Source organism: Sphingopyxis granuli, assembly GCF_001559015.1.
GTDB lineage: Bacteria > Pseudomonadota > Alphaproteobacteria > Sphingomonadales > Sphingomonadaceae > Sphingopyxis > Sphingopyxis granuli.
Map to the genome: position 1 here is coordinate 1,811,457 of NZ_CP012199.1, position 55,113 is coordinate 1,866,569.

Annotated in this window: 56 protein-coding genes (1 of these 56 cut by a window edge); 35 read left to right on the top strand and 21 right to left on the bottom strand. The window is 67.4% G+C overall.

Annotated features, from left to right (window positions below; translation table 11 throughout):
* From SGRAN_RS08285 to SGRAN_RS08315, 7 genes are all read left to right on the top strand, one after another.
* A protein-coding gene (locus SGRAN_RS08285; RefSeq protein ID WP_067182489.1) for a serine hydrolase domain-containing protein crosses the window boundary here: on the top strand, positions 1 to 854 show its 3' end. It extends 1,123 nt beyond the left edge of the window; only the last 854 of its 1,977 coding nucleotides appear in the window; its start codon lies off the left edge, out of view; it ends in the stop codon at positions 852 to 854.
* A complete protein-coding gene (locus SGRAN_RS08290) occupies positions 854 to 1,861 on the top strand; it encodes a dipeptide epimerase (RefSeq protein ID WP_067182497.1) in 1,008 nt (335 codons plus the stop codon). The genes SGRAN_RS08285 and SGRAN_RS08290 overlap by 1 nt, the downstream gene beginning before the upstream one ends.
* An 82-nt stretch (positions 1,862 to 1,943) precedes the next feature.
* A complete protein-coding gene (locus tag SGRAN_RS08295) occupies positions 1,944 to 5,276 on the top strand; it encodes a TonB-dependent receptor domain-containing protein (RefSeq protein WP_067182498.1) in 3,333 nt (1,110 codons plus the stop codon).
* A 19-nt stretch (positions 5,277 to 5,295) separates the two neighbouring features.
* The gene (locus SGRAN_RS08300) at positions 5,296 to 6,336 is read left to right on the top strand and encodes a DUF1611 domain-containing protein (RefSeq protein WP_067182501.1); all 1,041 of its coding nucleotides are present in this window, start codon (positions 5,296 to 5,298) and stop codon (positions 6,334 to 6,336) included.
* Positions 6,333 to 7,466 carry a YkvI family membrane protein gene (locus SGRAN_RS08305; RefSeq protein ID WP_067182505.1) on the top strand — a complete coding sequence of 378 codons (1,134 nt, stop codon included), beginning with the start codon at positions 6,333 to 6,335 and terminating at the stop codon, positions 7,464 to 7,466. Before SGRAN_RS08300 ends, SGRAN_RS08305 begins: the two co-directional genes overlap by 4 nt.
* Complete coding sequence (locus tag SGRAN_RS08310; RefSeq protein ID WP_067182506.1) at positions 7,463 to 9,040, top strand: serine hydrolase; 1,578 nt, start codon at positions 7,463 to 7,465, stop codon at positions 9,038 to 9,040. The genes SGRAN_RS08305 and SGRAN_RS08310 overlap by 4 nt, the downstream gene beginning before the upstream one ends.
* On the top strand, positions 9,037 to 10,215 hold the full coding sequence (locus SGRAN_RS08315; protein ID WP_067182509.1) for a dipeptidase: 1,179 nt from the start codon (positions 9,037 to 9,039) through the stop codon (positions 10,213 to 10,215). Before SGRAN_RS08310 ends, SGRAN_RS08315 begins: the two co-directional genes overlap by 4 nt.
* A 10-nt stretch (positions 10,216 to 10,225) precedes the next feature.
* Here SGRAN_RS08315 and SGRAN_RS08320 read toward each other — a convergent pair whose 3' ends face one another.
* The gene (locus SGRAN_RS08320) at positions 10,226 to 10,624 is read right to left on the bottom strand and encodes a hypothetical protein (protein WP_210434216.1); all 399 of its coding nucleotides are present in this window, start codon (positions 10,622 to 10,624) and stop codon (positions 10,226 to 10,228) included.
* Here SGRAN_RS08320 and SGRAN_RS08325 point away from each other — a divergent pair.
* Positions 10,613 to 10,963, top strand: coding sequence for a DUF2200 domain-containing protein (locus tag SGRAN_RS08325; RefSeq protein WP_067182517.1), 351 nt, complete (start codon positions 10,613 to 10,615; stop codon positions 10,961 to 10,963). The genes SGRAN_RS08320 and SGRAN_RS08325 overlap by 12 nt on opposite strands.
* 131 nt (positions 10,964 to 11,094) lie before the next feature.
* On the opposite strand, the gene SGRAN_RS08330 is transcribed toward SGRAN_RS08325, so the two are convergent.
* Complete coding sequence (locus tag SGRAN_RS08330) at positions 11,095 to 12,693, bottom strand: ISL3 family transposase (protein ID WP_082737439.1); 1,599 nt, start codon at positions 12,691 to 12,693, stop codon at positions 11,095 to 11,097.
* A 187-nt stretch (positions 12,694 to 12,880) separates the two neighbouring features.
* Here SGRAN_RS08330 and SGRAN_RS08335 point away from each other — a divergent pair, with 187 nt between their 5' ends.
* The 5 genes from SGRAN_RS08335 (at position 12,881) to SGRAN_RS08355 (ending at position 17,695) form a co-directional block, all read left to right on the top strand.
* Complete coding sequence (locus tag SGRAN_RS08335) at positions 12,881 to 14,431, top strand: catalase (RefSeq protein ID WP_067182521.1); 1,551 nt, start codon at positions 12,881 to 12,883, stop codon at positions 14,429 to 14,431.
* 263 nt (positions 14,432 to 14,694) lie between these two features.
* Positions 14,695 to 15,348 carry a PepSY-associated TM helix domain-containing protein gene (locus tag SGRAN_RS08340; RefSeq protein WP_067182523.1) on the top strand — a complete coding sequence of 218 codons (654 nt, stop codon included), beginning with the start codon at positions 14,695 to 14,697 and terminating at the stop codon, positions 15,346 to 15,348.
* Between the two features lie 13 nt (positions 15,349 to 15,361).
* Positions 15,362 to 15,886 carry a DUF2271 domain-containing protein gene (locus SGRAN_RS08345; RefSeq protein WP_067182525.1) on the top strand — a complete coding sequence of 175 codons (525 nt, stop codon included), beginning with the start codon at positions 15,362 to 15,364 and terminating at the stop codon, positions 15,884 to 15,886.
* Positions 15,887 to 15,902: 16 nt separating this feature from the next.
* Positions 15,903 to 16,736 (top strand): DUF4198 domain-containing protein, encoded by an 834-nt coding sequence (locus SGRAN_RS08350; RefSeq protein WP_067106260.1) that lies wholly within the window; start codon positions 15,903 to 15,905, stop codon positions 16,734 to 16,736.
* A 92-nt stretch (positions 16,737 to 16,828) separates the two neighbouring features.
* Positions 16,829 to 17,695 carry an FAD:protein FMN transferase gene (locus SGRAN_RS08355; protein WP_082737160.1) on the top strand — a complete coding sequence of 289 codons (867 nt, stop codon included), beginning with the start codon at positions 16,829 to 16,831 and terminating at the stop codon, positions 17,693 to 17,695.
* 9 nt (positions 17,696 to 17,704) lie between these two features.
* On the opposite strand, the gene SGRAN_RS08360 is transcribed toward SGRAN_RS08355, so the two are convergent.
* The 7 genes from SGRAN_RS08360 to serS all read right to left on the bottom strand — a co-directional run bounded on the left by SGRAN_RS08360 (position 17,705) and on the right by serS (position 26,557).
* The gene (locus SGRAN_RS08360; protein ID WP_237233943.1) at positions 17,705 to 18,403 is read right to left on the bottom strand and encodes an energy transducer TonB; all 699 of its coding nucleotides are present in this window, start codon (positions 18,401 to 18,403) and stop codon (positions 17,705 to 17,707) included.
* A 28-nt stretch (positions 18,404 to 18,431) separates the two neighbouring features.
* On the bottom strand, positions 18,432 to 19,109 hold the full coding sequence (locus tag SGRAN_RS08365) for a Fe2+-dependent dioxygenase (RefSeq protein ID WP_067182528.1): 678 nt from the start codon (positions 19,107 to 19,109) through the stop codon (positions 18,432 to 18,434).
* 74 nt (positions 19,110 to 19,183) lie between these two features.
* Positions 19,184 to 21,490 carry a catecholate siderophore receptor Fiu gene (locus SGRAN_RS08370; RefSeq protein ID WP_067182530.1) on the bottom strand — a complete coding sequence of 769 codons (2,307 nt, stop codon included), beginning with the start codon at positions 21,488 to 21,490 and terminating at the stop codon, positions 19,184 to 19,186.
* 199 nt (positions 21,491 to 21,689) lie between these two features.
* On the bottom strand, positions 21,690 to 22,742 hold the full coding sequence (locus SGRAN_RS08375) for a potassium channel family protein (RefSeq protein ID WP_067106266.1): 1,053 nt from the start codon (positions 22,740 to 22,742) through the stop codon (positions 21,690 to 21,692).
* A gap of 6 nt (positions 22,743 to 22,748) precedes the next feature.
* Positions 22,749 to 23,762, bottom strand: a complete 1,014-nt coding sequence (locus SGRAN_RS08380) for a peptidoglycan DD-metalloendopeptidase family protein (protein ID WP_067182533.1) — start codon at positions 23,760 to 23,762, stop codon at positions 22,749 to 22,751.
* A gap of 695 nt (positions 23,763 to 24,457) precedes the next feature.
* Complete coding sequence (surE, locus tag SGRAN_RS08385; RefSeq protein WP_067182536.1) at positions 24,458 to 25,222, bottom strand: 5'/3'-nucleotidase SurE; 765 nt, start codon at positions 25,220 to 25,222, stop codon at positions 24,458 to 24,460.
* A 54-nt stretch (positions 25,223 to 25,276) separates the two neighbouring features.
* Positions 25,277 to 26,557 (bottom strand): serine--tRNA ligase, encoded by a 1,281-nt coding sequence (gene serS, locus SGRAN_RS08390; RefSeq protein WP_067182539.1) that lies wholly within the window; start codon positions 26,555 to 26,557, stop codon positions 25,277 to 25,279.
* A 172-nt stretch (positions 26,558 to 26,729) separates the two neighbouring features.
* Here serS and SGRAN_RS21630 point away from each other — a divergent pair, with 172 nt between their 5' ends.
* The 3 genes from SGRAN_RS21630 to SGRAN_RS08405 all read left to right on the top strand — a co-directional run bounded on the left by SGRAN_RS21630 (position 26,730) and on the right by SGRAN_RS08405 (position 29,471).
* Positions 26,730 to 27,842: a hypothetical protein gene (locus SGRAN_RS21630; RefSeq protein ID WP_210434217.1), complete on the top strand. Its 1,113-nt coding sequence runs from the start codon at positions 26,730 to 26,732 to the stop codon at positions 27,840 to 27,842.
* Between the two features lie 681 nt (positions 27,843 to 28,523).
* Complete coding sequence (gene dksA, locus SGRAN_RS08400) at positions 28,524 to 28,985, top strand: RNA polymerase-binding protein DksA (protein WP_067106274.1); 462 nt, start codon at positions 28,524 to 28,526, stop codon at positions 28,983 to 28,985.
* A 93-nt stretch (positions 28,986 to 29,078) separates the two neighbouring features.
* A complete protein-coding gene (locus SGRAN_RS08405; RefSeq protein WP_067106277.1) occupies positions 29,079 to 29,471 on the top strand; it encodes a PilZ domain-containing protein in 393 nt (130 codons plus the stop codon).
* 50 nt (positions 29,472 to 29,521) lie between these two features.
* On the opposite strand, the gene SGRAN_RS21635 is transcribed toward SGRAN_RS08405, so the two are convergent.
* The gene (locus SGRAN_RS21635; RefSeq protein ID WP_076074740.1) at positions 29,522 to 29,680 is read right to left on the bottom strand and encodes a YdcH family protein; all 159 of its coding nucleotides are present in this window, start codon (positions 29,678 to 29,680) and stop codon (positions 29,522 to 29,524) included.
* A gap of 126 nt (positions 29,681 to 29,806) precedes the next feature.
* Here SGRAN_RS21635 and SGRAN_RS08410 point away from each other — a divergent pair, with 126 nt between their 5' ends.
* The 3 genes from SGRAN_RS08410 (at position 29,807) to SGRAN_RS08420 (ending at position 31,085) form a co-directional block, all read left to right on the top strand.
* Entirely contained in the window at positions 29,807 to 30,004 is a 198-nt protein-coding gene (locus SGRAN_RS08410; RefSeq protein WP_067106279.1) for a YdcH family protein, read from the top strand.
* 73 nt (positions 30,005 to 30,077) lie between these two features.
* Positions 30,078 to 30,539, top strand: a complete 462-nt coding sequence (locus SGRAN_RS08415) for a DUF1465 family protein (protein WP_237233945.1) — start codon at positions 30,078 to 30,080, stop codon at positions 30,537 to 30,539.
* An 84-nt stretch (positions 30,540 to 30,623) separates the two neighbouring features.
* A complete protein-coding gene (locus SGRAN_RS08420; RefSeq protein ID WP_067182542.1) occupies positions 30,624 to 31,085 on the top strand; it encodes a hypothetical protein in 462 nt (153 codons plus the stop codon).
* Positions 31,086 to 31,106: 21 nt separating this feature from the next.
* Here the strand turns inward: SGRAN_RS08420 and SGRAN_RS08425 are convergent, their stop codons facing one another.
* A complete protein-coding gene (locus tag SGRAN_RS08425; RefSeq protein ID WP_067182545.1) occupies positions 31,107 to 32,186 on the bottom strand; it encodes a DUF2332 domain-containing protein in 1,080 nt (359 codons plus the stop codon).
* 38 nt (positions 32,187 to 32,224) lie between these two features.
* Between SGRAN_RS08425 and hisG the strand changes: the two genes are divergently transcribed.
* The 5 genes from hisG (at position 32,225) to SGRAN_RS08450 (ending at position 37,979) form a co-directional block, all read left to right on the top strand.
* Positions 32,225 to 32,899 (top strand): ATP phosphoribosyltransferase, encoded by a 675-nt coding sequence (gene hisG / locus SGRAN_RS08430; protein WP_067186983.1) that lies wholly within the window; start codon positions 32,225 to 32,227, stop codon positions 32,897 to 32,899.
* On the top strand, positions 32,900 to 34,204 hold the full coding sequence (gene hisD / locus SGRAN_RS08435) for a histidinol dehydrogenase (RefSeq protein ID WP_067182546.1): 1,305 nt from the start codon (positions 32,900 to 32,902) through the stop codon (positions 34,202 to 34,204). It begins immediately after the preceding gene.
* On the top strand, positions 34,201 to 34,653 hold the full coding sequence (gene nusB / locus SGRAN_RS08440) for a transcription antitermination factor NusB (RefSeq protein ID WP_067106287.1): 453 nt from the start codon (positions 34,201 to 34,203) through the stop codon (positions 34,651 to 34,653). Before hisD ends, nusB begins: the two co-directional genes overlap by 4 nt.
* Before the next feature lie 111 nt (positions 34,654 to 34,764).
* Positions 34,765 to 35,697: a thiamine-phosphate kinase gene (gene thiL, locus SGRAN_RS08445; protein WP_067182548.1), complete on the top strand. Its 933-nt coding sequence runs from the start codon at positions 34,765 to 34,767 to the stop codon at positions 35,695 to 35,697.
* A gap of 179 nt (positions 35,698 to 35,876) precedes the next feature.
* Positions 35,877 to 37,979 carry a sodium-translocating pyrophosphatase gene (locus SGRAN_RS08450; protein ID WP_067182549.1) on the top strand — a complete coding sequence of 701 codons (2,103 nt, stop codon included), beginning with the start codon at positions 35,877 to 35,879 and terminating at the stop codon, positions 37,977 to 37,979.
* A gap of 161 nt (positions 37,980 to 38,140) precedes the next feature.
* Here SGRAN_RS08450 and SGRAN_RS08455 read toward each other — a convergent pair whose 3' ends face one another.
* Positions 38,141 to 38,953: an SDR family NAD(P)-dependent oxidoreductase gene (locus tag SGRAN_RS08455; RefSeq protein ID WP_067182551.1), complete on the bottom strand. Its 813-nt coding sequence runs from the start codon at positions 38,951 to 38,953 to the stop codon at positions 38,141 to 38,143.
* Positions 38,954 to 39,269: 316 nt separating this feature from the next.
* On the opposite strand from SGRAN_RS08455, the gene SGRAN_RS08460 reads away from it, so the two are divergent.
* Positions 39,270 to 39,800, top strand: a complete 531-nt coding sequence (locus tag SGRAN_RS08460) for a CarD family transcriptional regulator (protein WP_067106297.1) — start codon at positions 39,270 to 39,272, stop codon at positions 39,798 to 39,800.
* A gap of 84 nt (positions 39,801 to 39,884) precedes the next feature.
* Here SGRAN_RS08460 and truA read toward each other — a convergent pair whose 3' ends face one another.
* Positions 39,885 to 40,625, bottom strand: a complete 741-nt coding sequence (gene truA / locus SGRAN_RS08465; protein ID WP_067182552.1) for a tRNA pseudouridine(38-40) synthase TruA — start codon at positions 40,623 to 40,625, stop codon at positions 39,885 to 39,887.
* 256 nt (positions 40,626 to 40,881) lie between these two features.
* The gene (gene fmt / locus SGRAN_RS08470) at positions 40,882 to 41,802 is read right to left on the bottom strand and encodes a methionyl-tRNA formyltransferase (protein ID WP_067108408.1); all 921 of its coding nucleotides are present in this window, start codon (positions 41,800 to 41,802) and stop codon (positions 40,882 to 40,884) included.
* Between the two features lie 198 nt (positions 41,803 to 42,000).
* Between fmt and recR the strand changes: the two genes are divergently transcribed.
* Positions 42,001 to 42,597, top strand: a complete 597-nt coding sequence (recR, locus tag SGRAN_RS08475) for a recombination mediator RecR (protein WP_067108324.1) — start codon at positions 42,001 to 42,003, stop codon at positions 42,595 to 42,597.
* Between the two features lie 31 nt (positions 42,598 to 42,628).
* Complete coding sequence (gene def, locus SGRAN_RS08480) at positions 42,629 to 43,162, top strand: peptide deformylase (RefSeq protein WP_067182555.1); 534 nt, start codon at positions 42,629 to 42,631, stop codon at positions 43,160 to 43,162.
* Between the two features lie 164 nt (positions 43,163 to 43,326).
* Here the strand turns inward: def and grpE are convergent, their stop codons facing one another.
* Both grpE and hrcA read right to left on the bottom strand, forming a co-directional pair.
* Positions 43,327 to 43,878, bottom strand: a complete 552-nt coding sequence (gene grpE / locus SGRAN_RS08485; protein WP_067108330.1) for a nucleotide exchange factor GrpE — start codon at positions 43,876 to 43,878, stop codon at positions 43,327 to 43,329.
* A gap of 4 nt (positions 43,879 to 43,882) precedes the next feature.
* Complete coding sequence (gene hrcA, locus SGRAN_RS08490; RefSeq protein WP_067108332.1) at positions 43,883 to 44,926, bottom strand: heat-inducible transcriptional repressor HrcA; 1,044 nt, start codon at positions 44,924 to 44,926, stop codon at positions 43,883 to 43,885.
* 107 nt (positions 44,927 to 45,033) lie between these two features.
* On the opposite strand from hrcA, the gene rph reads away from it, so the two are divergent.
* Genes rph through SGRAN_RS08515 form a run of 5 tightly spaced genes read left to right on the top strand, consistent with a single transcriptional unit; the run spans position 45,034 to position 49,080 of the window.
* On the top strand, positions 45,034 to 45,750 hold the full coding sequence (gene rph / locus SGRAN_RS08495; protein ID WP_067108335.1) for a ribonuclease PH: 717 nt from the start codon (positions 45,034 to 45,036) through the stop codon (positions 45,748 to 45,750).
* A 1-nt stretch (position 45,751) separates the two neighbouring features.
* Positions 45,752 to 46,393 (top strand): RdgB/HAM1 family non-canonical purine NTP pyrophosphatase, encoded by a 642-nt coding sequence (rdgB, locus tag SGRAN_RS08500; RefSeq protein ID WP_067182558.1) that lies wholly within the window; start codon positions 45,752 to 45,754, stop codon positions 46,391 to 46,393.
* Positions 46,394 to 46,451: 58 nt separating this feature from the next.
* On the top strand, positions 46,452 to 46,967 hold the full coding sequence (locus tag SGRAN_RS08505; protein WP_067182561.1) for a DUF2239 family protein: 516 nt from the start codon (positions 46,452 to 46,454) through the stop codon (positions 46,965 to 46,967).
* A gap of 31 nt (positions 46,968 to 46,998) precedes the next feature.
* A complete protein-coding gene (gene hemW / locus SGRAN_RS08510) occupies positions 46,999 to 48,144 on the top strand; it encodes a radical SAM family heme chaperone HemW (protein ID WP_067182565.1) in 1,146 nt (381 codons plus the stop codon).
* Positions 48,145 to 48,189: 45 nt separating this feature from the next.
* Positions 48,190 to 49,080, top strand: coding sequence for a tyrosine recombinase XerC (locus SGRAN_RS08515; RefSeq protein ID WP_067182567.1), 891 nt, complete (start codon positions 48,190 to 48,192; stop codon positions 49,078 to 49,080).
* Positions 49,081 to 49,087: 7 nt separating this feature from the next.
* Here the strand turns inward: SGRAN_RS08515 and SGRAN_RS08520 are convergent, their stop codons facing one another.
* Genes SGRAN_RS08520 through rsmI form a run of 4 tightly spaced genes read right to left on the bottom strand, consistent with a single transcriptional unit; the run spans position 49,088 to position 51,952 of the window.
* Positions 49,088 to 49,696 carry a DedA family protein gene (locus tag SGRAN_RS08520; RefSeq protein WP_067182568.1) on the bottom strand — a complete coding sequence of 203 codons (609 nt, stop codon included), beginning with the start codon at positions 49,694 to 49,696 and terminating at the stop codon, positions 49,088 to 49,090.
* A 54-nt stretch (positions 49,697 to 49,750) separates the two neighbouring features.
* Positions 49,751 to 50,701, bottom strand: coding sequence for a glutathione synthase (gshB, locus tag SGRAN_RS08525; RefSeq protein WP_067182570.1), 951 nt, complete (start codon positions 50,699 to 50,701; stop codon positions 49,751 to 49,753).
* Positions 50,702 to 50,744: 43 nt separating this feature from the next.
* Positions 50,745 to 51,095, bottom strand: a complete 351-nt coding sequence (locus SGRAN_RS08530; RefSeq protein WP_067182572.1) for a YraN family protein — start codon at positions 51,093 to 51,095, stop codon at positions 50,745 to 50,747.
* Positions 51,092 to 51,952: a 16S rRNA (cytidine(1402)-2'-O)-methyltransferase gene (gene rsmI, locus SGRAN_RS08535; protein WP_067182573.1), complete on the bottom strand. Its 861-nt coding sequence runs from the start codon at positions 51,950 to 51,952 to the stop codon at positions 51,092 to 51,094. The genes SGRAN_RS08530 and rsmI overlap by 4 nt, the downstream gene beginning before the upstream one ends.
* A 73-nt stretch (positions 51,953 to 52,025) precedes the next feature.
* On the opposite strand from rsmI, the gene SGRAN_RS08540 reads away from it, so the two are divergent.
* Positions 52,026 to 53,150, top strand: coding sequence for a penicillin-binding protein activator (locus tag SGRAN_RS08540; RefSeq protein ID WP_237234013.1), 1,125 nt, complete (start codon positions 52,026 to 52,028; stop codon positions 53,148 to 53,150).
* Positions 53,151 to 53,330: 180 nt separating this feature from the next.
* Complete coding sequence (gene infC / locus SGRAN_RS08545; protein WP_067182575.1) at positions 53,331 to 53,867, top strand: translation initiation factor IF-3; 537 nt, start codon at positions 53,331 to 53,333, stop codon at positions 53,865 to 53,867.
* A 15-nt stretch (positions 53,868 to 53,882) separates the two neighbouring features.
* Here infC and SGRAN_RS08550 read toward each other — a convergent pair whose 3' ends face one another.
* Positions 53,883 to 54,584: an NRDE family protein gene (locus SGRAN_RS08550; protein ID WP_067186984.1), complete on the bottom strand. Its 702-nt coding sequence runs from the start codon at positions 54,582 to 54,584 to the stop codon at positions 53,883 to 53,885.
* Between the two features lie 85 nt (positions 54,585 to 54,669).
* Here SGRAN_RS08550 and SGRAN_RS08555 point away from each other — a divergent pair, with 85 nt between their 5' ends.
* Positions 54,670 to 55,107 (top strand): hypothetical protein, encoded by a 438-nt coding sequence (locus SGRAN_RS08555; protein ID WP_067182576.1) that lies wholly within the window; start codon positions 54,670 to 54,672, stop codon positions 55,105 to 55,107.
* The last annotated feature ends 6 nt before the right edge of the window (positions 55,108 to 55,113 follow it).

Below are 55,113 nucleotides of genomic sequence, written 5' to 3' on the forward strand. Positions count from 1 at the left end.
CGGGCGCGATCCGCAGCGCGCTGTTCCATAAATTCGCCGATCGCTATCTGCCGGGCGCGGAGAAGCCGGGGCAGGTCGATGAGAAGACCGCGCGGCAGCATGCGAAGATGATGGTCGGCCATTATGTCAGCAGCCGCGGTTCCTTCACCAATTTTATGAGCCTGTTCGGCCTGCTCGGCCAGCCCGCCGTGTCGCTGACCGAAGACGGCAAGATCACGGTGCCGGGGCTCGAAGGCCTGAGCGCCGGGGCGCGCGACTGGGTCGAGGTTGAGCCTTTCGTGTGGCGCGACACGAACACGGGCGAACGCCTCGCCGCAGAGGTGAAGGACGGCCGCGTCGTGCGCTGGAGCCTTGATGCCGGATCGCCCTTCATGGTGTTCGAGCCCGCACCCGCCGGCGTCAACGCGGCATGGCTCAACCCGGCGCTCATCTTCGCGCTCGGCATCACGCTGCTTGCGGCGCTCGCCTGGCCGGTGCGCGCGTTGGTCCGGCGCAGCTTCGCTGCGAATTTCGTGCTCGAAGGCAAAGCGCTGCGCGCCTATCGCCTGTCGCGCGTCTTCGCGTGGCTGGTGCTGGCCGCGGTCATCGGCTGGGCGGGGCTCGTTGCCGTCTTCTCGGCCGATATCGGCAGCATCGGCGGCCCGCTCGACTGGCTGATCCACCTGCTGCGCATCCTGACGCCGGTCGCCGCCCTCGGCTTGCTGGCGGCGGCGGTGTGGCACTTTTGGCTCAGCATCCAGGGCAAGCGCCGCTGGACGATGAAGCTCGGCGCGATGCTGCTGGTCCTCGCGGCGCTGATCCTCGCCTGGGTGACGCTCGCCTTCCATCTCTATGGCTTCGGGATGGTCTATTGATGGCGACGCAGCCTGCACCCACCCTGGCGCTCGACCTGCGGGTCGAGCGCTTTCCCTATCACCAGCCGTTCCGCATTTCGGGCCATGTCTTCACAGAGACCGCGCTGCTCGTTGCCGAACTGTCGGATGGGACGCATGTCGGGCGCGGCGAGGGTGCCGGCGTCTATTATCTGGGCGACGACATCGATCATATGCTTGGCGAGGCGATGCGCGCGCGCGAGGCGATCGAGGGTGGCGCGACGCGCGGCGACCTGCAACATCTCCTGCCGCCGGGCGGCGCACGCAACGCGCTCGACTGCGCCTTCTGGGACCTGGAGGCGAAGCAGCAGGGCCGGCCGGTCTGGGACCTCGCCGGTCTCGACCCGCCGAAGGCGCTGCGCTCGACCCTGACGCTCGGCGCCGATGATCCGGAGGTCATGGCAAAGGCGGCGCTGGCGATCGACCCGCAAGCGCCGGTGAAGGTCAAGCTGACCGGCGATCTGGCCGACGATATCGCACGGGTCTCCGCGATCCGCGCCGCGCGTCCCGACGCCTGGATCGGTGTCGATGCGAACCAGGGCTATGACATCCGGACGCTCGCCGACCTGTTGCCGGTGCTTGTCGAGATGCGCGTCGCGCAACTCGAACAGCCGGCGCCGCGCGGACGCGAGGCCGATCTCGACGGTGTCAAGCGGCCGCTCCCCTTCGTCGCCGACGAAAGCGCGCTGTCGCTCGCCGACACCGCGTCGCTCGTCGGGCGTTTCGACGTCGTGAACATCAAGCTCGACAAGTGCGGCGGGCTGACCGAAGGGCTTGCGATCGCGCGGCAGGCGCGGACGCTCGGCCTCGACGTGATGGTCGGCAACATGATGGGCACCAGCCTGTCGATGGCGCCCGCCTACCTCGTCGGGCAGCTTTGCGACATCGTCGACCTCGACGGGCCGACCTTCCTCGCGCGCGACCGCGATCCCGGCGTCGAATATCGCGGCGGCATGATCCATTGTCCCGCCGGCATTTGGGGTGGCTGACAAATTTATGTCCTAAACGGGTTGACAATTTTCTGATTAGGACAATAGTCTAGAAATCGAAATTTCCTGGGTGGAGGATGGAATGACGCGATCATTCCGGGTAACGCGCCGCGCGGCCATCGCGGGCGCGGTCGGTGCCGCTTTGTCCGCGCCGATGATCAACAGGGGCATCTATGCCTTCGCGGCCGATCCGGCGCGCGCCTATTCGCGCCGTGCGGTCGACCTCGTCGCTTCGTCGCTGGTCATCGACATGCTGGCACCGCTCAAGATCACGACGTCGCCCGCCTATGTCGCGCATCGCCTGACCGATGCCGAAGCCGCTGAATTCCGCGCCAGCGGCATCACCGGCTTTCACAACGCCTATGGCCTTGGCGGCCCCGGCGCGAAGGCGCAGGCGCTCGAATATATGGCCGGCTGGCAGGGGTTCGTCGGGCGCAACAGTCACGTCTTCACGCTCGTCGACACCGCCGACGATCTCGACCGGGCGAAGAGGGACGGCAAATGCGCCGTCATCATGGGCATCCAGAACGCCGACCAGTTCGAGGCGGTCGAGGATGTCGCGACCTTCCGCCGCCTCGGCCTGCGCTGCGCGCAGCTCACCTACAACAGCCAGAACATGATCGGGTCGGGCAGCACCGATCGCGTCGATGGCGGTGTCAGCGACTATGGCGCGGCGATCATCGCGGCGATGGAGACGGAGCGCATGCTCGTCGACGTGTCGCATTGCGGCGACCGGACGACCCTCGACGCGATTGCGATCGCGCGTGGGCCGATCGCGATCACCCACAGCAATGCCCGCGCGATCGCCAGCCATCCGCGCGCCAAGGCTGACGAGGCGATCCGCGCGCTCGCGGCGAAGGGCGGGGTGATGGGGATCACCGGCGTGCGGATGTTCGTGCGCGCGACCGACCCGACCGACGTCGGGCATATGGCGGACCATGTCGACCATGTCGCGAAGCTGGTCGGGGTCGAGCATGTCGGCATCGGCTCGGACGCCGACCTCAACGGCTATGACGACATGAAGCCCGACGAATATGCGCTGCTGAAGGCGGGCTACAAGGGCAGCTACGCCTTTCGCGACAAGATCGACATCGACGGATTCGACCATCCGCGCAAGGTCTTCGACCTTACCGAGGAACTGATCCGCCGGGGCTATCCAACGACAATATCGGGGCCGTGCTCGGGGGCAACTTCCGCCGCCTGCTCGCCCAAGTCTGGGGGTAAGACGATGAAAAAGAGGTGTTTTGTTGCGGCCAGCCTGATCGCTCTGACGACCGCGGTCCCCGCGCACGCGCAGGAGGCAGCGGCGACCGGAAGCAGCGGCGAGATCGTCGTCACCGCACAGAAGCGCGTGCAGAACGTGCAGGACGTGCCGATCGCGATCAGCGTCGTCGCGGGCGAGGAACTGCAGGAGCAGGGCTCGGCCTCGCTCGTCGACTATGCGGGCTATGTTCCCGGGATGAACGTCAGCAACAGCGGCACGCCCGGCCAGACGACGATCACCCTGCGCGGCGTCGCGCCGCTCAACTCGGGCCAGACCGTCGGCATCTATCTCGACGACGCGCCGGTCGGATCGAGCGCGCTCTACAACCGCGCCGGGCAGTTCACGATCGACCTGATGCCCTATGACCTCGAACGCATCGAGGTGCTCAAGGGGCCGCAGGGGACGCTCTACGGCGCGAGCTCGATCGGCGGGCTCGTCAAATATGTCACCGTCCAGCCGGACACGCGGGCGTTCCGCGTGCGCGCCGGGATCGAAGACTTTGGCATCAAGGGCGGCGACGGTCTCGGCTGGGGCGGGCAGGCGTTCGTCAACATCCCGGTCGTCGAGGACCAGCTGGCGGTCACCGGCAGCTTCGCCTGGCGCAGCACCCCGGGATGGGTCGGCAGCGTCAACAATGCCGCGCTGAAGGATCAGAATGATTATGAGCAGCGCGGCGGCCGCGTCGCGCTGTTGTGGCAGCCGGCGGCCGAACTCAGCGTGAAGCTGGCGGGCATCTGGCAATCGCTCGATTCCGACGGCAACGGGATTTATGCCGCCGACCTCACCGGCGTGCGGCTCGGCGACGGGCGCTCGTACAACAATTACGTCCCCGAATCCTACGACATCGACCTCGATTATTATTCGGCGACGATCGACTATGATTTCGGCGCCGCGACGCTGACCTCGGCGACGACCTACAGCAAGACGCAGAGCCGCCAGCTTCAGGACGCGAGCTATGCCTTCGGCGTGCTCTTCCCGTTCATCACCGATCCGCCGATCGACGCCGGCATCACGCCTTTCTATCTCGACCTCGGGCTCCGCAAATGGACCCAGGAACTGCGGCTCGCCTCGCCGAGCGGCGGCCGCTTCGAATGGATGATCGGCGGCTTCTACACCGACGAGAAAACCAGCAATGCGCAGCTCGTGCATTCCTATGACATGGACGGCAATCTCATCGCTTCGCTCGATCCGCTCGCGACCGTGGGCCTGCCCGCGACCTACAAGGAATATGCGGTCTTCGGGAACGGCACCTTCAAGTTCAGCGACCGGTTCGAAATCACCGCCGGGTTGCGCTGGGCGCGCAACGAGCAGACCTTCCGCCAGATCAGTTCGGGCGCGATCGTCCCGTCCGCCGACGATCCGGGCACCTCGGCCGAGAGCGTGTGGACCTTCTCGGTCAGCCCGCAGTTCCACATCACCCCGGATGCGATGCTCTATGCGCGCGTCGCGACCGGCTATCGTCCCGGCGGCCCGAACGTCATCGTCCCCAACGTCCCGCCGAGCGTCGATGCCGACCGCATGACGAATTACGAGGTCGGGCTGAAGGCCGACCTAGCCGACCGGGCGGTGACGATCGACGTCGCGGGGTTCTGGATGGACTGGACCGACATCCAGGTCACGCGCGCCTTCGGCGGCGTGTCGGGCGGCGCGAACGGCGGCAAGGCGACCAGCAAGGGTTTCGAAGGCAATATCGCGTTCCGTCCCGTGCCGGGGCTGACGATCACCGCGACGGGCAGCTACACGGACGCCGGGCTCAGCGAGGATGTGCCCGAGATCAGCGGCGTCGATGGCGACCGCCTGCCCGCGGTGCCCAGGTTCAGCGGCGCGCTGCGCGCCGACTATGAATTCGGGCTCGGCGGCGGCACGCGGGGCAGCTTCGGCGCGGGCATCCGCCATGCGAGCAGCCGACTCTCGCTGGTCGAGAGCGACCCGCTCGTCGCGCGCGCCAGACCCTATACGTCGGTCGATCTCAACGCGTCGCTGGTGTTCGACGACCACTGGACGCTGCGGGCCTATGCGCGCAATCTGCTCGACAACAAGGGCGAGATGGCGCGCACGACGATGGCCGACGGACTCAACCGGCCGAGTTTCCTCGCCATCTCGCCGTTGCAGCCCCGGACGATCGGCGTCGCGCTCGACATGGCCTTTTGACGCGAACGGAGTGAAAAAGATGAATGCCCCCCTCGGCAGGCTGGCCGACAGCCTGACACTGCCGCAACCCTATCTCCTGTTCCTCGGCGATACGACCGAGGCGGGCTACGCCAAGACCGCCTTCGGCCTCGCCGACTGGGCCGCGGACCGCTGCGTCGGCGAATGGTCGGCGCCCGGCTGCACGGTCAGCACCGGCCTGCCGCGCCTGTCGCCCGCCGATGCCCGCGCGGCCGGGGCCCGGTCGCTGGTGATCGGCGTTGCGAACCAGGGGGGCGTCATCGGCGATACGTGGGTGGCGGTGCTGGTCGACGCGATGGAGGCCGGGCTCGACATCGTCAGCGGCCTGCACACCAGGCTGACGAGCGTTCCCGCGCTCGTCGAGGCCGCCCGGCGGACCGGGCGGCGGCTGATCGACGTCCGCACCCCGCCGCCGACGATCCCCATCGGCAACGGGCGCAAGCGCAGCGGCAAGCGGCTGCTCACCGTCGGCACCGATTGCGCGCTCGGCAAGAAATATACCGCGCTGGCGCTGCATCGGGCGTTTCGCGAACGCGGCATCGACGCCGACTTTCGCGCCACCGGCCAGACGGGGATCATGATCGCGGGCGGCGGCGTGCCGATGGACGCGGTGGTTTCGGATTTCGAGGCCGGGGCGGCGGAAATGCTCAGCCCCGACGCGCCCGACGACCATTGGGACCTGATCGAGGGGCAGGGATCGATCTTCAACCCTGCCTATGCCGCGGTGTCGCTCGGCCTGTTGCACGGCAGCCAGCCCGACGTGTTCGTCGTCTGCCACGACCCGACCCGCAAGGTGATCCTGGGAATGGAGAATTTCGCCCTGCCGAGCATCGAGGAGGTGATCGACCTGACAGTCCGGCTCGGCAGCCGCACCAATCCCGCGATCCGCTGCGGCGGCGTCAGCCTCAACACCTCGAGCTTCGACGCCGACGGTGCCGAAGCGCTGATGGCGGCCGAGCGCGACCGGCTCGGGTTGCCGGTCGCCGATCCGATCCGCGGCGGTCCGGGCTTCGCCGCGCTCGTGGACGCCATTCTCGCATGACGGCGGGCGCGGCGAACCCTAACTGGTTCCAGCGCTTCCTGCTTCCCGGCTTCGCGCTGAAAGCCGTCATCATCGGCGGCGGCTATGCGACGGGGCGCGAGCTTGCCGAATATTTCGTGCCCTCGGGGCCGTGGGGCGGGCTCGCCGCGATGCTGCTCGCGACCGGCATCTGGAGCGTCGTCGCCGCGCTGACCTTCGCGCTCGCGCGCCAACTCGGCGCATATGATTATCGCGCCTTCTTCAAGGGGCTTCTCGGCCCCGCCTGGGTCGCGTTCGAGGCGGCCTATATCGTCTTCGTCATCCTGATCCTCGCAGTGTTCGGCGCGGCGGCGGCGGCGATCGGCGCCGCCACCTTCGGCTGGCCCGAATGGGCGGGATCGGCGCTGCTGGCGGTGGCGATCGTCGCGGTCACCGCCTGGGGGACGGGCGCCGTCGAGCAGATGTTCAAATATGTCTCGATCCTTCTCTATACCGTCTACGGCCTGTTCCTGATCCTTGCGCTCGCCAGCTTCGGCGGGCTGATCGGGCAGGGGTTCGCCGCCGCGCCGCCGCCATCGGCAGGCTGGATGGCGGGGGGCATCACCTATGCGAGCTACAATATCGTCGGCGCGGTGGTTATCCTGCCGGTGCTGCGACATCTGACCAGCCAGCGCGACGCGGTCGTCGCGGGGCTGATCGCGGGGCCGCTGTCGATGCTGCCGGCGATCCTCTTCTTCGTCGCGATGATCGCCTTCTATCCCGCGATCGGGGCAGAGACGCTGCCGTCCGATTTCCTGCTGCGCCAGATGAAGGTGCCGGGCTTCCACATCCTGTTCCAGCTGATGATCCTCGCGGCGCTGCTCGAAAGCGGCGCGGGCGCGGTGCACGCGATCAACGAGCGCATCTCGGGCGCGGTCGAGAGCCGGGGGCGGCCTGCGCTCGGCGCCGGCGCGCGGGCGCTGATCGGCGCGGTGATCCTGACCGGCTGCATGTTCGTCGCGGGCGAGATCGGCCTCGTCGAGCTCATCGCCAGCGGATACCGCTTCCTTGCCTGGCTGTTCCTCGCCGTCTTTGTCGTGCCGCTCATCACTCTCGGCACCTGGCGCCTGCTGCGTCCGTCGTCTGCTCCTCGAAGGGAGGTCTTGCCATGAAACCCGTTCGCCTGCTTGTCCTGTCGCTGCTGCTGTCGGCGGCCGCGCCCGTCTGGGCCGACCCGCCCGCCGACATCGGCGAAAGCGTCGAGGCGCTGCGGCAGAAGGTCGGCGCGCCCGGCGTCTCGATCGCGATCGTCGAGGACGGCAGGACCACGCTCGCGCGCGGCTGGGGCGTCCGCAAGCTCGGCGAGAGTGCGCCCATCGACGGTCAGACGATCTTCCAGACCGGATCGACCGGCAAGGCGATGACCGCCGCGGCGCTCGCGGTGCTCGTCGACGAAGGTCGGATCGGGTGGGACGACCCGGTGATCGAGCATATGCCGTGGTTCCGCATGTACGACCCGTGGGTAACGCGCGAGATCACGGTCCGCGACCTGCTCGTCCACCGCAGCGGACTGGGACTGGGGCAGGGCGACCTGATGTTCGTGCCGCGCACCAACCTGACCCGCAGGCAGACCGCCGAACGCATCGCTTTCCTCAAGCCCCGGACGAGCTTCCGTTCGGCCTATGCCTATGACAATATCCTCTATGCGGTCGCGGGGCAGTTGATCGAGGAGGTCACTGGTCAGACCTGGGAGGATTTCATCCGCGAGCGCGTGCTGCGCGCGGGCGGCATGAAGAATGCCACGAGCGACAGCGAAGACCGCTTCCGCGTCGCGAACCGGTCATGGCCGCACGCGCGCCTGTCGGGCGTGCTGCGCGGGATCGGGCGGCAGCAGGCGCTCGACGAGCGCGACGAGCTCGGCCGCAACGGCGCGCCCGCGGGCGGGCTCGCGCTCAGCGCCGAGGATATGGCGGCGTGGCTCAAGATTCAGCTCGCGCACGGCGCGCTTCCCGACGGCAGGCGATTGTTCAGCGAGAAGCAGGCGGCCGAGATGTGGGCGCCGGTGACACCGATGCCGATCACCCCGCTGCCCGATACGCTGAAACCCGCGCAGCCGACGCAACAGGCCTATGCGCTCGGCTGGCAGGTGCAGGACTATCGCGGCCACCGCATCATCCAGCACGGCGGCGGCGTCTTCGGATCGATCACCCGCGTCGTGATGATTCCCGACAGGAATGTCGGCTTCGCGATCATGATGAACAGCGAGGACAGCGGTATGCTGCTCGGCCTGACCTATGAACTGCTCGATCATTATCTGGACCAGCCCGACTATGGCTGGACCACCAAGTGGGAGGATTGGTATCAGGCGCGGCTTGCGGGCGGCGTCGAGTTCCTCAAGCAGGCGAAGGCGTCACCCGCCAAATCGGGCCCGTCGCTGCCGCTCGCGGGCTATGCGGGGCGCTATCGCGATCCCTGGTATGGCGACGTCGTGATCGGGGCGGGTGCGAAGGGGCTGACCGTCGACTTCACCTCGACGCCGCGGATGGCGGGGCGCCTCAAGCATTGGCAGTACGACAGCTTCGTCACCGATTTCGACGATCCGGCGATAGAGCCCGCCTATGTCACCTTCGCGCTCGATGCCGGGGGCAAGGTGACCGGGGTGACGATGAAAGCGGTCAGCCAGATCGCCGATTTCAGTTGGGACTATCACGACCTCGACCTGAAGCCTGTGGAGGACAAGGAGTGAAACGCATCGCCATTCTGCTCGGCGCGACCGCGCTCGCCGCATGCTCGACCGGCGGCGACAAGCCGAAAGCGCCCGAAGCGCCGCTGCACGGCCGGATGCTCGTGCTCGACACCCATCTTGACACCCCGCTCCATTTCGATCGGCAGGGATGGAATTTCGCCGACCGCCACACCCTCGCGACCGACCTGTCGCAACTCGACATCCCGCGGATGAAGGACGGCAATCTCGATGGCGGCTTCTTCGCCATCTACACCGATCAGGGACCGCTGACCGCGGCGGGCTATGCCGCCGCGCTCGCGCACGCGCGCAAGCGTTCGGACAGCATCGACCGGATGATCGCCGCCAACAACGGCGCCATCGGCGCGGCGCGCATCGCCGACGATGCGCGGCGGCTCGACAGGGAAGGCAAGCTGATCGCCTTCAAGTCGATCGAGAACAGCTATCCGCTGGGCGAGGACCTGTCGCTGCTCAGCGAGTTCTACGACAAGGGCGTGCGCCTCGCGGGGCCGGTGCACGGGCTCAACAACCAGTTCGCCGACAGCGCGACCGACAAGCCGCGCTGGAACGGCCTCAGCCCTCTCGGCGAAAAGTGGCTGGCCGAGATGAACCGGCTCGGTATCGTCATCGACGCGAGCCATTCGTCCGATGCAACCTTCGATCAACTGCTCGCGCTGTCGAAATATCCGATCCTGCTTTCGCATTCGAGCCTGCGTTCGGCGCATAATCACCCGCGCAACCTCGACGAGGGGCGGCTGAAGGCGCTTGCGGCGAAGGGCGGCGCGATGTGCATCTCCACCATCTACATGTCGGAGATGAAGATGTCGCCGGCGCGCGCGAAGCTGTTCGCCGACTATGAGCGGATCGGCGAACTGGCCCCCGAAGCGCAGGCCGAACTGACGCGCCAGTGGCGCGAACTCGACAAGACCGAAACGATGTGGGCGGCGGACTTCGAGGATTATATGAAGATGGTGCTGCGCGCGATCGAGGTCGGCGGCGTCGATCATGTCTGCTTCGGCGCTGACTGGGACGGCGGCGGCGGGCTGAAGGGGATCGAGGATATTTCGGCGCTGCCGAAGGTCACCGAACGGCTGAAGCAGGCGGGCTATTCGGACGCCGATATCGAGAAGATGTGGAGCGGCAACATCCTGCGCGTCCTGGCCGCACAGGGGAAGTAGCCGCCGGCGGCTATTTTTCGGGCCGTGGTCGCGGTTGCTTGAACAGCGCCGACGCCAGCGCGATCTTGCCCGTCCAGGTCTTGCCATAAGTCGGCGGGCGCGGCGCGGAGATGCGGTGATCCGGTTTGCCGGCATGCCCGTGACCTATGGCGTCAACATGAGTTTCAAGTTCCGATAGGCGCCCGCATTTGGCGCGGCGGCAGCCGTGCGCCATTCCCGCTTCGTGGCCGGACGCGGACGAAGCCCGCTTCCGGCCATTCGACCGTTCTCCGTCCGGTAAGGCGATGTTGAGATCGACATAGAGCAGGCCGAGTTCACCATAGCGGTCAAACCTCCCTCTCATGCTATGATCGGTCGGCGCAGCCGGCGCGCGGTTCATGGCGACGGAGGAGGACGCATGGCGAAGCATCGCATCTATTCGGTCAGCGTCGCGAGCGTTTATCCCCACTATATCGCCAAGGCGGAGAAAAAGGGGCGCACCAGGGCCGAGGTGGACGAGATCATCCGTTGGCTGACGGGATACAGCCAGAAGGCGCTGGACGATCGACTGGCGAAGCAGACGAGCTTCGAGGATTTCTTCGCCCAGGCGCCTCGAATGAATCCCTTGCGATCGCTGGTTACGGGCGTGATTTGCGGCGTTCGTGTCGAAGAGATTCAGGAGTCGACGATGCGGGAGATCCGTTATCTCGACAAGCTCGTCGACGAACTGGCCCGCGGGAAGGCCATGGCGAAAATCCTGCGCGGATAGTTCGAAGGAGCGGCCCGGGTTCATCAGCCTTACCTTGCGTTGCGATCAATCTTGATCGACTTTTTCGGGCTCATCCGCAAATTTGGTGCAGGCTGGCCGACGAGGCTTTTGGAAGCCTGATCGATGATCAGTCAGGCGGCGAGCAGAACCCGCTGCCGGAGGAGCTGGTAGTCAGCGCGTCCGTACATCTGTCGCTTTATGGCTTTGACCCGGTTGATCTGACCTTCGACCGGGCTCGTTGTCCAGCGGGTCGTAATCGCGCCCTTCACGGCATCGATGTCGCGCGCGATGCCGGCCGCAAAGCTGGCGACTTCACTGTCTGCAGCCTGTTCGAGCCATCTATCGAGCCTGGTCACGTCGTTGCCATCGAGGAGCGCGATGAACTCTGCGGCGAGCCCGGCCACCGTGCAAAGTTCCGGTGCCCGCGCATAGAGATGATGGAGGAAAGCCCTGGCATCCGCATCGATCTGACCGGGATCCTGGCTCAGATACCAGGCACAGCGTCGGCGTGACGGGGCTTTCCAGCCGGTCCGCGTCTGCTGCTCCGGCTCCGCTGTTGTCTGTAGATTGTCGCGGGCCCGCCGTCGGGCGGCCCATCGGGCAATGCTATTCCGGCTCCCCCTGTAGCCATGTTCCTTCAGATCCCGCCAGAGCTGCTGCCCGACCTGACATCCCGCCTGCCATCGGCTCTCGAGCCAGTCTTCATAAGGTGCGAGCAGATGCGAGGATGAAGAAGGACGGATATGTTCGGGTTCACCGCCCGCGGCCAGCCACCGCTGAACCGTGCGCTGGCTGATGCCGGTCAGACCGGCGATGTGCGATACGGGATGGCCTTGCGCGCGAAGGCGGCAGATTTCTTCCCATCGCGCGCGACGCGCTGATTTTCGACCGGTTCGCAATCTGGCGAGACCGGGAGCGGCCGGTGGAAGGCGAGCCTGCGTCCCTGTCATGCATTTCACCGCCGCCGACACGGCGCCACGATGGCGGCCCACAGCCTCGCGCAGTGCGTCCCCCAGTCCGCGGAGCAGATGCCAGCGATCAGCCACCTGCACAGCGTCTGGCGCCCCGCGCCTTGCTCCATCGGCATAAAGGCCGGCGCGATCGCGTGCGACGACCTGTATCCCCGGATAGCGCCGGAGCCAGCCGGCCACGCTGTCCGCGTTGCGATCGGGAAGCAGATCCAGAACGCGATTGCGCTCCAGATCGCAGATGATCGTTCCATAGCGCTGGCCGCGGCGCCATGCCCAATCATCGATGCCGACAATGGTCGGGGCGATAAAATCCGGCACAGGCGCCGACCGGATCATCCGCAGCAAGCTATCGCCGCTCACCGGCATCGCCAGCCGGTGCGCAAGACGGGACCCCGGCTCGCCGCCGGCGGCAAGGCCGATCGCCCGCTGGCTGTCGGCGAGCCTGACGGAGCGCTGTGCTCTAGAAGCAACCACCCCGGGCAGCCGCTCCGCGAATATCCGTACCTTGCAGGCGGGCGTCCCGCAGCGAAAGCGCCGCACCCTGAGCGTCATCCGCACAATCCGTCCATGCCAGGGCAGGTCGCGCGGCCGGCGCTCGTAATGGCTGTGAATGCGGTCGGACCGCCGTGCGCAGCCGGGACAGGCTGACGAACGCTGAACCGGCTTCACCGTCAGATGAAGCTCGCCCTGCGCTGTGTCGCTGCGACGGACAATCGTTAAACCTTCAGGAACGGGAGAACCGGCAGATGTCTGGAACACGCGCAAATACCATCGCTGACCGTAATCCCCACTCTATGCACGCTCCCGATTCGCGCGTGAATCCCCCAACTTGCACCATATTTGCGGATGAGCCCTTTTTCGATGAGAATGACGATTTTTATGAAGCTGATGAATTGAGCTTGCCGGTCTAACAGGGGGTATCGCCATTTCGAGAGGAGGAACTGCCATGACCAAGACGCATCCCGACGCCGGCCAGTGTCCGGTTTCCCATCTGACGACGGCATTCGGCGCGCCCGTGTCCGACAATCAGGACAGCCTGACCGCCGGCCCGCGCGGCCCGTTGCTCGCCCAGGACGTGTGGCTCAACGAGAAGCTCGCCAATTTCGTGCGTGAGGTGATCCCGGAGCGGCGCATGCACGCCAAGGGTTCGGGCGCCTTCGGCACCTTCACCGTGACTCACGACATCAGCCGCTACACCCGCGCGAAAATCTTCAGCGAAGTGGGCAAGAAGACCGAGATGTTCGCGCGCTTCACCACCGTCGCGGGCGAGCGCGGCGCGGCCGACGCCGAGCGCGACATCCGCGGCTTCGCGCTGAAATTCTATACCGAGGAAGGCAATTGGGACATGGTGGGGAACAATACCCCGGTCTTCTTCCTGCGCGACCCGCGCAAATTCCCCGACCTCAACAAGGCGGTGAAGCGCGACCCGCGCACCAACATGCGCAGCGCCACCAACAACTGGGATTTCTGGACGCTGCTGCCCGAGGCGTTCCACCAGGTGACCGTCGTGATGTCCGACCGCGGCATCCCGAAAAGCTATCGCCACATGCACGGTTTCGGCAGCCACACCTACAGCTTCTGGAACGAGGCGGGCGAGCGCTTCTGGGTCAAGTTCCATTTCAGGACCCAGCAGGGCATTGCGAACCTGACCGATGCGGAGGCGGCGGCGCTGGTCGGTGGCGACCGCGAATCGCACCAGCGCGACCTGTACGAGGCGATCGAGCGCGGCGATTTCCCGAAATGGACGATGTATGTCCAGATCATGCCGGAGGCCGATGCCGAGACCTATCGCTTCCACCCCTTCGACCTGACCAAGGTGTGGTACAAGGCGGACTATCCGCTGATCGAGGTCGGCGAGTTCGAACTCAACCGCAATCCGGACAATTTCTTCGCCGATGTCGAACAGAGCGCTTTCGCGCCGTCAAACCTGGTGCCGGGAATCGGCGTGTCGCCCGACCGGATGCTGCAGGCGCGCCTGTTCAACTATGCCGATGCCCAGCGTTACCGGCTCGGCGTCAACTATCACCAGATTCCGGTCAACGCCGCGCGCTGCCCGGTGATGAGCAACCAGCGCGACGGCGCAGGACGGGTCGACGGCAATTACGGCAGCCGCCCGCATTACGAGCCGAACAGCTTCGGCCAGTGGCAGCAGCAGCCCGACTATGGCGAACCGCCGCTGCGCATCAGCGGCGACGCGGCGCACTGGAATTTCCGCGACGACGACGATGATTATTTCACCCAGCCGCGCAAGCTGTTCCAGCAGATGCGCCCGGAGCAACAGCAGGTGCTGTTCGACAATACGGCGCGGGCGATGGGCGATGCGCCGGCCTTCATCAAGCAGCGGCACATCGACAATTGCACCCGCTGCGACCCCGCCTATGGGGCTGGCGTCGCCGCGGCGCTGGGGATGACCGTCCGGCCCGCGACCGAATTGCCGGCCGAACCCGAAACGCCGCCGCAGAATTCGCGGCGTCTGGCTGCAACGATCGGGGGCTGACCGAAGCCGTCCTCCGGCGTTGGCCGGGGAAGCGATCTCCAGCCATCGGCAAGGCAAGCCGAAGGCTGGAGGTCGCTCCGACGCCTGCGGCCCTTCACAAAGACGGTGATCCTTCCGGCCGCCAGCAGCGGACAGCTATCGAAGTTGACCGGCCTCATTTCGCGGAATTTGAGAGGTTTTGCGACAATCTCTCTGTTGCTATTGAGAATCGTTCTGGATAGGGCGACTGCCATCGCGCTGTGCAACGGAACCTTTCGCCTATCATGTCCCGATCATCGTCACGTCAAGCCGGTCCGAAGCGCGGGCGCAAGGCTTTTTGGTTGAAACAGCTTCACACGTGGCACTGGATGAGCTCGGCGATCTGCCTGATCGGGCTGCTGCTGTTCGCGATCACCGGCTTCACGCTGAACCATGCCGCCGATATCGAGGCGGCGCCGCAGGTGTCGGCGCGGACGGCGCAATTGCCCCCCGCGCTGCTCGATCAGCTCGCCGGGGCGGCCCCCGCCGGCGAGGCGGATGAAAAGGCGCCGCTGCCCCCGTCCGTCGCCGCGTGGGTCGAGGCGCATTTCCCCGTCAAGGTGTCGGCCGATGCCGAATGGTCGGACGGCGAAGTCTATCTGCCCGCGCCGCGTCCTGGCGGCGACGCCTGGGTCGCGATCGACCGCGCCACCGGTGCTGCCAGCGCGGAGATCACCGACCGCGGCTGGATCTCCTACCTCAACGACCTGCACAAGGGGCGCAATTCGGGCGGCGCGTGGAGCCTGTTCATCGACATCTTCGCCTTCGCCTGCCTGGTCTTCGCGATCACCGGGCTGTTCCTGCTTCAGCTTCACGCGGCCAAGCGCAGATCGACCTGGCCGATCGTCGCGGCCGGGCTTGCGATCCCCGCCGCAATCGCCATCGTCTCTATTCACTAGGAGGGCAACAGTCATGACTTCACCCATGCGGACGATCCTGATCGGCGGAACGCTGTCTGCCGCGCTCGCGGCCCCGGCGCTGGCCGCCGCGCCGGGCACGATGGACGTGACCGTCACCATCCCGCGGCTCAAGGTCGCCGAATATCATCGGCCCTATGTCGCCATCTGGGTGGAGAAGGAGGGGGCCCCGGCCAAGACGGTCGCGGTCTGGTACGACTACGACATGAAGAATGGCGAGGGCACGAAATGGCTCCGCGACGTTCGCCAGTGGTGGCGCGTGTCGGGCCGCTCGATGACCTTTCCCGCGAACGGCGTCACCGGCGCGACGCGCGCGCCCGGGACGCACAAGGTCAGCTTTTCGCGCGCGCAGCTCGGCGCGACGGCGCCGGGGCAATATACGCTGGTCATAGAGGCGGCGCGCGAGGTCGGGGGGCGCGAGCTGCTGCGCATCCCCTTCACCTGGCCGGCGAAGGCGGGTGCGGGCGGCCGCGCCGCGGGCACCAGCGAGCTGGGCGCCGTCTCCATCTCATTCCGTTGATACGAAAGGGCGAACGATGAAAAAGCGAATCCTGGGACTGGCGGCGACGATCGCCTTGTCGGCGCTGGCCGTGACGCCGGCAAGCGCGCATCGGCAGTGGATGATGCCGTCGGCGACCGTGCTGTCGGGCGATGACGTCTGGGTCACGGTCGATGCGGCGGTGTCGAACGACCTCTTCTATTTCGAGCACCAGCCGCTGCGGCTCGACGGGATCAAGGCCTGGGCGCCCGACGGCAGCGAGGCGCAGATCGAGCATGGTTCGACCGGCCGCTATCGCAGCACGTTCGACGTCCATCTGACGCAGAAGGGGACGTGGAAGATCGGAACCGCGTCGGACGCGCTGATGGGCAGCTATGACCTGAACGGCAAGACGGAGCGCCTGCCGCGCGGCACCACCACCGCCAACCTTGCCGAGCGGCTGCCTGCCGGCGCGACCAATGTGCGGACGGCGGAATCGAACAACCGCAACGAGATTTTCGTCACCGTCGGCGAACCGACGACGACGGTGTTCCAGACGACCGGCAAGGGGATCGAACTGGTCCCGGTGACGCATCCGAACGACCTTTATGCGGGCGAGGCGGCGACCTTCCAGTTCCTGCTCGACGGCAAGCCCGCGGCGGGCCTGACGGTGACCGTGATCCCCGGCGGCATCCGCTATCGCGACCAGCTCGGCCAGATCGACCTGACGACCGGTGCCGACGGCCGCGTCACGGTGACGTGGCCCGAGGCGGGCCTCTATTGGGTCAACGTCACCACGCCGCGCGCCGAGCAGGGCGAAGAGGGCGCGGCGCCGGCCCAGCCGCAGCGCCGGGCGAGCTATGTCACGACGCTCGAGGTGATGGCACCCTGAACGACCGCGTCCTCATCCCGCGGGCGCTGACCCCCGCCGCCTTTGCGAAGCGCGATGCGCCGGCGGGGATCGAGCGCTTTTCGGGAACCAGCATGGGGACCGACTGGAGCCTGCAGGCCGTCGCGCCGCCGCGCGATGCGGCGGCCGTCGTCCAGCGCGCGCTCGACCTCGTCGTCGCGCAGATGAGCCAGTGGGAGCCGCACTCCGACCTGTCGCGCTTCAACCGCGCCCCGGCCGGGGCGTGGCAGGCGGTCCCTTCCGAACTGCTACAGGTCGTCGAGGCGGCGCTCGCCATCGCCGACGCCAGCGGCGGCGCTTTCGATCCGGGACTGGGGCGCCTGACCGAGGCGTGGGGTTTCGGCAGCGCGGGGCCGGTGGCGGCGCGCCCGGACCCCTCGATCGCCGCGCCGCGCGGCGGCATCGCCTTCGACCGGCAGGCCGGGAAGCTGCGCCGCGAGGAGGGCGCATCGCTCGATTTGTCAGGCATCGCCAAGGGCTATGGCGTCGACCTCGCGGCCGAGCGGCTGCGCGACGCCGGCGTACGCCATTTCCTGATCGAGGTGGGGGGCGAACTGCGGGGCGAGGGGATCAGGCCCGACGGCCATCCATGGTGGGTCGATGTCGAGCCGCCGCCCGGTTGGAACGGGCTGCCCTGGCGCATCGCGCTGCACGACCTGTCGGTGGCGACGTCGGGCGATTATCGGCGTGGTCTGGAGATAGAGGGCCGCCGCTACTCGCACAGCTTCGATCCGCGCACCGGTCTGCCGATCCGCAACGGCATGACGTCGGCGACGGTGATCCATCGCAGTTGCATGATGGCCGACGGCTGGGCGACCGCGCTGACCGTCGCCGGGCCGGCGGCGGCGCTCGACATGGCCGACGCCCACGGGCTCGCTGCCTGCCTGATCGCGGACGAGCGCGAATATGTGTCGCGCGCGTGGCGCGCGATGCTCGATTGAGCGGCTTCGCTATCCGCGCAGGACAAAGGGGATTTCGACGACGCCCCTGACGCGCACGGCTTCGCCGTTGCGGATCGTCGGCGCCCAGCGCCATTTCCGCACCGCGCGCAGCGCGGCTTCGTCCAGGCGCTGAAAGCCGCTGGTTCGCGCGACGCTGATCGCCGCGACGGATCCGTCGACGCCCAGCGTCACCGACAGAAGCACCGTTCCCCGCTCGCGGTGGCGGCGACTTTCGGTCGGATAGCGCGGCGGAGGCCCCGACAGCATGCGCGTCGCAAGGTCGTCGGCCTGGATCGTCGACGGCGGTGCCGGCGGAGCGGGCGGCGCCGGGGGAGCGGCCGGAACGGAAACCGCGATCGGCGCGGCCGGTTCGGGGTCGGGAACCGCAATCTGCACCGGCCGGGGATTGGGCAGCACGACCAGCGGCTGCGGCATGGTGGCGCGCGGCTGTGGCGGCGGCGGCGTCTCGGCGGGTGCGGGCGGGGGCGGTGGCGGCGCCATCGACAGGTTGACCACCGCCAGCCTGGTCGCCTTCGTGTGCGCGTGGCGAATCCCGCTGTGGACGAGCGCGGCGATCAGCACCGCGGTCAGCAACAGCGCCAGTCCGGCGGCGATCGGGTTGGGGCGCGATGCCTCGCCATAGCGATGCACGGCGCCGCCGCCTCCGGCCGCCGCCTCGACCGGGCGGGCGGAACGGGGCGGGGGCACGGCGGCGAAGCGCTCTCGGGCCTCGCGTTCAGGTTTCCGACCAGCGTCGCAGCAGGTTGTGGTAGACGCAGGTGAGTTGAAGGACAGCATCATTATCGGCCCCATCGAGGGTGAGTTTCTGGATCGCCGTATCCAGTTCGAGAAGCATCCGCCGCAAGCTTTCGTCCCGCACCAGGCTTTGAATCCAGAAAAAGGATGCGATGCGCGCGCCGCGTGTCACCGGTTCGACGCGGTGAAGGCTGCTCGAAGGATAGAGGATGGCGTCCCCCGCTGGCAGCGCGACGCGATGCTCGCCATACGTATCGCTGATGACCAGCGCGCCGCCCTCATAGTCGGTCGGATCGTTGAGAAAGAGGGTGCAGGACAGGTCCGACCGCAGATGTTCGCCCTCTCCCAGACGCATCACCGCACCGTCGACGTGGAAACCATATTCGCCGCCGCCCGCATAGCGGTTGAAGCGCGGCGGCAGGATCTTGCGCGGCAGCGCGGAGGCGAAGAACAGCGGCGATCGCTGCAGCGCGGCGAGCACCGTGGCTCCCAGTTCGGCCTTCAGCGGCAGGTTATCGGGCAGTTGCTCGTTGCGCTTGACGCGGGCACCCTGCGCTCCGACCGTCTCGCGCCCGTCGGTCCACTCGGCGCCGTCGAGCCGGGCGCGGACCGCCGCTACCTCCTCGGCCGACAGGATGTTCGGAATATGCAGCAACATGCCGATCCAGATCCTTTCAAACGGCGAAGGCGGGGGCGCGCCACGTCCCCCGCCCAGGCCCGTTCCGCGCCGACCTAGAAACGGAAGTCGGCGCTGAACAGGAAGGTTTGCGGCTGCCCCGGCGTGTAGCGATAGCCGCTCTTGTTGATCGCCGCGACATAATGTTTGTCGAACAGGTTATAGGCATTCACCCGCAGCGTGACATTGTCGTTGACCGCATAGCCCAGCAGCGCGTCGACGACCGTGTAGCCCTGGGTGCGGGGCGGCGTGCCGGCCGCGCCGTCGGTCCCGCGCCGCATTCCGCTGGTGTAGCGGACGCCGCCGGCAATCTCGAGCCCGAAGGGCGCGCGATAGCTGGTCCATGACGAGAAGCTGTCGTCGGGGGCGTAGGTCAGGCCGGTGCTGCCGTCGACGGCGACCGCGCCGCCGTTCGTGACCTTGGTCTTCTGATGCCCGTATCCGGCGGAGATCGACCAGTCGTCGGTGATGTTGCCCACGACCGACAGTTCGAAGCCCCGCACGCGCTTCGATCCGCTCTGGATGTCGGACGGGTCGGCGGCGTTGACCTCGTTCAGCACCTTGGTCTGGAACACCGCCGCGTTGAAGGCGAGTGCGCCGTCCAGTGCGTCCAGCTTGACGCCGGCCTCGATCGTCTTGGCCTTTTGGGGAGCGAAGTCCGGGTTGTTGGCGCTGTTGCCAGTGGCCAGGGTGAAGTTGTCGCCGCCCGGGGGCTGCTGCGACAGCGCATAGTTCACGTAGAGGCTGACCGGCTCGCTGGGCTTCAGCACCGCTCCCAGCTTCCAGTTGAACAGCGTGTCCTTGGCCGTCAGGTCGGCGGTGGTCACGATCGAGCCTACGGGCGCGGTACCGCAGGGCACGGCACCGCGGCCGGTTCCGTTGTTGCAGACGGCCGTGCTGACATAGGTCGTCTTGTAATGATCGAGGCGAATGCCGCCGGTCACCAGCAAGAGCCCGTCAAAGAATTTCGCGGTGTCGAAGGCATAGAAGGCCAGCGTATTCGTCTTGCCCCGCGAAGCGGTGCCGTTGCGCGAATGGGTGTAGTTGCTCGTGTCGTTCCAGTCGGGATCGTAGAGATTGGCGACCGGCAGGGTGCCCGAGGAACTGTGGCCGTAGGTGATCTGCTTTTCGCTGGTGATCTCGGCACCGAGGCTCAGATTATGCTCGATCGCACCGGTCGCGAAATCGGCCCGCAGGTTGAGCTGGTCGGTCAGGATGCGGTTTCGCGCGTCGCGGATCGTGGGGTTGCCGCGCGTCATCGTATAGGCGGACAGGTCGTTGGGATTCGCAGGATCGCCGACGATGTTGGCGTTCGTCGACATGAATGCGGTCAGCAGATAGTCCTGCCTGGTCTCGCCCCAGCGCGCGACGTTGGACAGCCGCACATTATCGGAGAAATCATGTTCGACGATGAATGTCGCCATCTGCGCCCGGACGTCGTCATGATCCTTGCGCGTGCCGTAGAAATTCCTTGAATCGACGGGATGGCCGGCCAGCGCTTCCTGTCCGGCCTGGGGTTGCCATCCGGGCAGGGCGATCGTCGGGACATAGCCGTCGGGAATATTGTCCTGATCGACATAGAGCAGATTGAGATAAGCGCGGGTCGCGGTTTCGAGGCCGAAGCCGAGCGAGGCGGCGAGACCGAGCCGCTGGTTCTCGACATGATCGCGGCCGGGAACATCGCTGTCCTGCCACAGGACATTCAGCCGCAACGCGCTGTTGCTCAGGTCGCCCAGCGTCTGGTTGACATCAGCCGTCACGCGCTTCTGCCCGTCGACGCCGACCGAAAGCGTGCCCGACAGCGCGCTTTCGAGCGACGCCCGCTTCGACACCATGTTGATCGCGCCCGTCGGTGCGGTGCGGCCATTGTCGGTGCCTGCCGGTCCTTTCTGAACCTCGACCGCTTCGGTGTTGAAGATGTCGCGCGAGATCGAGCCCAGATCGCGGATGCCGTCGACGAAGATGCTGTTCGACGTGTCGAAGCCGCGCATGCGGATCGCGTCGCCGCTCGTCGTATTGCCGTTCTCGCCGGCATAGAAGGTGCCGACGCCGGGGCTGTTGCGCAGCACCTCGGTCAGCGTCGTCGCCCCTTGTTCGTTGAACAGCTGCTTGTCGATCACCTGGATCGTCTGGGGCGTGTCGCGCAGCGGCTGCGTGAATTTCGGCGAGGACGGACGGTCGACCTTATAGCCTTCGTCGTCGATCGCGGTGTCGGTCACGGTGACCCCGCCGAGCCGCGGCGCCTTCGCTTCCGATCCGCTGTCCTGAGCAGCCGCGGGCGAAACGGCGAGGCCGAAGCAACCCAGAGCCAGATAGGCCGGCGCCGCTGCCGCCAGTGATTCACGCAAACGCAAGAATGACATTCATGCCCCCTTTTTGATCCATGATGGAAATAATGGCGCGCTATTGCGAGTCATTCGCGAGAAAAGCAAGCGCCTTTTTACATTCCGTCGGCATTTTGCGCGCCAAGGCGCCGTTGCAGGCGGTTCATGGGCTTTCCGCCATGCGGCAAATTGAAACCGCGACGCAGTAGTATACGGGGATTGTCGCGCGTCGGGCGGGCTACGCCTGCGCTTCGCTGTCCTTGCAGGGGACGACCTCGACCACCAGGTCGCCCGCCTGCAGCGCCTGGGCTTCGGGTTCCCAGAAGCCGTAGGGCTTGCCGCCGCGATAGAGGCGCAGGCCGCGTCCGCCGCTGGCGAGCGTATCGAGGCCGCGGCCGATCTCCTCGGGGCTGACCCGGCGCTCACTCAACTGCACCCGGCCGCCGGCGGCCGCCAGATCGGCCATATAATCGGCGACATGCGCGCCCTCGGCCGACCCCGCGAGCAGCAGGCCGGTGAAGCTGACCGGGTTGATGACGTTGTTGGCGCCTGCCTGCCGCGCGAGAAGTTCATTGTCCTGAGTGCGGATGACGACGCTGATCGGAACGTGCGGCGCGAGATGGCGCACGGTGAGCACGATCAGGATCGAGGTGTCGTCGCGCCCGGCGGAAACGAGCACGCTCTTCGCTTCGTTGATGCGGATGTGCAGCAGCGTGTCGTCGTTCGACGCGTCGCCCTCCATCACGTTGCAGCCCATGTGCTCGGCGGCGGCGACGCGGCCGCGCGCCGGGTCGATGACGACGATCTTCGACGGATCGGTGCCGCGCACGATCAGTTCCTTGACGGCTTCGCTGCCGCTGACACCGAAGCCGAGAACGACGATATGGTTGGTGAGCTTTGCCTGGATGCGGGCCATGCGCCATTTTTCCCATGTGCGTTTGAGGACGAATTGATAGGCGGTGCCGACGAAGATGAAGAGCACGGCGATGCGGATCGGCGTGACCACCACCGCCTCGACCAGCCGCGCCCGGTCGGACACCGGGGTGATGTCGCCGAAGCCGGTGGTGGTGACCGAGATCATCGTGAAATAGACGACATCGAGGAAGCTGATGGCACCGTCCTCGTGATCGACCAGCCCGTCGCGCCCGACCCAGTGGATCGCCACCGCGATCCCGATCAGCAGGAAGGCGACACCCAGCCGTGTGACCAGGTCGGCCCAGATCGGCCAGCGGGTCGCGCGGCGCAGGACGTCGAACTGGCGCTGGACGCTCCGGGGTAGTCGTCTGGCCATCGGCGGCTATCGGGGCGGCAACTGCTTCATCGGATCGACAGGTAACCGATTCTTCCTGAGCTGGAAATGGAGTTGCGGCGACTGGACCTGGCCGCTCGCGCCGGCGCGGCCGATCACGGTGCCGGCCTTCACCGCCTGCCCACGCTGCACCGCGATTTCGCCTGCGTGGCCATAGGCGCTCATCCAGCCGCCGCCGTGGTCGATCAGGATCAGGCCGCCATAGACGGCGATCTCGTCGCCGGCATAGGCGACGACGCCGTCCGCCGCGGCGTGGATCGGCGTTCCCTGCGCGGCGGCGATGTTGATGCCGTCGTTGACCTTGCCGGGCGCCAGCGGGCCGAAGCGCGCGATGACCGGGCCGGCGAGCGGCCAGCGGAAGCGGCCGGAAAAGGCGGCCGGCGCCGCAATCGCCGTCGTCACCGGGTGTTTTGGCACCGCGCTGGCCGCGGCAGGCCGCCCGCTTTCGGCGAGCGCGGGCTGGCTGCCCGTCGCGATGTCGTCGATGTCGAGCGTGAAGGATGCCGCGCGCGCCGCCACGTCGACGGCGCGCGGCGGCTGCGCCCGTGCCTCGGCCGGCAGGCGCAGCCGCTGGCCGACGCGCAGGATATAGGGTTCGCCGAGCGCGTTGATCGTGACGACCTCCCCCCAGTCAACGCCGTAGGCCTGCGCGATGCCGATGCCCGTCTCCCCCGCCGCGACGCGATGATAGAGGCCCGCGGGAACGCGGAGCGTCTGGCCGGGATGCAGCGTATAGGGCGGCGCGAGGTCGTTCTCCATCGCGATCGCCTCCGAACCCGCGCCCGTCATCGCGCCGATCGCGCGCAGCGTATCGCCCGGCCGCACGGTATAGGTGCCGGCCGTGACCGCGCGCGCGTCGGCGGTGACGGGTTTCAGCGTCCAGGTCTGCCGCGCGTCGCCGCCAACGACCTCGCCCAGCGAGCGCCGTTCGAAATCGTCACGCGCGGTAGACGGCGCCGACGCGCTGGCTACCGGTGCGGTCGCGCGCGGCGTCGGCGACATGGCCGCTGGAATACAGCCGCCCAGCAATGCCGCGCCCACAAGCGGCCCGATACGGTGAATAAGCGCCCCCACACCGCTTCCTTGCCAAAGCCAGGCAGCGAACACCAGCCATCTGTTTCATTTCGGAACAGAAACTGAGCGATCGGAGGGCATGGGACGCCCGTTTCAGCGAAGCGGATCGCGAAAATACTCGTGTGCTCCCGCGGAGGCGGGAGCCCAGCGCAAAGCAAAGCCGGCGTCGGCGTCAAGACGCTCTATGGTCTATGGGGAGTCGGCGTTCGGCGCGCTGCCTCGTCCGTCATACTGAACTCGTTCAGCATTCATGGCCGAACCTTCCCTTCTGTGCCGACTTTCAGGCGAGGGGGGACCATGGACCCTCTGATCGGGTCCGGGGCAGGCTCTGAAACAAGTTGGCGCATATGTCCTTCAGGCAAATCAGGAACTGTTCCCCGGCAAAAGCCGGGGTCCATGCGAGGCGGCGCTGCCCCACCTGGACCCCGGCTTTCGCCGGGGAACGGTGACTTGTCGAAAAGGGATCATTGCCAAACAAGGTCAGGGCGGCGGAAGGGAAAACCGTGCCGAAACCCGAATCCCCACAGCCATAGGCCCCCGCCTGCGCGGGGATACGATGTGTTATATTCAAGAGCGATCGTGCCAATGCATCGAGCATCGGATCGGCATCGCCTCTCTTCCGCTCAGCCCTGGTAGGCGCTCCGCAACGCAGCGAGCGAGGCGTCGTGGGTCAGGTCGAGTTGCAGCGGCGTCACCGAAATATAGCCGGCGTCGATCGCCTCGAGGTCGCTGTCGGCGCCCAGCGAATGCTCGATGCCGTGCAGCCCGAACCAGTAATAGGTGTAGCCGCGCGGATCGACGCCCTCGACGATCGAGCCGCGGCTATAGTCGTGGAAGCCCTGCCGGACGACGCGGATCCCGCGCACCGCGTCGGCGGGGACGGCCGGAAAGTTGACGTTGATCAGCGTCCGCGGCGCCATCTGCATCGCAAGCAGGGGCGCCAGAACCTTCGCCCCCCACGCCTCGGCCGCGCCGAAGGGAACGGTGTCGCCCATGCCTTCGCGCGCATAGACCTGGCTCAGCGCGATCGCCGGGATGCCGGCCAGCGCCCCCTCGATTGCCGCCGACACCGTGCCCGAATAGGTGATGTCGTCGCCCAGATTGGCGCCGCGGTTGACCCCCGACAGGATCAGGTCGGGCTTTTCGGGCATCAGCTTGCCGATCGCGATCATCACCGAATCGGTCGGGGTGCCGGTGCACGACCAGCGCCGCTCGCCATGCTGGCGGACGCGCACCGGATAGGACAGCGTCAGCGAATGGCCGGCGCCCGACTGCTCCTCCGACGGGGCGCAGACCCAGATATCGTCCGAAAGCTGCCGTGCGATCGCTTCGAGCACCGCCATGCCGGGGGCATGATAACCGTCGTCGTTGGTGAGGAGGATGCGCACTTTGGTTTCTTTCTCTTTTCGTCACCCGGCCCAAGGCCGGGGTGACGAGGGTAGTCAGGTGATGGGTGTCAGCCGCGTGACCCCACCCATGTAAGGCAACAGCGCCGCGGGAATATCGACGCTGCCGTCCTCCAGCTGATAATTTTCGAGGATCGCGACCAGCGTGCGCCCGACCGCCAGCCCCGAGCCGTTGAGCGTGTGGACGAACTCGTTGCCCTTCGCGCCCTCGCGGCGAAAGCGGGTGTTCATGCGCCGCGCCTGGAAATCGCCGCAGTTGGAGCAGCTCGAAATCTCGCGGTAGGCGCCCTGGCCGGGCAGCCACACTTCGAGGTCATAGGTCTTGCGCGCCGAAAAGCCCATGTCGCCCGCGCACAGCAGCATCCGGCGATAGGGCAGCTCGAGCGCCTCGAGGATCGCCTCGGCGGCGCGCGTCTTGCGTTCGAGTTCGGCGTCGCTGTCCTCCGGGCGGGTGACCGACACCAACTCGACCTTCCAGAACTGGTGCTGGCGGATATAGCCGCGCGTGTCGCGCCCCGCCGCGCCCGCCTCCGACCGGAAGCAGGGGGTGAGGGCGGTCATGCGCAGCGGCAGGTCGGCCTCGGGCAATATCTCCTCGCGCACCGCGTTCGTCAGGCTCATCTCCGACGTCGAGATCAGCCAGCGGCCGTCGGTGGTCTGGAACAGGTCCTCGCGGAACTTGGGAAGCTGCGCGGTGCCGAACGCCGCTTCGTCGCGCACCAGCAGCGGCGTCGCGCATTCGCGATAGCCCGCCTCGCCGGTCTGCCGGTCGAGCATATACTGGCCGAGCGCGCGTTCGAGCCGCGCCATCGACCCTTTCAGAAAGGCGAAGCGGGCACCCGACATCCGCGCCGCAGTCTCGAAATCGAGGCCGAGCGCGGGGGCGAAATCGGCATGTTCGCGCGGCGTGAAGGCGAAGGTGCGCGGGGTGCCCCACCGCGAAATCTCGACATTGCCTTCCTCGTCTGCGCCCTCCGGAACGTCGGCGGCGGGCAGGTTGGGAAGCGCGGCGAGGCTGTCCTGCAATGCGGCAAGCTGGGCCCGCTCGGCGGCTTCCTGTTCGGGGAGCGACTGCTTCAGCGCCGCGACCTCTGCCTTCAGCGTTTCGGCGGTGGCCGTGTCGCCCTGCGCCATCGCCTGGCCGATCGCCTTCGACGCCTCGTTGCGGCGCGCGAGCGCGGCCTGCATGTCGGTCTGCAACGCGCGCAGCGCGGCGTCGGCGGCCAGGATGATTTCGGACAGGGGGGCAAGGCCGCGGCGCGCGAGGCCCGCGTCGAACGCGGCGGGGTCGTCCCGGATCAGGCGGATATCGTGCATGGCCGCGCTATGGCGGCGCGGAGCGGGCGGTGCAAGCCTGTGTTCGCCCCTCCGCTCGCAATGATGACGCAGGGCGATCCCGGGGCCGAAATCATGACCGCCACGAAAAAGGGGGCCGCCCCAAGGGACGGCCCCCATCATTCGGCATCCGGCGCGAGGCCGTCTGCCGCCAGTGGCCCGTTACGCCGCTTCGCTGTCGTCGCCGTCGCGGTTGGCCGCACGGCGGCGCATCACCAGCGCCGCGGCGGCGGCGCCGAACAGCAGCATCATCGGCGGTGCCGGCACCGGGGTCGGATCGCCTGACGACCCGCTGCTCGTGCTGCCGCCCGAACTCGACGAAGACGAGGAGCTCGAAGAGGAGGAACTGCTCGACGACGACGAAGAACTGCTGCTCGACGAGGAGGACGAACTGCCCGTCGATCCGCCGAAGCTGCTGCTGCCGCCCGTCGCGCCAGACGAGGTCGCGCCGCTCGACGAACTGCTGCTCGACGAGGACGACGAGGAGGAAGAACTGCTCGACGACGAGGATGCGCCGCCGGTCGAGGTCGACGCGCCGCTCGAACCGCTCGACGACGAGGAAGACGACGAAGAGGAGGAACTGCTGCTCGACGAGCTGCTGCCCGAACCGCCCGAACCGCCCGACGTGCCGCCCCAGCCCGAGCTGCCGTGCGAGCTTCCGCCCTTCGACGAGCTTCCATGCGACGATCCGCCGTGGGACGAACTGCCATGCGAGCTGCCGCCGCGTGACGACCCGCCGTGCGAGCTTCCGCCCTTCGACGAACTGCCGCCGCCCGACGAGGAGGAACTCGACGACGAGGAGGACGAACTGCTGCTCGACGAAGAGGAACTGCTGCTGCTCGAAGAGGAGGAACTGACATTGCCCGACGAGGTCGAAACGCCGCCGGTCGAGGTGCTGACCCCGCCCGTCGAGGTCGAGACGCCGCCGGTTGAGGTCGACACGCCACCCGTCGAGGTTGAGACGCCGCCCGTCGAAGTCGAAACGCCGCCGGTCGACGTGCTGACGCCACCCGTCGAGGTCGAGGTGCTGACCCCGCCGGTCGATGTGGAAACCCCGCCCGAGGTGCTGCTGGTGGTGGAGCTAAGACCGCCCGTGGTCGTCGAGGTGATGACGACGCTGCCGCTGCTCCCGCCGCCGCTGCTGCCGCCGAAGAAACCCCCGAAGAAGCCGCCACCGAAACCGCCGCCGAAGCCGCCGCCGATCACGGTGACTCCGCCGCCGCCACCGCCGCCTTCGAAGCCGCCGCGCTGCGGGAAGGGCGCATAGGGGATGGGGGGCAGCGGAACCGTCTGCGTTACCACCTGCGTCTGCGGGGTGGCGGTGCGGATGATCCGCTTCGTCGTGACCACGCGGCGGACGCGCTTCACCGGCTTGCGCGCCACGTGCCGCTTGCGCACCACTTTCTTGGTGCAGCAGTTCTGCACCGTCTGCGCCTTCGCTCGCGGCACGTCGGCGACCTGCATCGCGCCGGTGCCGATGATCGCGCCGCCGCATGTGCAGGCACAAAGCTTTGCGAGGGCCATTCGGACAGACATAGGTTTCTCTCTCTTTTCCCGTTGCAGGTGCCCCCAGCGCTGCCGCCGGCACCGATTGCGCCTTTCACTAAGAGCAAAAGGCCAATGCTTTGTGAACACGGCAATTGCGTTAACCGCGTTTGCCTGTCCGAGAGCGGGAAAATGGGATCGAAATCAACTCTAAAGCGCTACTTTGTCCCAAAACAGCACGGATTTTTACCGAATCATGTCCATTAGTAAACGGCTGGGCGATCGAATGGGTGGGCGCGGTGGGCTTGTGGAGAGCGTCGGACCGGTTCAGCGGCGCTTCACCCGAGGCCGCCTATCGGTCCTTGGCGCTTGTGTCCCAACCTGCGGCTGGTTATAGGCGCGGCGCATTCCTTGGACCGCCATTTCGGCGGCAAGGCGACAGGAAAGGACGCGAGAGCCCCTTATGCCGACCAAGATTGCCGATGTTGGCGCCGACGCCCTCCGCGAAGCCAGGTCCAATCTCGATTCGGATTATGTCCCCAACGAGGACGAGCCGTTCATGAACGAACGGCAGCAGGATTATTTCCGCGGCCTCCTGCTCGCCTGGAAGAAGTCGATCCTTTCCGAAGCCGAATCGACGCTGGCGCATCTGCAGGACGGTCCGCTGCGCGAGCCCGACCTCGCCGACCGCGCGTCGAGCGAGACCGACTGGGCGATCGAGCTGCGGACCCGCGACCGCCAGCGCAAGCTGATCGCCAAGATCGACGCCGCGATCCGCCGCATCGACGAAGGCGAATATGGCTATTGCGCGGTCACCGGCGAACCCATCTCGCTCGCGCGGCTTCAGGCGCGCCCGATCGCGACGATGACGCTGGAAGCGCAGGAGCGCCACGAGCGCAACGAGCGCATTTCGCGCGAGGATTGATCGCGGCCGGCTCGGAAGGCGTCGGCGCCATTTACAATATCGCAAGGGCTGCTGCCTAGATTCGTCCCCTGAATCAAACGGGGAACGGGTCGCATGGAATCCCACGAACACACATCGGTCGACGAGGAAGTGGCGGCGCTGTCGCGAAGCGCCGACCGCGACAGCCTGTTCATGCAGGCGCGGCTGCAACTCGCGGGGGCGACCGACACGGTGCTCGTCCGCGTCCGCAACCTGTCGGCGGGCGGCATGCTCGCCGAGGTGCAGGGCCGGATCAGGGGGCTCGAACAGGGCGGGGCGGTCGAAGTCGATCTGCGCAACATCGGCCCGGTGCCGGGGCGGATCGTCTGGATCGGCGACGGCAAGTTCGGCGTCGCGTTCGACCGGCCGGTCGATCCGCAGGCGGTGCGCCGTCAGGTGGTTCGCAAAATGGAGGTTCCCCCGCACATCTCCGCGCTCAACCGGGGGCCTTTCTACCGCCCGCGCTGACGCGCTTCGCGATGGAAGGCATCAGCCGGCGGTAGCAGTCGGGGGCTCGCTCAATCGAACGCGAGCATCTCTTCCTTGATTTTCAGCTTCTGCTTTTTCATCTGCGCCAGCAGGGCCGCATCGGGCGATGGGCGCCGTTCTTCATTCGCAATTTTCGCGTCGAGGTCCGCGTGACGGGACTTCAGGGCAGAAAGGTGCGATGTGCTCATGAGGCCTTCTCCTTTTTCGAATCGGGTGGGCAGGGGCGAGTAGAACATGAATTGCCCCGAAAGTCGTGACGATTCGGCCGGACGGTCCCCGTTGCGGACCAGCGGTGGCCGTGGCAGGAGACGGGCGTGAATCCGGAAGACATCGCCCAGCGCCTCGAACGGCTTCGGACCGAGCATCGCGACCTCGATGCGGCGATCATCGCGCTCGCCACGGCGACGGTTCCCGACCAGCTCCAGCTCGCCCGCATGAAGAAGCACAAGCTGCGGCTGCGGGACGAGATCGCATGGTGCGAGGATCAGCTTCTGCCCGACATCATCGCCTGATCCGTCCGGTCGCGCGCCGGAAAGATGGTTAGCGGCGTTGCGGTGCGCGCCGCGACCGTGGCATGGCCGCGCGATGGACGAGCGGCAGTCGGGCATGCGCGGAATCGGCCGGCCGGTTCATCGCGCGCAGGTCGAAAATCTCTATGTCGAAGCGATGCTGCTCGCCGACGAGGCGCATGCGGCCTTTGCAGCGATGCGCGATCCGGGCGGCGATGGCCTGCTTCAGGTCGGTCTCGCCTGCGAATCGCTCAAGACGACGGCGCGGCTGATGCATATCATCGCATGGCTGCTCCACCGCCGCGCGATGATCGCCGGCGATCCGGGGGCCGGACCCGACGACAGCGCCGCGCGCATCGGCGATCCCGTCCTGGCCGATTGGTCTGTCTGCGCCCGCTTCGATGCCCCGGTCGCCCGCGTCGTCATGGCGAGCGAGCGGCTGTTCGAACGCGTTGCCGCGCTCGAGGCGGGCTGGGATGCGCCCGCCGCGCCGACGCCGGTGCACGACATGCTGGCGGAGATCGCCGCGCGCCTCTGACGCGTGCGCATCCTCCCGGTGCGCATAACGCTTGCCTTAAAACCCGCATTTGAAATACTCCTTTGAAAAAAGGAGAGGTTGGAGATGGACCGTGCGCAAAAACTGGAATTGCTCGATCGCAGCCTGACGCGAGCGGCCGACGCGATCGGCGACATCACGCCGGTGGTGATGGCGCGCTATTATGCGCGGCACCCCGACGCCGCGGCCAGTTTCGAGCGACACGGAATGGGGCGGACCTCGGCGCTGGAGCACGAGATGGTCGACAACTGCCTCTATTGCCTGATGTATTGTCTCGAACGCCCGACCGAGATCGAGATCCTGCTCGAAAATTCGGTTCCGCATCATCAGTTCACGCTTCAGGTATCGTTCGACTGGTATCGCGGGCTGGTCGATGCGACGATCGACGTGATCGCCGAAAGCATTCCCGCCGATGCCGCCGACGAGCGGCAGGTATGGGACGAGATTCGCAGCGTGCTGGGCGGCGTCTTCACCGGATGCCGGGGTTTGCTGGCGGGGGCGAATCCGATCGCGGCGGCGAGCGCCTGAAAACCGTTCGCGCGTTCCCGATTATCCGGTCCACTTGACCCACGCACCATGCGGGTGCGAGCGCGCGAGCAGGCGGCCCGCTTCGCCGCCGGGCCAATGGCGCACGACCAGTTCGTGATGATGCACGGTGCGGTTGGCTTCGAGCGCGATCCAGGCGAGCGGGCGGTCGGGCGTCGCTTCGGCGCCGGCTTCCTCCATCGCGGTCGTCACGCGCATCTGCTGGTCCTCGGGCACATATTGCCAGACGATCGAGTGCATCAGCAGGCGCGTGGTGCCGGCCGCCTGCGGCTTTTTCAGTTCAGCCTCGACGAAATCGGCGGCGGAGGCGCGAACGAGATCCGGTTTCCTTTCGCGCGCCGCAGCAATCGCCGCTTCCATACGCGCGAAGCGCACCGCATGCTCGGGCCAGATATAGGCCTTGAGCCGCAGCGCCTGCGCGGGATCGGTCAGGTCGACCGGTGCGACGTCGCATCCCTTCAGGGCCGCGATCTCGATCGGCAGCTGCGGCGGATGGTTTCCCTGCCATTCGGGGGTGAAGGCCATGACGCCGGGTCGAGGCCCGACCTGCACGCCGCCCAGATCGTAATGATAACGGTCGATCATCAGGTTGATCCCCGCGCTCGATCCGATTTCGAGGCAATCGAAGCGCGGCGGAAGGCCTTGCTCGGCGAGCCACAGCATCGCTGCGATGAAGTTCGACGACCGCCCCGCCTCGTTGGTTTGCGGCGGACCGTCGAGCCACGGCAGCAGCGCCGCCTCTTGCCGCTGGACGACTCCGGCGACGATCGCGGCGTCGTTGATGTCGTCGGCATCGGCATAGATGGGTGCAAGCTCGGGCGCGGCGCCCGACAGGTGCAGCGCATGCAGCCCGCCCGCGGCGCGCAGCGGCAGCGCGTCGGCAAGCGGCGCGCCGTGCCATTCCGCCATGCGCCGGGCGAATCCGGTCGCGGGCGCGTCGATCAGCGTCGCGAGCGCCGCGACGATCCGCGCCGTCACGGGGGCGTCGGCGGCGCGGCAATAGGCGACCTGGTTCCTGAAGGCGGTGCGCACCGCATCGGCGCCGGTCGCGCCGATGTCGATGAACTCGTAGCGCTCGCTCATTGCCCTTTCTCCCGTCGCCGCTTATGGGCGCGGTGTTTATGCCCGAACCGATCATCTTTGCCATCCCCAAGGGACGCATCCTCGACGAGGCGCTGCCGCTGCTCGCGCGCGTCGGCATCGAGCCCGCGGCGGATTTCTTCGACAAGAAGAGCCGCGCGCTGGTGTTCGGGACGAACCAGCCGCATGTCTCGCTGATCCGCGTGCGCGCGTTCGACGTCGCGACCTTCGTCGCGCACGGCGCGGCACAACTCGGCATCGTCGGGTCCGACGTGATCGACGAGTTCGATTATTCGGAACTTTACGCGCCCGTCGATCTCGGCATCGGCCACTGCCGCCTGTCGCTCGCCGGGCCGGCGGGCAGTTCGCCGCCGGGTGCCGCCGACTTCGGGGGCGCCAGCCATATCCGCGTCGCGACCAAATATCCCGCGACGACGCGCCGCTGGTTCGAGGGGCAGGGCATCCAGGCCGAATGCATCAAGCTCAACGGCGCGATGGAAATCGCGCCGAAGCTGGGACTCGCGTCGCATATCGTCGACCTCGTCTCGACGGGGCGCACGCTGGTCGAGAACGCACTCGCCGAACAGACGGTGATCAGCGAGGTGTCGGCGCGGCTGATCGTCAACCGCGCGGCGTTCAAGCTGCGCTCGGCCGAGGTGCCGGCGCTGGTCGAACGGTTCCGCGAGGCCGTGTCGAGTCCCGCCGGAGGAAATTGAGTGCGACGGCTCGACGCCTCCGCTCCTGGTTTTCGTGCCGCCTTTGACGCGCTGGTCGACGACCGGCGCGAAAGCGATTCGGGCGTCTCGGCCGACGTGGCCGCGATCATCGCGCGGGTGAAGGCGGAAGGCGACGCGGCGCTGGCCGACTATACGCGCCGTTTCGACCGCTTCGACCTCGACGCGAGCGGCTGGAGCATCTCGAAGCAGCAATGCGCCGCCGCCTATGACGCGCTCGCGCCCGGCCTGCGCGCGGCGCTCGACCTCGCGGCGGAGCGCATCCGCGCCTATCACGCAGCGCAGCGTCCGGCGGACCGCGACTATCGCGACGCGGCGGGCGCGCGGCTCGGCGCGCGCTGGCGCGCGGTCGATGCGGCGGGGGTCTATGTTCCCGGCGGACGCGCCGCCTATCCCTCGTCGGTGCTGATGAACATCCTTCCCGCCAAGGTCGCGGGGGTCGAGCGCATCGTGATGGTCACGCCGACACCCGACGGCACGATCAATCCCGTCGTCATGGCGGCGGCGCATATCGGCGGCGTCGACGAGATATGGCGCGTCGGCGGCGCGCAGGCGGTCGCCGCGCTTGCCTATGGCACCGATCGGATCGCGCCCGTCGATGTCGTCACCGGCCCCGGCAACGCCTGGGTCGCCGAGGCGAAGCGCCAGCTTTACGGTGTCGTCGGCATCGACATGGTCGCGGGTCCGAGCGAGATCGTCGTCGTCGCCGACGCCCGGAACGACCCGCATGTCATCGCCGCCGACCTGCTCAGCCAGGCCGAGCACGACCCGACGAGCCAGTCGATCCTCTTCACCGATGATAATGCTTTCGCCGATGCGGTGGCGGCGGCGGTCGCCACAGTCATCCCGACGCTCGCCACCGCGGGGACGATGGCCGCGAGCTGGGATGCCAATGGCGCGATCGTTATCGTGCCGACGCTGGCCGACGCGATCCCCTTGTGCGACCGGCTCGCGCCCGAGCATCTCGAACTCGCGGTCGATGCGGCCGAAGCCGACGCGCTCTTCGCCAAGGTGCGCCACGCCGGCTCGGTCTTCCTCGGCCGCCAGACGCCCGAAGCGATCGGCGATTATGTCGCCGGCCCCAATCATGTCCTCCCCACCGGCCGCCGTGCGCGCTTTTCGAGCGGGCTGTCGGTCGCCGACTTCATGAAGCGCACCAGCTTCCTCGCACTCGACGAGGGCGCGCTGGCGGCGATCGGTCCGGCCGCGGTCGCGCTCGCCGAGGCCGAGGGGCTTCCCGCCCATGCGCTCAGCGTTCAGAACAGACTCGAACAGGCAAAGCCATGAACAAACGCGCCCAGTCCCGCTCCGCCGCACGGCTCGCCGCCGTGCAGGCGCTCTATCAGCACGAGATGGAGGGCACGCCTACGGCGCAGCTCCTCCATGAATTCCACCAGCATCGCATCGGCGCCATCATCGAGGATGCCGAATATGCGGAGGCCGACGTCCCCTTCTTCGACGACATCGTGAAGGGCGCGCTCGCGCGCCAGGCCGAGGTCGACGCCGCGATCGCCGCGCGGCTGGCGAGCGGCTGGACGCTCGACCGCCTCGACCGCACGATGAAGGCGATCCTGCGCGCCGGCGCCTACGAACTGATCGCGCGCGGCGATGTGCCGGTCGGCGCGGTGGTCAGCGAATATGTCGATGTCGCAAAGGCCTTCTTCGACGGGCGCGAGGCGGGGTTCGCCAACGGTCTGCTCGATGCGATCGGCAAGGATGTGCGGGCGAAGGGGTGAACCGTTCTTTCAGCCGTTCGGGCTGAGCTTGTCGAAGCCCCGTCCTTCTTTTAGCGACGTCAAGGGAAAGGGCGGCCCTTCGACAAGCTCAGGGCGAACGGGGTTTGTGTTGTGACCGAAGCCGATTTCATCGCCCGCCTGCGCGGCATCGCGACCGATCCCGCTGCGCGCGGGCTCGCTGACGACGCCGCCGTGCTGGGCGATCTCGTCCTCACCCACGACATGATCGTCGAAGGCGTGCATTTCCTCCCCGACGAGCGCCCGCAGGACGTCGCATGGAAGCTGGTCGCGGTGAACCTTTCCGACCTGGCTGCGAAGGGCGCGACGCCGGTCGGGGTGCTGCTCGGCTATAGTCTGGCGGGCGATGCGGCCTGGGACGCCGCCTTTGCCGACGGACTCGACATCGTGCTGCGCCGCTACGGCCTGCCCTTGCTTGGCGGCGATACCGTCGGCGTTCCGGCGGGGGCGCCGCGCAGCTTCGGTCTGACGGCCATCGGCCGGGCGCTGGCCGAGGGTGCGCCGTCGCGCAGCGGCATGAAGCCCGGCGACCGGCTCTGGGTCAGCGGGACGATCGGCAACGCCGGGGCCGGCCTCGCGATGCGACTTGGGGAGATCGACGCCAACGAGACGTGTCTCGCCGCCTATAGCCGCCCGCAGCCGCAGCTCACGCTGGGGCAGGCGCTCGCGCCGCATGTCCGCGCCATGATGGACGTGTCCGACGGGTTGCTGATCGACGCGCAGCGGATGGCGACGGCGAGCGGTTGCCGGATCACGCTGCGGCTCGATGCGGTGCCGCTGTCGGCGGCGCTGCTCGCCGTGCGTCCCGACGTGCTCGACACGCGGCTGGCGGCGACCACGGCGGGGGACGATTATCAGCTATTGTTCGCCGCCGACCCCGATGCCGGCGCCGTCATCCGTGCAACGGCGGAGGCGCTCAATATCGCCGTGACCCCGATCGGCCACGCCGGGGTCGGCGAAGGGATCGTGGTGATCGACGGAGCGCAGCGCGTCGCACTGCCCGACCGGCTCGGTTTCATGCACTGATCCGCGACGAGGCGGAGGCGCCGAAAAACCGGGCTTGCCCTTGGCCGCCTTTCTTCCCATAACCCCGCCACCAATTGGGGCGGTCGCATCAGGGGAAAGAGCGAACCGGCATCGACAAGTCGGACGTCTCGACTGCCAGCCTGTGTCCGCCTCCTTCAATGGGGAAGGAACAGACACGCATGAATCCGGTTTTGATCGCGATAGCGTGCGGCCTTTTGGCCGTGCTCTATGGATTCATTACCTCCCGTCAGGTGCTCGGCGCCTCGGCCGGTAATGAAAAGATGCAGCAAATCGCAGGCGCCATCCAGGAAGGGGCGCAGGCCTATCTGAAGCGCCAGTACAGCACCATCGCCATCGTCGGCGTCGTCGTCGCGGCGATCGTCCTCTGGGCGCTCGGCCCTGTTTCGGCTTCGGGCTTCGCCATCGGTGCGATCCTGTCCGGCGTTGCCGGGTTCATCGGCATGAACATCTCGGTCCGCTCGAACGTGCGCACCGCCGCGGCGGCGCAGAAGGGGCTGCAGGCGGGCCTGACGCTGGCGTTCCGCGCCGGGGCGATCACCGGCCTGTTGGTGGCCGGGCTCGCGCTGCTCGCGATCGCGGTCTTCTACTGGGTGCTGACGGTCCAGATGGGCCGGACGGTCGGCGGCGACGACCGCACGGTCGTCGACGGCCTCGTCGCGCTCGCCTTCGGCGCCTCGCTGATCTCGATCTTCGCGCGTCTCGGCGGCGGCATCTTCACCAAGGCCGCCGACGTCGGCGCCGACCTCGTCGGCAAGGTCGAGGCCGGCATTCCGGAGGACGATCCGCGCAACCCCGCGGTGATTGCCGACAATGTCGGCGACAATGTCGGCGACTGCGCGGGCATGGCCGCCGACCTCTTCGAAACCTATGTCGTCACCGTCGGCGCCACCATGGTGCTGACCGCGTTGCTGCTCAAGGGCGCGGGCGACCTGCTGCCGGGCCTGATGGCGCTGCCGCTGCTGATCGGCGGCGTGTGCATCATCACCTCGATCATCGGCACCTATTTCGTCCGCCTCGGCGGCTCGAACAACGTCATGGGCGCGATGTACAAGGGCTTCCTCGTCTCGGCGATCCTGGCGGTTCCGGCGATCTGGATTTCGACCGGCTATGTCCTCGGCGACATGAACGCGACGATTGCGGGCACCGAATTCACCGGCCGCGCGCTCTTCTATTGCTCGCTGCTCGGTCTCGTCATCACTGGCCTGATCATCTGGATCACCGAATATTACACCGGCACCAATTTCCGTCCGGTGCGCTCGATCGCCAAGGCTTCGGAAACGGGCCACGGCACCAACGTGATCCAGGGCCTTGCGATCAGCCTCGAAGCCACCGCGTTGCCGACGCTCGTCATCGTCGCGGGCATCATCATCGCCTATCAGCTCGCGGGCCTGATCGGCATCGCCTATGGCGCGACCGCGATGCTCGCGCTCGCCGGCATGGTCGTTGCGCTCGACGCTTATGGTCCGGTGACCGACAACGCCGGCGGGATCGCCGAAATGGCGGGTCTCGACGATTCGGTCCGTGAAAAGACCGACCTGCTCGACGCCGTCGGCAACACGACCAAGGCGGTGACGAAGGGCTATGCGATCGGTTCGGCGGGGCTTGCCGCGCTGGTTCTCTTCGCGGCCTATACGACCGACCTTCGGGAATTCTTCCCCGATCTAACGGTCAATTTCAGCCTCGAGAATCCCTATGTCATCGTCGGTCTGCTGCTGGGCGCGCTGCTGCCCTATCTGTTCGGCGCGATGGGGATGACCGCCGTCGGCCGTGCTGCGGGCGACGTGGTCAAGGATGTGCGCGAGCAGTTCGCGGGCGATCCCGGCATCATGGCGGGCACCTCGAAGCCCGACTATGCGCGCACGGTCGACCTCGTCACCAAGGCGGCGATCAAGGAGATGATCATCCCGTCGCTGCTGCCGGTGCTGGCACCGATCGTCGTCTATTACGTCATCTCGGCGGTTGCGGGGCAGGCTAACGGCTTTGCCGCGCTCGGCGCCCTGCTGCTCGGCGTGATCGTCGGCGGGCTGTTCGTCGCCCTGTCGATGACCTCGGGCGGTGGCGCGTGGGACAATGCCAAGAAATATATCGAGGACGGCAACCACGGCGGCAAGGGCAGCGAAGCCCACAAGGCCGCGGTGACCGGCGACACCGTCGGCGATCCCTACAAGGATACCGCGGGTCCGGCCGTCAACCCGATGATCAAGATCACCAACATCGTCGCGCTGCTGCTGCTCGCGGCGCTGGCGGGACACGCGATGTAATCGCTTCCCGTCCCGGGTGAAAGAAAGCCCCGCCGGAGCGATCCGGCGGGGTTTTTTCTTTGTTCGTCATTGCGAGGAGCCGAAGGCGACGCGGCAATCCAGAGCTCGAGTAAACCGCTCTGGATTGCTTCGCTCCGCTCGCAATGACGATAGGGGGCGACTTAGCGCTCGGCCTTCATCTGTTTCGCATAGCCGGCCTGGACCATCGCGCTCATCCGGTCGAACAGCGCGTCGGGGTCGCTGCGGCGCAGCGCGGCGATCTGTGCCTCCGGGCCCTCCGCGACGACGATCTCGCGTTTGCCCTGCGCGACGGCGTCCAGAATCTGCGCGGCGGCGGTTTCGGGCGACAGGCCGTTGTCGATCGCGGCGTCGCTTTCCCCGCGCACGCTGCCGTCGGCGTTGAGCGCGTTGCGGCTGACGTTGGTCGCGACCGATCCCGGCGCGACCACCAGTACTTTGAGCCCCAGATGCTCGTTTTCGGCGCGCACGCTGTCGTGATAGCCGATCAGCCCGTGCTTCGCGGCGCAATAGGCGCTGCGCAGCGGCACGCCCGCGATCCCCGCGACGCTCGAAATCGCCACGATCTGGCCGCCGCCCGCGCCGACCATGCGCGGCAGGAGTTGCTGGGTGAGGGCGATCGGCGCCAGCAGGTCGACCGCGATGATCTTTTCATAGACCGAAAAATCGGTGTCGATCGCCAGGCTGCGCTGCGAGATGCCGGCGTTGTTCACCAGCCCGTCGATACGGCCGCACCAGTCCCACGCCTCCTTCACGAGTCGCGGCAGCGCGTCGAAATCGGTCGCCTCGAACGGCAGGACCATCGTGCCCGCGCCGCAATCCTTCGCCACTTCCTCGAGGGCCGCGACATTGCGTCCCGACAGGATCAGCCTTGCACCGCGCGCGGACAGGCCGCGCGCCAGCGCCGCACCGATCCCCGACGAGGCGCCCGTAACCCACCATATTTGCTCTTTCATGCCGGCATCCCTATCTGTGATTCAGTCTCAACCTGAAACGCGTCGATCCGGTCGTCAAGGCGCCCAACCGCGGATTTCCGTGCGGGGCTGGCAATTTTGTTGCGACTCTGTTATACTATCTATCATCACGCCGACAGTTTGCCTCTTCCCGCCGCTGGGCCGGGGGCGCTTTCGTCGTTTCCGATGGAGCCTATCCCTTGTCGTCATAGACTGGCGAGCGCCGCCCGAACTGCTTCGTTCCCCCTCGCTGCGAGGGCGGAGGCACCCGGCTTTTGGCGCTTTTCCCGTCTCGGCAAGGCCACAGAAAGGAACTTGCATGTCCGCAAACACGCTCGTCTTTGAAGTCGGTGACTATGTCGTTTATCCGAAACATGGCGTGGGGCGCGTCATCGAACTGCAGAAGTCCGAAATCGCGGGCATGCAGCTCGAACTCTATGTCCTGCGCTTCGAAAAGGAAAAGATGACCCTGCGCGTCCCGACCAACAAGGCGGAAGGCGTCGGCATGCGCAAGCTGTCGTCGGACAAGACGCTGAAGGAAGCGCTGCAGGTGCTCACCACCAAGCCGAAGGTGAAGCGCACCATGTGGTCGCGCCGCGCGCAGGAATATGAAGCGAAGATCAACTCGGGCGACCTCGTGTCGATCGCCGAGGTGACGCGCGACCTGTTCCGCGCCGACGATCAGCCCGAACAGAGCTATTCGGAGCGCCAGATTTTCGAAGCGGCGTCGAGCCGTCTCGCGCGCGAACTCGCCGCGATGGAGGAAAGCGACGAAAAGACCGCGCAGGCGAAGATCCTCCAGATCCTCAACGAGCATGCGCCGAAATATTATGTGGAGAAGGTGGGCTAAACCCGCCGCATTCCGACAAGCGAAAAGGGCGGTCCCGCGGGGCCGCCCTTTTTTCATGCGTTGCCTTCGCGGAGGCGACCTTTGTTACGGATATTTCGCTTCCACGAAATAAAGCCCATCCGGCGGCGCGTTGAGCCCGAGCGCGTTGCGGTCCGCCGCGTCGAGCGCGGCTTTCAGGTCGCGCGCCGACCATTTCCCCTGCCCAACGAGGACGAGGCATCCGACCATCGAGCGCACCTGGTGATGCAGGAAGCTGCGCGCCGCCGCCTCGACGATCACCTCGTCGCCGTGCCGGCTGACGCTCAGCCGGTCGAGCGTCTTCACCGCGCTTTCGGCCTGGCAGTGCACCGACCGGAAGGTGGTGAAATCATGCCGTCCGACCAGCGCCTGCGCCGCGCCGTGCATGGCATGCGCATCAAGCGGTTTGGCAAACTGCCACGCCAGCCCCTTGTCCCAGGTCAGCGGCGCGCGGCGGTTGACGATGCGATATTCATAGGCGCGCCCCAGGCACGAAAAGCGCGCGTGCCAGTCGTCGGCGACCGTCTCGCACGCCAGCACCGCGACGGGGGCGGGGCGAAGCTGCGCGTTCAGCGCCTCCATCAGGCGAAAGGGAGTGAGCGGCTTGGCGATGTCGACATGCGCGCGCATCGCGATCGCATGGACCCCGGCGTCGGTGCGCCCCGCGCCATGGACCGTTGCTTCCTCGCCCGTGATGCGCGCGGCCGCCTCCTCCAGCGCCTGCTGGACGCTGGGGCCGTGCGATTGCCGCTGCCAGCCCATGAAGGGGCGGCCGTCATATTCGATGGTGAGCGCGAAGCGGGTCATCGGCCGCGCCTAACCTTCTTGCCGTTACCCCGGACTTGATCGGCACTTATCCCTTTCCGACAAGTCACTGTTCCCCGGCGAAAGCCGGGGTCCAGATGGCACGGCGCTGCCTCGCATGGACCTCGGCTTTCGCCGGGGAACAGCTCACCACTTGCCTGAGGGGTATATATGCCGACTTGATCCGGGGTCCCGCTATGCGCCGCCCGGCAGCGGGATCCCGGATCAGGTCCGGGGTGGCGAGGGAGTGAGGTCGCTTTCATGCCAGCCGCACCCCCTTCGCGATCGGGCGCCCGCGCAGCAATTCGGCGGCGTCCATCGCCGGCTTGCCCGCGCGCTGCACTCGCGTCGCGCGGATCGCGCCGGGGTTGCAGGCGACGGTCAGCGCCTCGTCGAGCGTGACGCCCGGCGTCGCGCCCGGAATCGTGTCGGCCGGATGCACGACCTCGGCGGCGAGCAGCTTGTACCGTTCGTCGTCGAGTTCGAAAAAGGCGCCGGGGACGGGGTTGAACGCGCGAATCTGCCGTTCGACCTGCACCGCGCTGGTCAGGAAATCGAGCCGCGCCTCGCTCTTGTCGATCTTGGCGGCATAGGTCGCGCCCGCATTGGGTTGCGGTTGGGGCGCAAAAGCATCGAGATCGCCCAGCACCTTCACCATCAGCCGGGCGCCCATCGCCGCCAGTTCCGCGGTCAGTTTGCCCGCCGTCTTGCCATCGACCGGAGTGCGTCCGATCAGTCGTATCGCACCCGTGTCGAGCCCGGCGTCCATCTGCATGATCGTCACCCCGGTCTCGGCATCGCCCGCCAGGATCGCGCGCTGCACCGGCGCCGCGCCGCGCCAGCGCGGCAGGATCGAGCCATGGACGTTGAGGCACCCGGCGCGCGGCGTATCGAGCACCGCCTGCGGCAGGATCAGGCCATAGGCGGCGACCACCGCGACATCGAGGTCGAGCGCCGCGAACGCTGCCTGCTCCTCGGCGTTCTTCAGGTTTTTCGGCGTGCGGACGGGCAGGCCGTGCGCCTCGGCCCAGTCGTGTACGGCGCTGCGCTGCACCTTCTTCCCGCGCCGTGCGGGGCGCGGCGGCTGGGTGTAGACTGCTACAACCTCGTGCCCCGCCGCGTGCAGAGCGGCGAGCGTCGGCACCGCGAAGGGCGGCGTTCCCATGAAGGCGATGCGCATGGTTGCGGGCTTTGGCGGAGGCAGGCGATACATTCAACCCTGCTCTGCCTGCATGTGTCCCCGCGAAGGCGGGGATCCAGAGGATCAAGAGGTGACGTTGGTTCCGAACGCTCTGGGTCCCCGCCTTCGCGGGGACACACGTGGTGGATTTATGCATATGGATTGTGCACCGATTGCACACCCACTACCACCACACCCATGGCCTCCACCGAAATCGAAGCCCTCGTCCAGCAACTCGCCCGGCTTCCCGGCCTCGGGCCGCGGTCGGCACGGCGCGCGGTGCTGCACCTGATGAAGAAACGCGAAAGCGCCTTCGCGCCGCTGCTCGCCGCGCTCCAGACCGTGTCCGAACGGCTCGTCACCTGCACCGTCTGCGGCAATGTCGATACGCACGATCCCTGCGCGATCTGCGCCGACCCGCGCCGCGACGCACGCAGCCTGTGCGTGGTCGAGGAGGTGTCGGACCTATGGGCGCTCGACAAGGCGCGGCTCTTCCCCGGCAAATATCATGTCCTCGGCGGCCGTCTGTCGGCGCTCGAAGGCGTGCGGCCGCAGGATCTGAGCATCGACGCACTCGTCGCCCGCGTCGCGGCGGGCGGCATCGACGAGGTGGTGCTGGCGATGAACGCGACGCTGGAGGGGCAGACGACCGCGCATTATCTCGCCGAACGTCTCGAATCCTTTCCGGTGCGCCTGACCCAGCTCGCGCACGGCCTGCCGGTCGGCGGCGAGCTCGATTATCTCGACGAAGGGACGCTCGCGCAGGCGCTTCGCGCGCGGCGACCGGTGGGTTGACGGCGGGCCCGCGAATTCATACCTCCCGCCCATGGCCCTGCTACCCATCATAGAGACCCCCGATCCGCGGCTGCGCGTCATTTCGAAGCCTGTCGAGACGTTCGACGCCGAACTGAAGACGCTGGTCGCCGACATGTTCGAGACGATGTACGACGCCCCCGGCATCGGGCTGGCCGCGATCCAGGTCGGCGTGCCGAAGCGCATCCTGGTGATCGATCTTCAGGAGCCCGATCCCGAGGATGAAGAGGGGAAGCGGGTGATTCGCGACCCCCGCGTCTTCATCAACCCGGTCTTCTCCGACTTTTCGGAGGAGCACAGCGTCTATCAGGAAGGTTGCCTGTCGGTCCCCGAGCAATATGCCGAGGTGACGCGCCCCGCCGAGGTGACGGTCGAATGGCAGGACGCCGACGGTCAGCCGCACAAGGAGCGCATGACCGGCCTGATGGCGACGTGCATCCAGCATGAGCACGACCATCTGGAGGGCATCCTCTTCATCGACCATCTGTCGCGTCTGAAGCGCGAGATGGTGCTGAAGAAGCTCGCGAAGATGCGCAAGGCGGCATAATTCCCCTCTCCCCTTGGGGAGAGGGCGGCGAGGCTTGCGAACTTGTTCGCTGGTCGCAGCGGGTGAGGGCTATTACGCCAGCGCCTGAACCCTCACCCAGCTTCGCCCAGGCAACGAGTTGCCAAGGCTGCGCATCCCTCTCCCCCAAGGGGAGAGGGTTTTCGTCAATCCGCCTTCTTCGCCACGCCCACCATCGCGGGGCGCAGCAGGCGATCCTTCATCATATAGCCCGCCTGCATTTCCTGCACGATCGTGCCCGGCTCCTTGTCGCTCGGCACTTCGAGCATCGCCTGATGCTGGTTCGGGTCGAGCGGCAGGCCGATTGCGGCGATGCGCGTGATGCCGTGGCGTTCGAAGACGCCCATCAACTCGCGCTCGGTCGCTTCCAGCCCGGCGACGAACGCCTTGAACGTCTCGTCTTCGCGCTGTTGCGGGCTGACCGCGGCCAGCGCACGGCCCAGATTGTCGGCGACTGACAATATGTCGCGCGCGAACTTGGTCGCGGCATAGGCGTGCGCGTCGGCGACCTCCTTTTCGGCGCGGCGGCGCACATTCTGCGTTTCGGCGCGCGCATAGAGCAGGTCCTGCTGCACCGCGGCAAGCTGTTCGGCGAGCTTTGCCGTCTCGTCCTGCGGCTCTGCGGCCGGGGTTTCGATGGCGGCGGCGTCTTCGGTCTGGCCGTCTTCGACTGGCGTATCGTTTTCGATGTTCGTCATAACCCTATCGTATCAGTCTGGAGAGCGATTGTGCGGTAAAGTCCACCATGGGTACGATGCGCGCATAGTTCAAGCGTGTCGGGCCGATTACCCCGACGACGCCGACGACGCGTCCGTCGCTGCCATGATAGGGCGCGGCGATAACCGACGAACCCGACAGCGAAAAGAGCTTGTTCTCCGACCCGATGAAAATACGCGTCGCGCTGCCCTCGCGCGCGCTGTCGAGTAGATGCGCGATGTCCTGCTTCGTCTCCAGTTCATCGAGCAGCTGGCGCACGCGGTCGAGGTCGCCGACCGCGCTTTCGTCGAGCAGATTCGCCTGACCGCGCACGATCAGCACTGGCCGGTCGGCGCCGTCGACCGACCAGATGGCCAGCCCGCGCGACACCAGGTCGGCGGCGGCGCGGTCGATCGCGATGCGTTCGGCCTCCAGTTCGCGTCGCACGCGGGTCTGCGCCTCGGCCAGGGTCAGGCCGGCGAGCATCGCCGACACATAATTGCCCGCCTCGACCAGCGTCGAGGGTTGAAGGCCGGGCGGGATCGCGATGACGCGATTCTCCACCGTCCCGTCGGCCGCGACCAGGACGACGAGCGCTTGCTCGTCGGACATGGGGACGAAGGCGACCTGCTTCAGCACCCGCTCGTGCTTCGGAACCAGCACCAGCCCGGCACAGGCCGACAGGCCCGACAGCGCGGCGGTCGCGTGCGCGAGCGCGCTTTCGATCGGCCCGCCCTCGGCCAGGCTCGCCTCGATCTGCGCGCGATCCTCGGCTGACGGTTCGGCGACCTGCATCATCCCATCGACGAACAGGCGCAGCCCCTGCTCGGTGGGCAGGCGCCCGGCGCTGGTGTGCGGGCTGGCGAGCAGGCCGAGCTCCTCGAGATCCTGCATCACGTTGCGGATCGAGGCGGGCGACAGGTTGAGCGTCGCGAGTTTCGACAGCGTGCGCGATCCGACCGGCTGGCCGGTCTCCAGATAGGCGTCGACCACCAGCCGGAACACGTCGCGTGCGCGCGTGGTCAATTCGATGATCGGCGGCGTGGTCATGGAAGCAGATTTAGGGATGGGGCGGGGCGGGGGCAAGCATTGCGGGGGTGGCGCCGGATCGTCAACGCCGCTAAGCGCCGGCACAGCTTCACGAGGAGACAGACGACATGCGCCCTTCCGGCCGCGCGCCCGACCAGATGCGCCCCATAGCGATCGAAACCGACTTCACCATCCACGCCGAGGGCAGCGTCCTCGTCGCATTCGGCAACACCAAGGTGCTGGTGACCGCCAGCGTCGAGGAAAAGGTGCCGCCCTTCCTGCGCGGCAAGGGGCAGGGGTGGGTGACCGCCGAATATGGCATGCTTCCCCGCGCCACCCACACGCGCGGCAGCCGCGAGGCGGCGAAGGGCAAGCAATCGGGCCGCACGCAGGAAATTCAGCGGCTTATCGGGCGCAGCCTGCGCGCCGTCGTCGATATGAAGAAGCTCGGTGAGCGGCAGATCGTCCTCGACTGCGATGTGATCCAGGCCGACGGCGGTACGCGCACCGCGGCGATCAGCGGCGCGTGGGTCGCGCTGCGCCTCGCGGTCGACAAGCTTCTCGCCGCCAAGGCGATCGCTGAGGATCCGATCGAAGACAAGGTCGCCGCCGTCTCGTGCGGCATCCACAACGGCACCGCGGTGCTCGACCTCGACTATGACGAGGATTCGACCGCGGGGGCCGACGGCAATTTCGTGCTCACCGGCAAGGGGCAGATCGTCGAGGTGCAGGCGAGCGCCGAGGGCGCGACCTATGACGAGGAAGGCCTGCTGCGCCTGCTCCGCCTCGCCCGCATCGGCTGCACCGAGATTTTCGCAGCGCAGGCGAAGGCGGTGGGGCGCTGATGTGACCCGAAAGCTCGCTCCCGGCAAACTCGTCATCGCCAGCCATAATGCGGGCAAGGTGCGCGAAATCCGGGCATTGCTCGACCCTTATGGCATCGATCCGGTGTCGGCGGGCGACCTCGGCCTGCCCGAGCCGGCCGAGACAGGCACGACCTTCGCCGAGAATGCGCTGCTCAAGGCGCACGCCAGCGCCTCCGCCGCGGGCCTGCCGGCGCTTGCCGACGACAGCGGGCTCGAGGTCGCGGCGCTCGGCGGCCGGCCGGGCGTCTACACCGCCGACTGGGCCGAACGCCAATGGTTCGAGGGCGAGCCGGGAAAAGATTGGGCCGGCCGCGACTGGTATATGGCGATGGGCAAGGTCGAGGGACTGCTCGCTGAACAGGGACCGGGGGTCGACCGCAGCGCCTGCTTCGTCTGCACCCTCGCGCTCGCCTGGCCCGACGGTCATGCCGAGGTTTTCGAGGGGCGCGCGCAGGGCAGCCTGACTTGGCCGCCGCGCGGCACGCTGGGCTTTGGTTATGACCCGGTCTTCGTTCCGTCCGGCAAGCCCCTGACCTATGCGGAAATAGACCCGGCCGAGAAGCACGCGATCAGCCACCGCGCCGATGCGTTTGCGAAGCTGGTGGCGGGTGTTTTCGGCTGATCGCTTATTTTACCCGGATATTATTGACTCCTATTTTATCCGGGTGTAATCGGCCGGTATGCAACAAGATATTCAAACCGTCACCGCCTTCCTTGGCGACACATCACTCCTATCGGGGTCGCGCATCATCGTCCGGCAACGGCTGGAGGAGCGCTATCCGGGCGACCTCGGCGCGATCCTCGTTTTCGACGATGTGACCGGCAAGCCGGTCGATCTCAACTATTGGGACGCCGCGACGACCGCGCCGGCACCGTCGGTGGGTCGCCCGAGACTCGGCGTCAAGGCGCGCGAGGTGACGCTGCTGCCGCGGCATTGGGACTGGCTGGCGGAACAGCCCGGCGGCGCCTCCGCCGCGCTGCGCCGACTGGTCGAGGCTGCGAGCCGGGCGCCCGGTGACGGTCGCAAGCGCAAGGATGCCGCCTATCATTTCATGAGCCATATGTGCGGCAACCTGCCGGGCTATGAAGAGGCGCTGCGCGCGCTGTACCGCGACGATAGCGCGGCGTTCGACAGTCTGATCGCGGAGTGGCCGGACGATGTGCGCGATCATATCCGGCGCCTGATCGCCGGCTGACATTCGCGCGCCGCGCCCTATATCGCTCCCCATGGCCGAACCGCTCGCCCTTTATGTCCACTGGCCGTTCTGCGTGTCGAAATGCCCCTATTGCGACTTCAACAGCCATGTTCGCGAGCGCGTCGATCAAGTGGCATGGCGCGACGCGTTGCTCGCCGACCTGCGGCACGAGGCGGCGCTGCTGCCGGGTCGCAAGGTTTCGTCGATCTTCTTCGGCGGCGGCACCCCCAGCCTGATGCCGCCGCAGACGGTCGCGGCGGTGATCGCGGCGGCGGACGCGGCATGGGGGCTGATCGACGATTGCGAGATCACGCTGGAGGCGAACCCCAATTCGGTCGAGGTCGCCAGTTTCGCCGCGCTCGCCGCTGCCGGGGTCAATCGTGTATCGATAGGGGTTCAAAGCTTCGACCCGCAAATCCTTGAATTTCTGGGCCGGGCGCATAGCGGCGACGAGGCGCGGCGGGCGATCTCCGCGGCACAGGCGCATTTCGCGCGCGTCAGCTTCGACCTCATCTATGCGCGTCCCGGCCAGTCGCTCGCCGCGTGGGAGGCGGAGCTTGCCGAGGCGCTGGCGTTCGGCACCGGCCATCTGTCGCTCTATCAGCTGACGATCGAGCCGGGGACGCGCTTCGCCACCCTCGCGGCGAAGGGCGATCTCGTCATCCCCGACGGCGATGCCGCTGCCGACCTGTTCGACGCGACGCAGGCGGCGACGCGCGCGGCCGGCCTGCCGCGCTACGAGGTGTCGAACCACGCGCGCCGCGGCGAGGAGAGCCGGCACAACCTGACCTATTGGCGCTATGGCGATTATGCCGGCATCGGCCCCGGCGCGCACGGGCGGCGACTCGCGCAGGCGACCGAGCGGCACCGCAAGCCCGAGAATTTCCTGTCCGCCGTCGCGCGCAATGGCCACGGTCTGAAGGTCGAAACCGACCTGCCGCCGCACGAGCGCGCGACCGAGGCGATGCTGATGGGCCTGCGCCTGATCGAGGGCGTCGACCTGACGCGCGTCGAGGCGCGCAGCGGGCTGGCACGCGATTCCTTCGTCGATGCCGGGGCAGTCGCGCGGCTGGCGGGACAGGGGCTTTTGGTGCAGGAGAGCGATCAACTGGCGGTCACCGACGCCGGGATATTGCTGCTCGACTCCATCCTTTCGGAGGTGGTGAAAACCGACTAATCCTCACGGTATCCGCTCGACACGAACGGAACGAGAGGGACGGATTTGCCGCAGGATGTCATCCGCGACTGGCACGCCCATCTGGCGCACGAAAGGCGCCGGTCGGAGCATACGCGCCGCGCCTATGTCGCGACGGCCGAGCGTTTCTGCGCCTTCCTGATGGAGCATCGCGGCGGTGGGGTCGATGCGGCGATGCTGCGGTCGCTGTCCGCCGGCGACCTGCGCGCCTATCTGGCCGCGCGCCGCGCCGGGGGGCTGGGCAATGCGTCGGCCGCGCGCGAACTCTCCGCCATCCGCACCTTCCTGCGCTTCGTCGGCGGCTCGAATGCCAGCGTGCCGCAGATGCGCGGCACGCGCGTCCGCAAGGGGTTGCCGCGCCCCGTCGCGCCCGACCATGCGCTCGATCTTGCGCACGAGGTGGAGGATAATGCCCGGCAGGGCTGGACGGGCGCGCGCGATTTCGCGCTGCTGCTGCTGCTCTATGGCGCCGGGCTACGCATCGGCGAAGCGCTGTCGCTGACCGGCGCCGCGCTCCCGTTCGGCGAGACGCTGCGCGTCACCGGCAAGCGCGGCAAGACGCGGATCGTGCCGATCCTGCCCGCGGTTGCCGCCGCGGTGGGGCGTTACGTCGAGGCCTGCCCATGGCCGATCGCGAAAGAGACGCCGCTGTTTCTTGGTGCGCGCGGCGGCCCGCTCCAGCCCGGCGTCGTGCGCGCGAGCGTGCGGTCGGCGCGCCGCGCCCTTGGGCTTCCGGAGCGCACGACACCGCATGCGCTGCGCCACAGCTTCGCGACGCATCTGCTCGCCGGCGGTGCCGACCTGCGGTCGTTGCAGGAACTGCTCGGCCACGCGAGCCTCGCTTCGACGCAGGTCTATACCGCGGTCGACGCCGCGCACCTGCTCGACATCTACCGCAACGCGCATCCGCGCGCTTGACCGGCGTTCAGTCGCCGGGCCGCTGCGGCTTCCAGGTGACGACGCGCCAGAGGTAGAATAATATCAGCGTCCCGATCGCGATCAGCGCGAGCGGTCCCACGAGTTGCTCGATCGCGGCGAAGCGCTTGCCGAACCATTGCCCGGCGCCCGCCAGCGCGGCGATCCAGATCGTCGATCCGGCGGCGGTCCACAGCAGGAATTTCGCCTGGTTCATCCGCACCATGCCCGCGGGCAGCGATACCATCGTCCGCGCGACGGGCATGAAGCGCGCCGCGAAGACGATGCCGGGACCATATTTCAGGAAGCCGGCGTGCAGCCGCTCGACCTCGCGCCAGTCGAGCGTCAGCCAGCGGCCGTGGCGGTCGATGAAGGGCTTCAGCCGCTCATAGCCGATCCAGCGGCCGATCGCGTACCATACCCAGTTGCCCGCGGTCGTTCCCGCGACGGCGACCGCGACGAGCGTCCAGAAATCGAAGCGCCCCTGCGCGGCCGCGACGCCGCCCAGCCCCATGATCACCTCGGACGGGATCGGCGGAAAGACGTTTTCGAGGAACATCAGGACGAAGATGCCGAAATAGCCCCACGCCTGGATCAGATCGAGAATGAAGTCGGTCATGCGGGGCTTAACGCGAGGGGAGGGCGGTTCGATCCGCGTCCGTCATCGAACCTGTCACCCGACCCGCCGCTCGATCGCGTCCCAGATCATTCCCACGGTGTCGCTGTTGTTGAACTTGTCGATCGCGACGATGCCGGTGGGCGAGGTGACGTTGATTTCGGTCAGCCATTCGCCGCCGATCACGTCGATGCCGACGAAGATCAGCCCGCGTTCCCGGAGCGCGGGAGCGAGCGCGGCGCAGATTTCCTCTTCGCGCGGGGTCAGCGCCGCCGCCTCGGCATAGCCGCCGACCGCCAGGTTGGCGCGGAACTCGCCTTCGCCCGCCTTGCGGTTGATCGCGCCCGCGACCTCGCCGTCGATCAGGACGATGCGTTTGTCGCCCTCGCTGACGCTCGGCAGGAACTGCTGCACCATGAAGGGTTCGGGCCAGACCTGTCCGAACAGTTCGACCAGCGCGCCCAGATTGGTGCCCGCCTCGTCGATGCGGAACACCGCCTTGCCGCCGTTGCCGTGCAGCGGCTTGATCACCAGCGCGCCGTGCCGCGCGTGGAAATCCTTCACCGCGTTCAGGTCGCGCGTGACCATCGTCGGCGGCATGAACTGCGGAAAGTCGAGCACGAACACCTTTTCGGGCGCGTTGCGAACCGACACCGGATCATTGACCACCAGCGTTTTGTCCCGAATGCGCTCGAGCAGCCAGGTGCCGGTCAGATAGCCAAGGTCGAACGGCGGGTCCTGCCGCATCAGCACGACATCGACATCGCGGCCGAGGTCGAGGGTGACAGGGTCGCCGAACCGGTAATGGTCGCCCTTCACGCGCTTCACCTCCAGCACCGGATGGGCCGGAGTGGTCAGCCGTCCCGCTTCCCATGTCAGGCCGCGCACGTCGTAATGATAGAGGATATGGCCGCGTTCGAGCGCCTTCAGCATCAGCGCGAAGCTGCTGTCCCCGGCAATGTTGATGCCGTCCATCGGGTCCATTTGCACGGCGGCGCGCAGGGTCATCTCATTCTCCTTCCGGGGCGACCGAATTTTCCGGCGAGCCGCGTCAGGGCTGCCAGACGTGGACCAGATGGCGAGGCAAGCGCCCCGGCGCAAGCAGCATCACGTCGATGCGGGTTTCGTCGCCCGGCCGCGCGAAGCGCGGGGCGAGCATTTCCGCCGCCGCCGCGACGCGGCGCAGGCGCCAGGCGTCGATCGCGAAGTCGAGGTCGGCGGCGCGGTCGCGCCACTTGACCTCGACGAAGGCGACCGTCCGTCCGCGCCGCGCGACCAGATCGACCTCGCCGACGCGAACGCGCAGCCGTCGGGCCAATATCCGCCAGCCGTGCAGCCGCAGCCACCACGCGGCGCGATTTTCGGCGCGGCGGCCGCGCGCCTCGGCGACGGCGCGGCTCACGCCCCGTCCTTCAGTGCCAGCGCGCGGGCATAGACGGCATGCCGGTCGAGCCCATAGCGTTTGGCGACCGCCTTCGCCGCCTTGGCGACCGGCTGATCGGCAAGCGCGGCGCGCAGCGCATCGTCGACCGCCGCATCGTCGGCCTCTTCGACGACATTGTCGGCGGGCGGCGCGACTATGACGACGATCTCGCCCTTCGGCGGTGCGTCGGCATAGCGCGCGGCCAGTTCGCCGAGCGACCCGGTGACGCATTCCTCGTATAACTTGCTGATCTCACGCGCGACGGCCGCGGCGCGGTTGCCGAGTCCCTCGGCCAGCGCGGCGAGCGTCGCGGCGAGGCGCGGTCCGCTTTCATAGAAGACCAGTGTCGCGCGCAGCCCGGCGAGTTCGGCGATGGCCTCGCTGCGCGCCTTGGCCTTGGACGGCAGGAAGCCGGCGAACAGGAAGCGGTCGCTCGGCAGGCCCGACAGAGTGATCGCCGCGATCGCGGCGCAGGGACCGGGCAGGGTGGTGACGCGCCGCCCCGCCGCGCGCGCATCGCGCACCAGCTTGTACCCCGGATCGGAGATCAGCGGCGTGCCCGCGTCCGACACCAGCGCCACCACATCGGTTTCCATGCGCGCAACCAGCGCGGCGCGCGCGCGTTCGTCGCTATGGTCGTGATAGGGGGTCATCGGAACGCGCAAACCCAGGTGCGACAGCAGCTTCGCCGTCACGCGCGTGTCTTCGGCGGCGATCACGTCGGCGCGGGCAAGCAACGCCGCAGCGCGCGGCGTGATGTCGCCGAGGTTGCCGATGGGGGTCGCCACGATATAGAGACCGGGCAAGGGAGATTGAGAAATGGTCGAATCCGGCATGTCGCCGAAAATGGCAGAAAGCGTCGTCGAGCGCCAAGACAATGCGTTGCGGCGGCGCCGGTTGCTGCGTGGAATGGCGACGCTGGCGCTCGGCGGCTTGCTCGCGGCCTGTCAGGTCGTGCCCAAATCGGGCGGTCCAGCGGCGCCGCCGCCGCCCGAAAACCCCGACGAGACCGTGGGCCCCGGCCTGCCGACCGACACCGATCGCCACCGCGTCGCGCTGCTCGTGCCGCAGACGGGGGCGAATGCCGACGTCGGCACCGCGATCGCCAATGCGACGACGCTGGCGCTGCTCGACACGCGCGCCGACAAGGTTCGCATCACCACCTACGACACGGCGCTCGGCGCCGCGGCGGCGGCGCGGCAGGCGGTCGCCGATGGCAATCGCCTGATCCTGGGCCCTCTGCTCAGCGAGGATGTCACCGCGGTCGCGCCGGTCGCGCGCGCGGCAAAGGTGCCCGTGCTCAGCTTCTCGAACGACAGCGGGGTCGCGGGCAACGGCGTCTTCATCCTGGGCTTCGTGCCGGGCCAGTCGGTCGAGCGCGTCGTCGCCTTCGCGCGCGGCAAGGGGCATCAGCGCTTCGGCGCGCTGGTGCCCAAGAACGTCTATGGCGACCGCGCGGCGGCCGCGTTCCGCGACGCGGTGCGCGAAGCCGGGGGGACGCTGGTCGCGGTCGAAACCTACGATCGCACCGCGACGGCGCTGACCGGCGCGGCGCGGCGGCTCGCCAATGGTGGCGCGATGGACGCGGTGCTGATCGCCGATGTCGGTGGTAATGCGATCCGCGCCGTGCCGATCGTCAAGGGCGCGGGCAGCAAGCAGATATTGGGTACCGAATTGTGGAACACCGACGCCTCGCTCGGCAGCAACGCCGCGATGCGCGGCGCGTGGTTCGCCAGCGTTTCCGACGGTCTCTACGGCCAGCTCGCGACCAAATATCGTGCCCGCTACGGCAAGGCGCCCTATCGGCTCGCCAGCCTCGGTTATGATTCGGTGCTGCTGACCGTGCGCATCGCGCGCGACTGGAAACCCGGCACCGCCTTTCCGGTGAACCGGCTGCTCGCGGCCGACGGTTTCGGCGGTATCGACGGCATCTTCCGATTCAACAATCGCGGCATCGCGGTTCGCGCGCTTGAGGTCAGCGAGGTGGGCGCCGGCGGTTTCCGCGTCGTCGATCCCGCCCCCGCCAAATGGTGACGCGCCGGGGCGTGGCATAGGCGCCACAGTCGGGCGGAAAGTGTCGCCCGATCGGCACGCGCGGCCTTTACGGCGCGCGCCCGTTCACTATATGGACAGTGCGCGCATCCGCCCATGTTTCGCATGGGCGCCCGCGTGCCTGTCGAAATGATGTGAGGAGATACAGCTATACGCCCGCCCATGACCCGCCGCCCGCTGGCGCCTATGCCGCCGAAGAACGGCCCGCGATACAATGAGTTCATCGCCTCTCCCAAGGTCCGCGTGATCGACGAGGAAGGCGAAAATCTGGGCGTAATGCTGACTGCCGAAGCCATCGAACAGGCGGCCGAGATCGGCCTCGACCTGGTCGAGGTTTCCCCCAACGCCGACCCGCCGGTGTGCAAGTTCCTCGACGTGGGCAAGTTCAAGTACGAAGCCCAGAAAAAGGCCAATGCCGCCCGCAAGACGCAGAAGACGCAGGAGATCAAGGAGATCAAGATGCGTCCGAACATCGACGACCACGACTTCGAAGTGAAGATGAAGAAGGTGTTCGACTTCCTGGGCGAGGGCGACAAGGTCAAGATGACGATGCGCTTCCGCGGCCGCGAGATGAGCCACACCCAACTCGGCCTCGCCGTGCTGCAGAAGGTAGCCGAAATGACCGCCGAGATCGCGAAGGTCGAGGCGCATCCGCGCACCGAGGGCCGCCAGATGCTGATGGTGCTCGCGCCGAAGTAGGCCGACGCCGCGGCTTCAGAAACCGGTACGAAAATCGAGGGCGGTCGTTCCGATGGGGCGGCCGCCCGCTTCGTATCGGCGCTCGACCATATGTGCGCGTCCGTCCGCCGCGATGGCGACGAGGGTCGAACAGCGCGTGCCATAGGCTTCGCCGTGCAGGAACAGCGCCGGGGCGTCGTCCGCGACGAGCATGTCGAGCAAGGTTTCGGGATCGGCCGCCGCCGCGGTTGCTGACGCCAGCGCCGCGCGCAGGCGTGTCGCCCGCGCACATGGGCTGTCGGTCGGCTCGTTCGCCAGCGCATGGATTCCCGTCGTCAGCCTTTCGACGCGCGGTTCCGGCCGGTTGGTCAGCAGCCGCGCGCCGCCCCGGTCGACCGTCAGCAGGTTGAAGGCGTTGAAGCGGTCGAGGTCGGCGCACTGCGGGTCGGCGAAGCGCCCGTCACCACGCAGCAGGTCGGCGACCAGTTCGCCGCGCGATTCACGGCCGGGATCGGGCGGGGCGCCGCGCACGTTGGTGACGACGACGACGCGCCCGCTTGCGGGATGCACCCCCAGCCAGGTTCCGCCCGCCTGCAGGTCGCGTCCGGCGATGATACCGCTGCCGTCTCCCCATTCCGCGAGCGGCGCGGCGGCGCGCGCGTGAAACTCGTCGCGGTTGCCGACAAGGATCAGCGGCCAGTCGGGATGGACGTGGCGGGCGAGGGCGACGACGCACATGCCGGCCATATCGTGCTTGGGTGATGATTTGCCAAGCGGGACATGATAGATATCGCTTCGTCTTTTCCGGGGGAGGGAGGAAGATATGAGCGAAACGGGCAAGGCGCCGTTCCATCTGTGGATCGTCGGCATTCTCACCCTGTTGTGGAACGCCATCGGCGCGTTCGACTATACGATGACCAAGCTGCGCAACGCCGATTATCTGAGCGCTTTCACGCCCGAGCAGCAGGCCTATTTCCACGGCTTTCCGCTATGGGCCAGCGCCGGCTGGGCGCTGGGCGTCTGGGGCGCCGTGCTGGGGTCGATCCTGTTGCTCGCGCGCAGCCGGCATGCGGTGACGGCGTTCGCCGCCTCGCTGGCCGGGCTTGCGATCAACAGCTTCTATCAGTTCGGGCTGCATTATGGCGATCTGGAGCGCCTGTTCGGGACGTTTCCGATGGTCTTCTATGCCGGCGTCTGGATCATCGCGATCACGCTCTTCGTCTACGCGCGGCGACAGGCGGCGGCGGGCGTCCTGCGCTGAACGGAA

What these genes read in the sequence shown, in the direction of transcription:
- hemW (WP_067182565.1), top strand. Translation starts at nt 46,999, where the DNA reads ATGGCCGAACCGCTCGCCCTTTATGTCCACTGGCCGTTCTGCGTGTCG.
- SGRAN_RS08290 (WP_067182497.1), top strand. Translation starts at nt 854, where the DNA reads ATGGCGACGCAGCCTGCACCCACCCTGGCGCTCGACCTGCGGGTCGAG.
- SGRAN_RS08505 (WP_067182561.1), top strand. Translation starts at nt 46,452, where the DNA reads ATGCAACAAGATATTCAAACCGTCACCGCCTTCCTTGGCGACACATCA.
- SGRAN_RS08305 (WP_067182505.1), top strand. Translation starts at nt 6,333, where the DNA reads ATGACGGCGGGCGCGGCGAACCCTAACTGGTTCCAGCGCTTCCTGCTT.
- truA (WP_067182552.1), bottom strand. Translation starts at nt 40,625, where the DNA reads ATGACCCGCTTCGCGCTCACCATCGAATATGACGGCCGCCCCTTCATG.
- SGRAN_RS08365 (WP_067182528.1), bottom strand. Translation starts at nt 19,109, where the DNA reads ATGTTGCTGCATATTCCGAACATCCTGTCGGCCGAGGAGGTAGCGGCG.
- hrcA (WP_067108332.1), bottom strand. Translation starts at nt 44,926, where the DNA reads ATGACCACGCCGCCGATCATCGAATTGACCACGCGCGCACGCGACGTG.
- SGRAN_RS08450 (WP_067182549.1), top strand. Translation starts at nt 35,877, where the DNA reads ATGAATCCGGTTTTGATCGCGATAGCGTGCGGCCTTTTGGCCGTGCTC.
- gshB (WP_067182570.1), bottom strand. Translation starts at nt 50,701, where the DNA reads ATGACCCTGCGCGCCGCCGTGCAAATGGACCCGATGGACGGCATCAAC.
- rph (WP_067108335.1), top strand. Translation starts at nt 45,034, where the DNA reads ATGCGCCCTTCCGGCCGCGCGCCCGACCAGATGCGCCCCATAGCGATC.
- infC (WP_067182575.1), top strand. Translation starts at nt 53,331, where the DNA reads ATGACCCGCCGCCCGCTGGCGCCTATGCCGCCGAAGAACGGCCCGCGA.
- dksA (WP_067106274.1), top strand. Translation starts at nt 28,524, where the DNA reads ATGCCGACCAAGATTGCCGATGTTGGCGCCGACGCCCTCCGCGAAGCC.
- hisG (WP_067186983.1), top strand. Translation starts at nt 32,225, where the DNA reads ATGCCCGAACCGATCATCTTTGCCATCCCCAAGGGACGCATCCTCGAC.
- SGRAN_RS08520 (WP_067182568.1), bottom strand. Translation starts at nt 49,696, where the DNA reads ATGACCGACTTCATTCTCGATCTGATCCAGGCGTGGGGCTATTTCGGC.
- SGRAN_RS08550 (WP_067186984.1), bottom strand. Translation starts at nt 54,584, where the DNA reads ATGTGCGTCGTCGCCCTCGCCCGCCACGTCCATCCCGACTGGCCGCTG.
- SGRAN_RS08325 (WP_067182517.1), top strand. Translation starts at nt 10,613, where the DNA reads ATGGCGAAGCATCGCATCTATTCGGTCAGCGTCGCGAGCGTTTATCCC.
- recR (WP_067108324.1), top strand. Translation starts at nt 42,001, where the DNA reads ATGGCCTCCACCGAAATCGAAGCCCTCGTCCAGCAACTCGCCCGGCTT.
- SGRAN_RS08375 (WP_067106266.1), bottom strand. Translation starts at nt 22,742, where the DNA reads ATGGCCAGACGACTACCCCGGAGCGTCCAGCGCCAGTTCGACGTCCTG.
- fmt (WP_067108408.1), bottom strand. Translation starts at nt 41,802, where the DNA reads ATGCGCATCGCCTTCATGGGAACGCCGCCCTTCGCGGTGCCGACGCTC.
- SGRAN_RS08380 (WP_067182533.1), bottom strand. Translation starts at nt 23,762, where the DNA reads ATGTCGCCGACGCCGCGCGCGACCGCACCGGTAGCCAGCGCGTCGGCG.
- SGRAN_RS08340 (WP_067182523.1), top strand. Translation starts at nt 14,695, where the DNA reads ATGTCCCGATCATCGTCACGTCAAGCCGGTCCGAAGCGCGGGCGCAAG.
- rsmI (WP_067182573.1), bottom strand. Translation starts at nt 51,952, where the DNA reads ATGCCGGATTCGACCATTTCTCAATCTCCCTTGCCCGGTCTCTATATC.
- SGRAN_RS08415 (WP_237233945.1), top strand. Translation starts at nt 30,078, where the DNA reads ATGGACGAGCGGCAGTCGGGCATGCGCGGAATCGGCCGGCCGGTTCAT.
- SGRAN_RS08310 (WP_067182506.1), top strand. Translation starts at nt 7,463, where the DNA reads ATGAAACCCGTTCGCCTGCTTGTCCTGTCGCTGCTGCTGTCGGCGGCC.
- SGRAN_RS08320 (WP_210434216.1), bottom strand. Translation starts at nt 10,624, where the DNA reads ATGCTTCGCCATGCGTCCTCCTCCGTCGCCATGAACCGCGCGCCGGCT.
- SGRAN_RS08455 (WP_067182551.1), bottom strand. Translation starts at nt 38,953, where the DNA reads ATGAAAGAGCAAATATGGTGGGTTACGGGCGCCTCGTCGGGGATCGGT.
- SGRAN_RS08350 (WP_067106260.1), top strand. Translation starts at nt 15,903, where the DNA reads ATGAAAAAGCGAATCCTGGGACTGGCGGCGACGATCGCCTTGTCGGCG.
- grpE (WP_067108330.1), bottom strand. Translation starts at nt 43,878, where the DNA reads ATGACGAACATCGAAAACGATACGCCAGTCGAAGACGGCCAGACCGAA.
- def (WP_067182555.1), top strand. Translation starts at nt 42,629, where the DNA reads ATGGCCCTGCTACCCATCATAGAGACCCCCGATCCGCGGCTGCGCGTC.
- SGRAN_RS21635 (WP_076074740.1), bottom strand. Translation starts at nt 29,680, where the DNA reads ATGAGCACATCGCACCTTTCTGCCCTGAAGTCCCGTCACGCGGACCTC.
- serS (WP_067182539.1), bottom strand. Translation starts at nt 26,557, where the DNA reads ATGCACGATATCCGCCTGATCCGGGACGACCCCGCCGCGTTCGACGCG.
- SGRAN_RS08345 (WP_067182525.1), top strand. Translation starts at nt 15,362, where the DNA reads ATGACTTCACCCATGCGGACGATCCTGATCGGCGGAACGCTGTCTGCC.
- SGRAN_RS08355 (WP_082737160.1), top strand. Translation starts at nt 16,829, where the DNA reads ATGGGGACCGACTGGAGCCTGCAGGCCGTCGCGCCGCCGCGCGATGCG.
- SGRAN_RS08555 (WP_067182576.1), top strand. Translation starts at nt 54,670, where the DNA reads ATGAGCGAAACGGGCAAGGCGCCGTTCCATCTGTGGATCGTCGGCATT.
- nusB (WP_067106287.1), top strand. Translation starts at nt 34,201, where the DNA reads ATGAACAAACGCGCCCAGTCCCGCTCCGCCGCACGGCTCGCCGCCGTG.
- SGRAN_RS08295 (WP_067182498.1), top strand. Translation starts at nt 1,944, where the DNA reads ATGACGCGATCATTCCGGGTAACGCGCCGCGCGGCCATCGCGGGCGCG.
- SGRAN_RS08370 (WP_067182530.1), bottom strand. Translation starts at nt 21,490, where the DNA reads ATGTCATTCTTGCGTTTGCGTGAATCACTGGCGGCAGCGGCGCCGGCC.
- SGRAN_RS08300 (WP_067182501.1), top strand. Translation starts at nt 5,296, where the DNA reads ATGAATGCCCCCCTCGGCAGGCTGGCCGACAGCCTGACACTGCCGCAA.
- SGRAN_RS08420 (WP_067182542.1), top strand. Translation starts at nt 30,624, where the DNA reads ATGGACCGTGCGCAAAAACTGGAATTGCTCGATCGCAGCCTGACGCGA.
- SGRAN_RS08460 (WP_067106297.1), top strand. Translation starts at nt 39,270, where the DNA reads ATGTCCGCAAACACGCTCGTCTTTGAAGTCGGTGACTATGTCGTTTAT.
- SGRAN_RS08405 (WP_067106277.1), top strand. Translation starts at nt 29,079, where the DNA reads ATGGAATCCCACGAACACACATCGGTCGACGAGGAAGTGGCGGCGCTG.
- SGRAN_RS08540 (WP_237234013.1), top strand. Translation starts at nt 52,026, where the DNA reads ATGGCGACGCTGGCGCTCGGCGGCTTGCTCGCGGCCTGTCAGGTCGTG.
- SGRAN_RS08335 (WP_067182521.1), top strand. Translation starts at nt 12,881, where the DNA reads ATGACCAAGACGCATCCCGACGCCGGCCAGTGTCCGGTTTCCCATCTG.
- SGRAN_RS08425 (WP_067182545.1), bottom strand. Translation starts at nt 32,186, where the DNA reads ATGAGCGAGCGCTACGAGTTCATCGACATCGGCGCGACCGGCGCCGAT.